This is a genomic window from Nonomuraea sp. NPDC005730 (assembly GCF_040630865.1).
In the GTDB taxonomy this organism is placed as follows: domain Bacteria; phylum Actinomycetota; class Actinomycetes; order Streptosporangiales; family Streptosporangiaceae; genus Nonomuraea.
Genome location: NZ_JBEXYK010000038.1, coordinates 1 through 53,727, shown reverse-complemented (window position 1 = coordinate 53,727; position 53,727 = coordinate 1). Strand labels below are relative to the sequence as shown.

Here is a 53,727-nt window from a genome sequence, read left to right as displayed (position 1 = left end):
CCCGAAATCACCGCTTAGGAAGGAGTTTGCCAAGATTTTCGACGACCACCGGCTCCCGGCTCGCCAGAGCCAGCGCCACGTCCCTCAGCTGCCGAGCGCGGTGCAACTGGGCCCGCCAGTCGTTGCCGGTGGCCCGGTGGGACATCTCCACCTCGACCTCGACGACCCTGAACCCCTTGCGCAGCAGGTCGATCGTGAGCGCCGTCTCCACGCCGAACCCGTGCGCCAGCGGCCGGGCGGCCTCGAAGGCGGCTCTGGTCAGGCAACGCTGGCCGTTGAGCGGCTGGGCGGCCTCGAAGCCGGTGGCGCGGCGGATGCCGTCCTTGGACACGCGCACGACTAACCCATGGCCGCCGAGCTTCACCCGCGTGCCGAACAGCGCGATCGTCATGTCGGCCTTGCCCTCGCGCACGGGCTCCACCAGCGGCGCCGCGGCGCTCGCCGTGTCACCCAGGTCGGCGTCGAGGAAGAGCAGGTGGCGAGGGGTACGGTCCTCGTCGAGGAGGCGTACGGCCTCCGCGCCCGTCTCCATGGCCGCGGCCTTGCCGCGGTTGCGGCTGTGGCGGACCACCCGCGCGCCCGCCGCCCGCGCCACCTTGCCGGTCCGGTCCGTCGAGCCGTCGTCGACGACCACGACGAGATCGACACCCGGCAGGCCGGCCGCCGCGGCGACGGTGGCGGCGATGCGATCGCCCTCGTTCACCGCGGGAATGACGACAGCCGTGTCAGCCTGCGTCATGATCCCTCGGTGATGAGGAACTCCTGAGGCAGCTCGTCATGCACGGTGAACACCGAGACGAGCCCCGTCACCTGCAGGATCTTGCGGACGGCCGGACGCGGCGCGGCCACCTCCAGCACACCTCCCCGCTCTTTCATGCGCTTGAGCGCCGAGAGCAGCACGTTCATCCCCGTGGAGTCGCAGAAATCCACGGCGGACATGTCGATGACCACCCGGCTGGGCTCGTCCTGCAGCAGCCGAGTGAACTCGGCCTGCAGGTGAGGCGCCGTATAGAGGTCGATTTCTCCGGTGATGGCAACGAGTGCGCACCCGGCATGTGATCGAGTCGAGACCTTGAGCTCCACATGGGCAGGCTAGCGGCGCGGAGGCTTCCGGTCACGTTGTCACGCCGAGAGGTGAACGACAGGTTTTTGTCCTCCGTTTGGGCTCCATCAAAACGGAGAGTACGCGAAGCTTGACAGCGTGACACCGGAACCGGCAGCGCTTCATGGAGAAGGAGGGGCTGTGGCCCGCCCCATGGGCCTCGTATCGATGAATGCAGAGAAACCTGAAGATCCACAGCGTCAGGGGCTCCGGGAACGTCTGGAGACCATCCTCATCCGCACAGAAAAGGCCACGTCATGGCATGACGAAGCAGCGCGCCTGCGCGGTCTGCTGAACCACGAGGGCTACGTCCCGATCCGCACCAGGCTGGCGAGCGAAGACCTCGACTTCCTGGCCGGCTCCCGCGCCGACCTGCTCAGGTTCGCCGAGCTCGGGCTGCGGCTGCTCGACCTGCACCAGCCGCGCGACGCGGGTGGCATCACGAGCGACACCGCCAACCCGATCCTGCGGTGCCGGAGCTGCATGTGGCGCTGGCCCTGCCCGACGTTCCGGGCGATGTCGGAGTCGTTCGGGCAACGCGACACCGCGCTCCCCGAACCCGCCTGACCCGGGCCACCAGACCCGGGCGACCCACGATCGAGGAGCGAGACCAGAGCGGAAGATCGAGGCAGGACACCGTGCGGGAACGTCAACTTCCGGACACCAGGGGCAACCGGATCTCGAACCGGCACCCCGGTCCTTCGTTGACCACCCCGATCATCCCATCATGCGCCTCGACGATCCCCTGGGCGATCGCCAGCCCGAGCCCGGCGCCGCCGTCGGCGGTGGGCGTACGCGCGGCTTCCCCCCGGAACGCCACCTCGAACACCCGAGGCAGATCCTCCTCGGGAATCCCCCCGCAACCGTCGGCCACCGAGACGCAGGCCATCCCCTGCTCGTCCACCCCGGCCCGCAGCACCACCGCCCGTTCCGACGGCGTGTGCCGGATGGCGTTGACGACCAGGTTCCGCAGGGCCCGGCCCAGCGCGGCCGCGTCGGCCTCCACGGGCACGGCCCCCGCCGCCTCCGCCGTGAGCACCACCCCCTTGGCCCTGGCCAGCGGCTCGGCCCCGGCCAGCGTGTCCGCGACGAGGTCGGCGAGCCCGATCCTGGCCCGCGAGAGCCGCAACGCGCCCGCGTGGATGCGCGACAGCTCGAACAGGTCGTCCACCATGGCCGAGAGCCGCTCGACCTCCAGCTTGATCTGGCCGTGGTAGCGCGCGACCGTCGCGGGGTCGGCCACCACGCCGTCCTCCAGGGCCTCGGCCATGGCCCGCAGGCCGGCGAGCGGCGTGCGCAGGTCGTGGCTCACCCAGGCGACCAGTTCCCGGCGCGCGCCTTCGAGCGCGCGTTCCCGCGCGTACGCCTCCTCAAGGGTGCTCGCGATCTCCTGGAGCTCGGCCGGCAATCCCAGCGGCGCCCTGAACGGCACGTCGCGCACGGCCGCCACCAGCCGCCTGCTCTCCCCCACCACCCGCCTGGCCAGTACGAACGCGACCCCGAGCCCCACCAGGCCGCCCACCGCGACCACGCTGAGCACGAAGTCCTTGACCGCACCCTCGATGATCATCTTCATGGTGATCGCGACCACGCCCGCCAGCGTCGCCGCCACGGCGACCACCACGACGACGGCCAGCATCACCCCGATCGACCGGGTCCGCAGCCGTCCCATGGCCCATACGCCGGCGGCGGCGACCAGCAGCCCCAGTCCCGCCGAGACGGCCACGACCATGGGCAGCTCGCTCACCGACACCATGGCCTGCGGGCACGCCCCGCCCAGGCAGGGCTCGGGAGGCGTCACCCCGCGCTCTCCTGTGGCTCGTACCGGTAGCCGACACCCCATACCGTGACGATCCGCCGCGGCTCGGTCGGGTCCGCCTCGACCTTCTCCCGCAACCGCCGCACGTGCACGGTCACGGTCGAGGAGTCGCCGAACGACCATCCCCACACCTGGTCGAGCAGCGCCGACCTGCTGAACGCCTGCCGCGGGTTGCGCATGAGGTAGGCCAGCAGGTCGAACTCCCTGGCCGTCAGCATCACCTGCGTGCCGCCGAGCCGCACCTCGTGGGCGCCGACGTCCACGACGAGGTCGCCGTCGCGCAGCACGCCGGTGCCGGCCGTGACGGACGCCCCCCGCGCCCGGCGCAGCACCGACTGCACGCGCAACGCCAGCTCCCGGGGGCTGAACGGCTTCGTCACGTAGTCGTCGGCCCCGGTCTCCAGGCCCACCACCCGGTCGATCTCCTCGCCGAGCGCGGTCAGCATGATCACCGGGACCGGCCACCGCTCCCTGAGCTTCCTGCACACCTGGAGCCCGTCGATCCTGGGCAGCATCAGGTCGAGCACCATGAGGTCGGGCGGGTCGGCCAAAGCCCTGCGCAGCGCCTCGGCGCCGTCGCCCACGCACTCCACCTCGTGCCCGTCGCGCTCCAGATAGCGCGCCACGACCTCGGACACGGTCGGATCGTCGTCGACCACCAGGATGCGGGTGTTCACCATCTCACCGTACGGCTGAGCCCCACGTGGGGGACATGTACGTCACAGGTTCGTAAGCCTCGCGGATCATGCCCCGAGGACGTACGGTGGCCTCATGAGTAGAGTCGTGATGCTCGTTTTAGGGACCCTTCTCGGTCTCTTCGTGCTGTTCAACTTCCTCCTGCCGCTGCTGGCAGGTCTGTTCAAGCTCGTCCTGATCGTCGGGGTCGTCGCCCTGGTCGTCTTCATCGCGGTCACCGTCGTCGGTAAGTCCCGTTCGTCGCAGTGATGTCGTTCCTGTTCGATCCGTGGCTGGTGGGGATCACCATGATGGCGATCCTCCTGCTGGCCACGTGGGCTGCCACGTTGCTGCCCACCCTCGGCGGTGAGTCTCCCGGCTTCCCGCTGAGCTACGCGCGCCGCACGGCCTTCCAGCGGCTGCGCGATCCCGACGCGGCCGGACGCCCGCGTCCACGAGCGCCTTAGGCGAGCCCCGCTTCCCGTCAAAGCGGGGCTCATCGTCATGTGTGAGCCCTGGTCCGTCGTCATGTCTGAAGGGCTCATGATCGATTCACTTGTCACGTTCGTCATCGGCGTGTCCGGCGGCCACGCCGCGCTCGCCATCGTGCTGTTCACCCTCGCCGTACGCCTGGTCCTGCTGCCGCTCAACGTCCGCCAGGCGCGGGCCGGCCAGGTCCGGCAGCGGCTCGCGCCGAAGTTGCAGGAGCTGCGCAAGCGCCACGGGCGCGATCCCGAGCGGCTGTCCAAGGAGCTGACCGCTCTGTACGCCCGGGAGGGCACGTCGCCGTTCGCGGGGATCTTGCCGATGCTGGCGCAATTGCCGTTCATGTGGCTGATGTTCAGGGTGGCCACGCATCCGACGGCACTGGCCGGTCACACTCTGTTCGGGACGCCGCTGGGCCAGCAGCTCGCGGGCGTGGTGGCCAATTTCGGTCTGATCAGTTGGCCGGTTTCGGTCTTTGTCATCGTGATCGCGGGGCTCGTGCTGCTGGCATGGCTGTCGGCACGCTCGATCAAGGTGTCGGAGGAGCAGCCGGAGCTGCTGCGCAAGGTCATGCCGCTGTTGCCGTACGCCTCCGCGCTGGCCGTGCTCGTGCTCCCCCTGGCGGCCGGCCTGTACCTCCTGGTGTCCACGGCATGGGCCGTCACCGAACGGGCCGTACTGGCGGCCAGAACCGCCTAACCGGCCTCCTTCAGGGCCGCGACCTGCCCGTTCACCGCCGCCCCGTTGGGTGCGGGCAGGATCGCCCACACCGTCGTCGTGTCACCGTCGTGACGAACCCCCCAGCTCTCGGCCACGTATTCGACGATCCCCAGCCCCCGGCCCCCGAGCGAAGACAGGGTCGGGCGGCCCGCCCGCGGCTCTGTCGCCGCACCCCCGTCGCTGACCGCCACCTCTATGTGATCGTCGCTACGCATCCAGGCGACCCTCACCATGCCTGAAGGCAGCGGATGCGCGTGCCGCAGCGCGTTGCTCAGCAACTCGCTCACCACGAGCACCGCATCGTCGATCGCGGCGGTGTAGACCCCACAATCCTGCAGGTCAGTGCTCAGACGCTGGCGGGCGACGGCGACGCTGGACGGCGCGTACGGCAGCAGCACCACGCTTGACACACCCACCTCCCCGTTCCCTGTGCCCCCCGCGGGAACACTCCCCGGTACGACCGAAATGCCCCGTTAGCCAATCGCAGAAACCGCATCTCGATCACAGCTTGTACACATTGGACGATAGATCAGCTCAACTGTGACCACCTCGTTACCGCATCGGTGTGTCGGATCGGATAGGGGAAGCGCGTCTCAGGATCAAGCGCATCCTCGTACCCCCTCCGGGCCTCGATTGAGCACTCACTTCTCCCCCCTGTGCCCTGGCCAGACTGCGCACGATGTAGAGGCCGAGCCCCACTCCACCAAAGCGTCTCCGGTCCCCGCTGTCCACCTGGACGAAGCGCTCAAAGATCCGTTCGCGGTCAGGCGGTGCGATTCCGACCCCCTCGTCATCCACCACTACGACCACGCCGTCGTCCTCGGGCCAAGCTTCAACACAGATCAATCCACCCATTGGGGAATATTTAAACGCATTCTCCAGCAATTGCCCCAAAACGATGTCGGTTGCCAGGGCGTCGCCCAGCACCGGAGGCAATTCGTCCGGGATGCGCACCTCGACGCGGTGGCGGTCGGACAAGGTGGGAAGGCCGAGCGTGGCCGCGTGGATCCGGGCCGCGAGGTCGAACGCCTCGATCCGGACGGCCAGCTCGTCCGCGCCCGCCCTGGCCCCCAGCAGCAGGTGGTCCATGAGCTGCCCCAACGATCCGGCCCGCTCGGCGATCGTGTGCACGGCCGAGCGCCGTTCCGCGTCGCTCATCTTGTCCCACCGCGCGTCCAGCGTGCCGGCGAACCCGCGCACGATCGTGATCGGCGTACGCAGCTCATGGCTGGTCGTGGCCAGGAAGAGGTCTTTGGCCTCCTCCAGCTCCTTGGCCTGGGTGACGTCGCGGAAGTCGATGACGATCTCGCCGGTCTCCTCGATCCGCGCGCTCACCACGTCCAGCCAGCGCCCGTTCTCCATCTGGAACGTGAGCTTCTCACCGGGGCTCGGCAGCGGGAACGGCGGCGGCCCGCCGATCACCGCGTCGGCGGGGAAGGCGGTCAGCTCGGCCGCGGCGGGGTTCCAGCGCACGACCCGGCCGACGTCGTCCAGCACGGCGATGCCGTCGGCGCTGGCGTCGAACACGGCCCGCTCGTGCGCCCGCTGCCGCACCGCCTCCTGGTAGGCCACCGCGTTGCCGACCGCGATGCCGGCGTGCCCGGCCAGCAGTTCGAGCAGCTCCAGCTCCAGGTGGCCGGGGGCGGGCCCGGCGAACAGCGCGTAGAGGGCGCCGTAAGGACGGCCGCCGACCGCGGCCAGGCCGAGCGCGATCGTGTGCAGCCCGTTGAGCCTGGCCCACACCAGGTCGCCGAGCCCCTGGGACTCCAGCATGACGGTCTTGCCCGTACGTAAGAGTTTGTCCACCAGGCTCGTCCGCAGGCCGGTGGTGGTGCCCCTGAGCGTCTCCGGCAGCCGGTACGTGCTGACCAGCCGCAGCCGCTCCCCCTCGATCAGCACGAAACCGCCCGCGTCCGCGCCCGTCAGCTCGGTGAGGCTGGCCGAGATGCGGTCGAGCACGGCCGGTAGCTCCAGCTCGGAGTTGATGTCGCCGACCACGTCGGTGAGCCGGCGCACCAGCCTGGCCCGGCGTTCCATGCGCAGCCCGGCGACCTCGTCGGCCCGTGCGGGATGGTGGGCCAGGACGTAGCCGACCACGGAGTTGCCCATCCGCAGGGCGTTGATGTCCACCCGCAGGTCGAGCGACCTGCCGTCCTTGTGGACGCGCTTGGTGCGCAGCGACACCTGCCCCCCGGTGCGTACGCGCTCCAGCACCGCGTTGTGCTCGGCGGCCAGCTCGTCGGGGACGATCGGCGCCCGGCGCCCCAGCATCTCGGCCGCCGTCCAGCCGAACAGATGCTCGGCCGCCGCGTTCCAGACCAGCACGCTCTGGTCGCGGTCGAGCGCCACCACGGCGTTGGGGGACCCGGCGAGCACGGCGCGAGCGATCTCCTCGTCACTGCCGACCCATGCGTACCCCACACCTCCATAGTGCACGTGGCGTGGTGGGTCTGACGGGCGATCCGTCCGATACGCTGCGCTCACGAAGATTCCGGTGGCTGAAACGGGTGAGAGGCATGTCGAGCAGCGACCTCGATGCCCTGCTGAGAGTGACCTCCAGCACCTACAAGGGCGAGGGGCCACCGGCCGTCGCGTTCGGCACCTACGACGGCGCCGTGGGCAGGCTGGTGCTCGCGGTGACCGGCAAGGGCATCGCGGCCTGCAGTTTCGAGGCCGAGAACACCGTGTTCGAGCGGGTGGCCAAGGAGGTCGGCACGTTCATCGGGCCCGACGCCCGCCGCCTCGACCCGGTGCGCCGGGAGCTCGACGCGTACTTCTCCGGCCGCCTGCGCACCTTCGCCACGCCGGTCGACCTCGCGCTGGCCACGCCGTTCGCCCGTACCGTGCTGCAGAAGACCATGGCCGTGCCCTACGGGACGACCACGACGTACGAGGAGATCGGCGCGAGCATCGGACGGCCGCGCGCCCTTCGCGCGGTCGGCAACGCGGTCGGCGCCAACCCCGTGTGCGTGATCGTGCCCTGCCATCGGGTGGTCCGTGAGGACGGCGAGCTCGGCGACTACGCCGGAGGCGTGGCCGCCAAGCAGCACCTGCTCAACGTCGAACGCCGGGCCTCAGCGGGCCGCTGAGCGGCGCCGGCCCCTGGTGAGCACGCCGATGAGCAGCGTCACCAGGGCCGCGACCAGCGCGCCGCCGAGCGCGCCGTTCATCCACGGCTCCCGCGTGAAGCCGACGACGTCGCGGGCGGCGGCCCAGAAGTCGTCCCAGCCGGCGACCGTGGGCGTCGAGGTGGTGAACCAGTAGGCGGCGAAGCCCAGCGCCCACGGCAGCAGCATCAGCCAGCGCGAGGGCGCGTCCTCGGCGGTGTTCCAGCGGGCGGCGCCGCCGAGCACGAAGTAGTCGACGGCCAGCACCGCGAACATCGGCACGAACACCGCGCCGATCACCCCGAGGAACGCGCCGTAGGAGGTGACGTCCACGACCAGGGCGATCGCGGTGGTGAGCACGCCGATCGCGGTCGAGACGACCCGGCGGTCGACGTTCGGCATGAGGTTCTGCAGCGAGACGGTGGTGGAGTAGACGTTGGCGAAGGACTGGTCGGTCTCGCGCAGTACCAGGATGCCGAAGAACAGCGCGCCCAGCGGCGCCGCGACGAACGGCTGGAACACGACCATGCCGTCGGCCTGGACCGCCTGGGCGCCCGCGATGGCCACCGCGTACACGCCGAGGGCCAGGCAGGCCACCTGGGCGACGGTGTAGCCGCCGACGACCCCGGTGAAGGCGGCCCGGCTGGAGCGCGAGTGCCTGGCGAAGTCGGCGGCCATCGGCACCCACGACACCGACAGGGCGATGACGTAGTCGACGGCCGGGGCGAAGGCCGTCCACGACCCACCTGTGTACGTCGGCGCCTCGCCCAGGAACGACACGGTGAACCAGATCAGCGACACGATCACGCCGGCGGTGACGTACCGGCGCAGCAGCCTGATCGACCCGAGCGGCCAGACGGCGAGCGCGGTGGTCAGCACCCCCGCCACCACCACCCACACCTGGTACGGGACGCTCCCGAAGATCGCGTTCGCGGCCTTGGCGATCACCCAGAGCTCGAAGGCCCCCCAGCCGAGCATCTGCACGATGTTCAGCACGGACGGGACGTACGACATCTTCGCCCCGAACAGCCCGCGCAGCAGCACCATCGCCGGCCGCCCGGTCTGCGTGCCGGGGATGGCCGACAGACCGACCATGGCCGTGCCGATGAGGCTGCCGACCACGGCGGCCGTGAGCGCGGCCACGAGGCTGAGCGGCGCGCCGCCCAGGGGGTCGATCAGGACGAGCGCGCCGGAGAAGCCGAGGAGGCTGACACCGAGGTTGGCCCAGAGCGCGCCCTGGTCGAGGACGCCGAGGGTCTTGGGGGGCGCGCCGTCAAGGGTCAGCGGAACTTCGTCGACGACATGCGTCATCGCACACTCCCTACGCCGGCATTATCCGGACAGGTTCAGGCGGTCGGCAGCGGCTGTGTTGCTGCCCTCTCAGCCCGGCACCCCGAGCTCCCGCGACTATGCAGTTGGCGCCCTCATCATGCCTTAATGGCGGCAGAACCGCCACAGTGGGGCATTCAGGCCACGAAAGGCTCCTGCCCGGTCTCGCTGACCATCGGACGGCGCGCGAACTCCCACGACTGCATGCCGCCGCCCACGTTGACGGCGTCGCGCCCCAGCTGGTTGAGCCACGCCGCGACCTGCATCGACCGGCCGCCGACCCGGCACACCACGTAGACGGTGCGGTCGGCGGGCACCTCCTCGACCCGGCCCTGGATCTGCGACATGGGGATGTGCACGGCCTCGGGGGCGTGGCCGGCGAGCCATTCGTCCTGCTCACGGACGTCGAGCAGGTAGGCGTCGTCGGGAACGGCGGTGGCCTCGATCTCAGGAACGGTCATGCCTCCATCATCCCGCGCCCGGGACCCTACTTGAGCAGGCGCGACATCCGCCGGTCGGCCAGCGGTCTGCCGCCCGTCTGGCAGGTCGGGCAGTACTGGAGCGCGGAGTCGGCGAAGGACACCTCGCGGATCGTGTCGCCGCACACGTCGCACGGCTGGCCCGCCCGGTTGTGCACGCGCAGCCCGGACTTCTTCTCCGCCTTGAGGTCTTTGGCGGCCAGCCCGTGCGCCCGTTCGACGGCGTCGCGCAACGTCGTCACGATGGCCTCGTGCAGGTCGGCGATCTGCGCGTCGGTCAGCGACGCCGCGATCTTGAACGGCGACATCTTCGCCGCGTGCAGCACCTCGTCGGAGTAGGCGTTGCCGATGCCCGCGATCACCTTCTGGTCGCGCAGCAGCCCCTTGATCTGGGTGCGGTTGCCGCCCACGATGCGCTTGAGCGCCTCGACGGTGAAGGCGTCGTCGAGCGGGTCGGGGCCCAGGGCGGCGACGCCGGGCACGTCCTCCGGCTTGTCGGTGACGTAGACGGCAAGCCGTTTCTGCGTGCCGGCCTCGGTCAGCTCGAACCCGGGGGCCAGGCCGTCGTCGTCCGGCGCCAGCCGTACACGTACGGCCAGCGGCCCCTTGCCCGGCCGTACCGGCCGCGCGCCGGTCAGGTCGTCGCGCCAGCGCAGCCAGCCGGCGCGGGCCAGATGGATGATCAGGTGCAGGCCGTCGCAGTCGAGGTCGAGGAACTTGCCGTGCCTCGACACGCCCGTGACGGTGAGCCCGCCGAGCGCGGTGACCGGCGGGTCGAACGTCTTGAGCGCCTGGAAGCCGACGACGTCGACGCCGGCGATCGAACGGCCGACCGCCCGCTCGCGCAGGAAGTTGGTGAGCGACTCCACCTCGGGAAGTTCCGGCATGCCACCAGGGTATGGCGCGCACCGGGCCGGCACGCGACTACGGCACGTCCCAGAAGGCGAGCTCGTGTGCCATGCCCTCGGCGAACAGCGCCTCCGCCCGTACGGGGTCGGGGTCGGCCTCGTCGATCATCTGCCCGATCCGTACGGTCAGCGCCGCGAACGCCGGGTCGGCGTAGGTGTCCACCCAGGCCCGGTACCGCGGCTCGGCGGGCGGGTTCTCGGCAAGGATCTTCCCAAGACTCGAATATCCCCACATACACGGATAGAGCGCCGCCAACCCCTCCCCGTACGACCCCGCCGCCTCCAGCAGGAACGCCGTGTACGCCGCACACGCCGGCCCCTTCACCGCGTTGTCCAGATCGGCCCCGAACTCCGCCGACAACGACCGATGCAGCCGCAGTTCGTCGTGGTACGTCGCATGCGCCAGATCCACCAGGTCCCCCAGATGCCCGTCCGGCGCCTGCCAGGCCAGCCTGGAGAACACCCGCACATAGTCGAGCAGGTACAGGTAGTCCTGCTCCAGCCAGGACCGGAAGACCGGCTCCGGCAGGTCGCCCCGCCCGATCCCGGCCACCGTGGGGTGGTCGAGCTGCGCCTGGAGCAGCGGCCGGCCGATCGCGTGAAGTTTTTCCGAAATGCTCATGCTGGGAGGTTAGTGTCGGGGCATGACCGTGACGATTGCCGAAGAACTCCTCCTCCTCGCCCACGACGAGGAAGAGGGCAAGCAGCTCATCGGGGGCGTCCAGCTCAACCCCGCGCTCGGCGGCGCGATCCTCGCCGAGCTGGCCGCCGCGGGCCGCGTCGAGCTGGCCGACGACAAGGTGACGGTCAAGGACGCCACCCCGCTGGGCGACACTGAGCTCGACGCCGCCCTCGCCCGCATGGCCGAGGACGGCAAGGCCAGGAAGCCCGCGTGGTGGGTGCAGCGGCTGCAGACGGACAAGCTGCGCAGGCGCCTGCTCACCAGGCTCGCCGAGGCGGGCGTGCTGGCCGAGGAGCGCGGCCGGGTCCTGGGCATCTTCCCGACCACCCGCTGGCCGGAGTCGGACCCCCAGGTGGAGGCCGACGTGCGCGAACGCGTGACGTCCGTCCTCGCGGGCGCCGACCCCGACGAGCGCACCGCCACGCTGATCGCGATCATGCACGCGGCGAAGCTCGACCGCAAAGCCTTCCCCGGCGCCGACCTCGATCGCGTCAAGGAGGTCGCCGAGGGCGAGTGGGCCGGCCAGGCGGTCGCCAAGACGATCACCGCCATCACCGCGGCCGTCGCCGTCACCGCCTCCACCGCCGCGGTCGTCGCCGCCACAAGCTGAGCCGGGCCCCGGCCGAGCCGGGCCCGGCCGCCCCCGCGAGGCTCGCGCCTCGCGGGGCAGGTCAACCGGCGTCCACGATCTCCTTCGGCACCGGCTTGTCGGCCTTCAGCGCGTCGAAGAGGGCCAGCGCCTTGAGCCGGTCCCACTTGATCGCCGCGCCGCCGCCGGCGACGATCTCGTTCCCGCCGAACGGCACCACGGTCGTGACCGGGCTGTCGCCCATCGCCAGCCCCAGCGAGAGCATGTCGAACGCGCCGGTGCTGGAGTCGACCTCGACCGCGTCCGTGGCGCTCATGGCCAGCGGGATCGACGTGAACGGGTTGATCAGCACACCCGGACTGGCGGCCTTCTTCACCACCGCGCCGAGGAACTGCCGCTGCCGCTTGGTGCGCTCGAAGTCCGGCAGCGCGCCGCCCTTGCGGGTGCGTACGTAGCCCAGGGCCTGGGAGCCGTTGAGCACCTGCTTGCCCTTCTTGAGCTTGAGCCCGGCCTTGGGGTCGTCGACGTCGGCCCGGACGTTGATCTCGACGCCGCCGATCGCGTCCACGATGTCCACGAAGCCGGCGAAGCCGATCTCCATGTAGTTGTCGACGTGCACGCCGGTGACGGTCTCGACCGTGCGGACCAGCAGCTTCGGCCCGCCGGACGCGTACGCCGAGTTGAGCTTGTCGCGCCCGCGCCCCGGAATGGTCACCGCCGAGTCGCGCGGAAGGCTGACCAGGGTGGGCTTGTCGCCGTTGTCGGAGATGTGCAGCAGCATCATCGAGTCGGTGCGCTGCCCGACCGCGCGCCCGGTGGCCAGCTTCTTGCGCTCGGCCGCGGTCAGGCCCTTGCGGCTGTCGGAGCCGACCAGCAGCCAGTTGGTGCCGGGTGTGTCGGCGGGCCGGCCCTCGTAGTCGTCGAGCACCCCGTCGATGCCCGCCAGCCGGGAGTCGATCCAGAAGAACAGGCCCACGGCCGCCACCAGAAGCAGCGCGACCAGGCCCGCGACGATCTTCAGGACGGTCCGGCCGCGCACCCGCGGCCCCCTGGGCCCGCGCGGCTCCCTCGGCGCGGGGTCGCCCGCCGCCCTGAGCGGTTTGACCGGGCTGTTCCCGGCGCGCTCGCGTCCGTAGACCTTTCCCGATCGGGGAGGCGGCGGAGGCGGCGGCGACTGCTGCTCGTCGGAGTAGGCCGGCAGCTTGGACGTGGCCGCGTTCGGCACGCCTGGCGGGACCCGGTGGGCGGGTGCGCCACCGGAGCGCGGCCCGTCGCCGGGCCTCGGTGGCAGCGGGCGGCCGTCGCCCGGCGAGCGCATGGCCCGCGTACGGTCGTCCTCAGACACTTCGCCTTCTTCCCTTCGGTATGCCATAGACGCTACGTCCAACCCCCTGGCAGTGAAGACATCTCACCAAGTTTCTCCCACGGATAAGTACACACAACTAGCGGAGAGTCACTGCGGAAACATAGACGCGGACTGCGTCGTTAGCGTTATGGACGACCTCTATCGAAGGGATGATCGTGTCCGCTCCGGACTCGTGGAGTCTTGGCCCGTGCCTCGGCACGGGTTCCTCTGAGGGCTCACTCAGGTGAGCGCCTATCTCGGCCTGCTGGCCCTTTTCCTCCTCACCGCCGCCACCGGGTACTTCGTCGCCCAGGAGTTCGCCTTCGTCGCCGCCGACCGGGGCCTCCTGCGCGAGCAGGCCGCCGCCGGTGACACCCAGGCCGAAAAGGCGCTCCAGGTGACCTCCCGGCTCTCGTTCATGCTCTCGGGCGCCCAGCTCGGCATCACCGTCACGGCCCTGCTCGTCGGCTTCCTGGCCGAGCCCGCCATCTCGGTCCTGGTACGGCCCTGGCTCGACACCACGGGCCTGCCCGACGCCGCGATCACGGGGCTGTCCGTGGCCGCCGGCGTGTTCGTGGCGACCGTGGTGCAGATGGTGCTCGGCGAGCTGGCGCCGAAGAACCTCGGCATCGCCAGGCCCGAGGCGGTGGCCAAGTTCCTGGCCGGGTCCACGCTGGTCTACCTGGCGGTCGTGGGGCCGTTGGTCAAGCTGTTCGACTCGGCCGCCACCGGGCTGCTCCGCCGCGTCGGCATCGAGCCGGTCGAGGAGGTAGAGCACGGGGCCACCCCCGAGGAGCTCTCCCGGATCATCGAGGAGTCGACCCAGGCGGGCGAGCTGCCCCCGAGGTTGTCGGAGCTGCTGGAGCGCGCCCTGGAGTTCGGCGACCACAGCGCCGAGGAGATCATGGTGCCGCGCCCCCGCGTGGTGGCGCTGCGCGACTCCCAGCCCATCTCCGACCTGGTGGAGGTCATGCGCGAACGCGGCCACTCCCGCTACCCCGTCGTCGGTGACGACGGCGACGTGGTGGGCGTGACCGGCGTACGCGAGCTGCTGGAGTCCGGCCTGGACGAGGGCCTGGTCGGCAGCATCACCCGCCCCGCGCTGCTGGTGCCCGACTCGTTGCCGCTGCCGGCCGTCCTCGACCGGATGCGCGCGGCCAACGACGACATCGTCTGCGTCATCGACGAGTACGGCGGCCTGGCCGGCGTGCTCACCGTCGAGGACCTGGCCGAGGAGCTGGTCGGCGAGCTCGTCGACGAGAACGACCCCGAGCCGGCCGGCGCCGTCGAGCGGCCCGGCGGCGTCTGGGAGGTGCCCGGCTGGCTCAGGCTGGACGAGGTCGAGCGCGCCACCGGCGTCGCGCTGCCGGAGAGCGACGACTACGACACCCTCGCCGGCCTGGTGCTGGCCCGGCTGGGCCGGATGCCCGACCCCGGCGACATGGTGACCGTCCCGATCGAGGGGGACGCCGACCCGTTCGCCGACGACGCGGCCGAGCACCTGGCCGAGCTGACCGTCATGTCGCTCAACCGCCGGGTGCCCGAATGGGTGCGGCTCGCGCCCGTGCAGCACGCGGAGGCGTCCCGATGACGATGATCCTGGTCAGCCTCGCGCTGCTGTTCTTCAACGCGCTGTTCGTGGCCGCCGAGTTCGCGTTCGTCTCCGCCAGGCGGCACCGACTGGAGGAGATGGCCTCGGGCGGCAACCGCCTGGTCCGGGTCGCGGCCAAGTCGGCCGTGGGCGGCGGGCGTCAGCTCTCGCTCATGCTGGCCGGCGCGCAGCTCGGCATCACGCTGTGCACGCTGGGCCTCGGCCAGGTCACCGAGCCGGCCATCGAGCACTTCCTGGAGCCGGTCTTCGCCGCCGTCGGCGTGCCGGAGTCGCTGCGCATGCCGATCGCGCTGACGATCGCGCTGGCGCTGGTGACGTTCCTGCACATGGTGGTGGGCGAGATGGCGCCCAAGTCGTGGGCGCTGACGCACCCCGAGCGGGCGGCGCTGGTGCTGACGCTGCCGTTCCGCGGGTTCACGCAGCTCATGCGCCCGCTGCTGTCGTCGCTCAACGGGCTGACCAACCTGATCCTGCGCCTGTTCGGCGTGCAGCCGCGCGACGAGCTGGCCACCACCAGGACGCCCCGGCAGCTCGCCATGCTGGTGGGCGAGTCGGGCCGGATGGGCCTGCTCGACCGGGAGGAGCACGACCTGCTCACCCGCGCGCTGCGACTGCAGGCCGAGGGCATCGAGCGCCTGATGGTGCCGATCGACCGGGCAGTGAAGGTGCCCCCGGCCGCCGGCTCGGCCGAGATCAGGGCCAGGGCGGCGGGCAGCGGCCACCTGCGGCTGCTGGTGGGCGGTCCGGCCGGCATCGAGGGCGTCCTGCACGCCCGTGACGCCCTCCTGCAGCCCACGCGTACGGCCGGTGAGCTCGCCAGGCCGCTGCCGAGGCTCGCGTGCGTCACGCAGGTCCCCGAGGCCGTGACGGCCCTTCAGGAGGCCCGCGCGCACCTGGCGCTGGTCACCGGCCAGGGCGGAGCGGTCATCGGCATGGTGAGCCTCACGGACCTGCTGGGCGAGCTCCTGGACACCAAGGCCGCCTCGCGCGCCTACTCCCCGGTGGCGAACCCGTCGAGGTAGGCGGCGTGCTGGGCCCGCTCGGCCTCGATCAGCGCGTGCGGCTCGGCGTAGACGTGTTCGAAGATCGCCGAAGGGGCGGGGTCGGGCAGTTCGAGAAGGCGCCTGCGCAGCTCGGCCCCGACCTTGGCGGCGTCGGCCTCGACCTCGCGGAAGAAGTCGTCGCCGGTGCCGGCCGCGGTCAGGTACGCCCTGACCCGCTCGATGGGGTCGCGCCGCCGCCACGCCTCGACGTCGTCCTTGGCCCGGTAGCGGGTGGGGTCGTCGGAGGTGGTGTGCGCCCCCATCCGGTACGTGAACGCCTCGATGAGCGTGGGCCCCTGCCCTGACCGGGCGTCGGCCAGCGCCTTGCGGGTCACCGCGAGGCAGGCCAGCACGTCGTTCCCGTCGACCCGGACGCCGGGGAACCCGAAGCCCTCGGCCCTGCGGTACAGCGGGATCCGCGACTGGCGTTCCTGGGGCTCGGAGATGGCCCACTGGTTGTTCTGGCAGAAGAACACGATCGGCGCGTGGCAGGCGCCCGCGAAGACGAAGGCCTCGTTCACGTCGCCCTGGGAGGTGGCACCGTCGCCGAAGTAGACGATGGTCGCCCCGGCCTTGTCGGTACCGATGACGCCGTCGCGCTGCATGCCCATCGCGTAACCGGTGGCGTGCAGCGCCTGCGTCCCGATGACGATCGTGTACAGGAAGAAGTTGTGCCGGGACGGGTCCCAGCCGCCGTGGTTGACGCCGCGCCACATGGCGACCACGTCGAGGGGGTCCATCCCCCGGCAGTAGGCGACCCCGTGCTCCCGGTAGGAGGGGAAGACGGCGTCCAGATCCCCGATGGCGCGCCCGGAGCCCACCTGGGCGGCCTCCTGCCCGAGCAGGGACGTCCACAGCCCCAGCTCGCCCTGCCGCGCGAGCGCGACGGCCTCGGAGTCGATGCGCCGGACGGCCACGAGATCCCGATATAGATCCCGGATCTCATCGTCCGAGACGACCAGCGGATATTCCGGATGCTCCACGCGCTCACCGGAGGGCGTGAGCAACTGAACCATCGAGTCATCCATGTGCGGCAACCCCCTGAACAGAAACCCAGCGGCCACAGTTTGCCGTAGCCCTCAGGATCACCCGAACCCGCCCACCAAACCAATGTGACCTAAATCACGCAAGCCACCAGAAAGTTCGCTGCAAGCCGGCTGACCTAAGGTCCAAGAACCACGTCACGAGAAAGAAATCCCAGGACCCTTGCGCAGCAGAACCCGGTACGAAACTGTGGGCCAGGCCCAGCAGATGAGCAACCCGCATGGAGGGGGTCCGGGGGAGAATCCCCCGGAACGCTTGTCCCCCTGGGGGTCCGGGGGTCATCCCCCGGACAGATATGACGAAGGGACCCGAGGAAGCCGACCTGTTAAGGTCGGCGACCAAGGATCCCTTAGTCACCAAGTGGGCGAGGAGGGATTTGAACCCTCACGTCCTTTCGGACACACGGACCTGAACCGTGCGCGTCTGCCGTTCCGCCACCCGCCCGTTTGTGGGTGCGGAGAAACAGTAGCACGGAACAGCCACTGGTACTGAACCCGGATACGATCGCATAAGACACGGGAGCGGAGGAGCTGGGCGCGACTGGCAACGAGCGTCACGACGCCGCCACGTGGGACGAGCGGAAACCGGGCGCCGGAAGCGTCTGGGGCCGCGATCATATGCAGGGAAGAAGGGAGGTACCCGGTGGGAGTCCTTCAGCGCTTCGAGCGAAGGCTCGAAGGCTTGGTTGAGGGGGCCTTTGCGCGGGCGTTCAAATCTGACCTTCAGCCGGTCGAGGTCGCCAGCGCGGTTCAGCGGGAGATGGACGAGCGGGCGGCGATCGTCGCACAAGGCCGGACGCTCGTGCCCAACGACTTCGTGGTGGAACTGTCCACGACCGACAGCGAACGGCTTGAGGTCTACGCCGACAGCATCAGCCACGAGCTGGCCAACCTCGCCAGGGAGTACGCCAAGGAACAGGGCTACTCCTTCGTGGGACCGGTCCGGGTGCGCTTCGAGACCGCCGGAGACCTGGCTGTGGGCCTGTTCCGCATCCGGTCCGGCGTCATCCGCGGCGCAACGGTCGAGCAGGACGAGATCCGCCAGCCGGCGAGCGACCTGCCCCCGTCCAGGCCCGGGGCCTTCAACGGGCGGCCCAGGCTGCTCGTCTCCACCCAGGACGACCCGCAGGGCGACCGCTCCTACGAGCTCACCACTCCGGTGACCTTGCTAGGCAGGGGCACCGACTGCGATCTTCGTCTTGTCGATCCGGGAGTCTCGCGGCACCATGCGGAGCTGCGCGTCGAGGGCCAGCTCGTGGCGCTCGTCGATCTCGGTTCGACGAACGGCACCTTCGTCAACGGCCAGCCGGTACGCAGAATCGAGCTCCAGAACGGCACGCGAGTGACGCTGGGACGCACGACTCTGGTGTTCCGGCGCGATTAGGGGTAGACAGACGGTCCATGTCCGAGCTCACGCTGCTGCTGATCCGGCTCGCCTTCCTGGCGGTGCTGTGGTTTTTCGTCATTGCCGCAGTCGGCGTGATCCGGACTGACTTGTTCGGTTCACGCACGGCTCCCGCGGGCCCACGCAAAGCCGTGAAGCCCGCCAAACCGGTGGCCAAGCCCAAGAGCAAGAAGGGCGAGCCACGCCAGCTCATCGTTACCGGTGGCCCATTGCAGGGCACCACCATTAACCTCACGGAGACGCCCATCACCATTGGCCGGGCGAACGACGCCACGCTGGTAGTCAGCGACGACTACGCATCCAGCCGGCATGCCCGGCTCTTCCCTCAGGACGGTCAGTGGATCGTGGAAGATCTCGGTTCGACCAACGGCACGTATCTCGACCGCTCGAAAGTCACCCGTCCGACCCCGGTGCCGCTCGGTGTTCCGATCCGCGTCGGCAAGACAGTCATTGAATTGCGCAAATGACCATCGCACTCCGCTACGCCGCCCGCTCGGACGTCGGCCTCCTCCGCGAAGGGAACGAGGACTCGGCGTACGCTAGCGGCCGCCTGCTGGCCGTCGCCGACGGCATGGGCGGGCACGCACACGGCGAGGTGGCGAGTTCAGTCGCCATCGCCGCCATGGCCTCTCTGGAAGAGGCCCAACAGGGGGGTGACCTGCTCAACGCCATTGAGGCAGCGGTGCGCGACGCCAATCGCCGGCTGCACGAGATGGTCGGGCGGGATCCCAGCCTCAAAGGCATGGGCACGACGCTCACCGCCATGCTCTGGAACGGCACCCAGGTCGCCCTGGTGCACGTGGGCGACTCGCGCGCCTACCTCCTGAGACGCGGCGAGCTCTACCAGATCACCCATGACCACACCCTGGTGCAGCAGCTCGTCGACGACGGGCGCATCACGCCCGAAGAGGCGGCCACGCACCCCCAACGATCGATCCTGCTGCGCGCGCTCGACGGCAGCGGCGAGGTCGATCCCGACCTCACGCTGCGCGAGGCGCAGGTGGGCGACCGCTATCTGCTCTGTTCCGACGGCCTGTCGGGCGTGGTGAGCGCCGAGACGCTGCACGCCACGCTGACCAACATCGACGACCCCGAAGAGGTGGTCCGCCAGCTCATCGATCTGGCGAACCGGGGCGGCGGGCCCGACAACATCACGTGCGTGCTCGCCGACGTGCTGGAGATCAGCGACGGCCAGGAAGTTCCCGTGGAGGCGGCGATCGTCGGCGCCGCGGGGATGACCAGGCTACGAGGAGGCGCCCCGGAGACCCAGCCGGGGCGAGTGAGCGCGGTGACCGCACCCCAGCCGGCGATCGCCGACGGTGACGACTTCGATGAGCCGGTCGCGCAGGCGACCCGGCGGTCGGGGCGGCGCCGTCGTGTGTGGCCCGTGCTGGTCACCGTGCTCGGGGTGGGCGCCGTCGCCTTGGGCGCCGGCGGTTACCTCGGATGGCAGTGGACCCAGGACCAGTTCTTCGTCGGTGCCAGGGGCGACGAAGTGGTCATCTTCCAGGGGATCAAGCAGGAGGTGGGGCCGATCGAGTTCTTCCACGTGGAGAAGCGCACCGGCCGCCCGCTCTCCAAGCTGTCCCCGGCGGACCAGGCCCTGATCAAGAGCGGCATACCCGTCACCGACGTCAACGAAGGCGTGACGAAGATAAACGGATTGAAGTTCTCCCAGGACGACAAGGGCGACGCGGGCGACACGAGCTCCACCACGGCCACGTCCCCCTCTCCCTCCGCCACCAAGACGAAATCGCAGTAAATGGCAGAAATGCTCGCGACCCCCGTCCCGATGCCGGCCAAACGGCGGGTGGCCCAGCTGGTCCTGCTCGCCATGGCGGTGCTGATCATCATGGGCGCCTACGCCAACGTCGGCCTGGCCGTCGACGGCAAGGTGCCCGCCGGCATGCTGGCCTACGGGCTGGGCCTGGGCGGCCTGATGCTGGCGGCCTACCTGGTGCTGGCCAAGTTCGCGCCATGGGCCGACCCGCTGATCCTGCCGCTGGTGACGCTGATCAACGGCCTCGGGCTGGTGATGATCTACCGGCTGGAGTCGGCCGACATGGGCGGCGCCTCCACGACCAACCAGATCATGTGGACCGGCGTCGGCGTCGTGATGTTCTCGATCACGCTGATCGTGCTGCGCGACCACCGCATGCTGCAACGCCTGACGTACACGGCGGGCGCGGTGGGTCTGGTGCTGCTGGCGATCCCCGCGCTGCTGCCCGGCTCGCTCAGCGAGGTCCAGGGCGCCAAGATCTGGATCCGCGTCGGCGGCTTCTCCATCCAGCCGGGCGAGTTCGCCAAGCTGGCGCTGGTGGTCTTCTTCGCCGGCTACCTGGTGGCCAAGCGTGACGTGCTGGCGCTGGCCGGGCGGCGGCTGCTCTTCATCGACCTGCCGCGGGCCCGAGACCTCGGCCCGGTCCTGGTCACCTGGGGCCTCAGCCTGCTGGTGCTGGTCTTCGAGAAGGACCTGGGCACCTCGCTGCTGCTGTTCGGCACGTTCATCGCGATGCTCTACATCGCCACCCAGCGCACCTCGTGGGTGCTCATCGGCATCCTGCTGTTCGTCGGCGGCGCCTTCCTCGCCGGGCAGGTCTTCGACCACGTGGGCGCGCGTTTCGACGCCTGGCTCGACCCGAGCAACCCGGTCTACTACGGCACCGCCCCCGTCTGCCTGGAGGACCCGCCGGGCGACCCGATGTGCAGCAAGAGCTACCAGATCATGCAGGGGCTGTTCGGATTCGGCGCGGGCGGCATCCTCGGCACCGGGCTCGGCCAGGGCCACCCCGACCTGATCCCGCTGAGCTTCTCCGACTTCATCTTCGCCGCGACCGGCGAGGAGCTCGGGCTGACCGGCCTGATGGCGCTGCTCATGCTCTACGCGCTGCTGGTCGAGCGCGGCCTGCGCACCTCGCTCGTGGCCCGCGACCCGTTCTCGAAGCTGCTGGCGGGCGGCCTGTCGTTCATCCTGGCCTGGCAGGTGTTCATCATCGTCGGCGGCGTGACGAACCTCATCCCCCTGACCGGCCTGGTCACGCCGTTCATGTCGCAGGGCGGCTCGGCGCTGCTGGCTAACTGGATCCTTATCGCGCTCCTGGTACGCATGTCAGACGCGGCGCGACGGCCCCCGCCCCAGGCGATCCAGAACGAAGGACTCACCCAGGTGTTCCAGCGATGAACAGCACTCTGAAGCGCACGGCCGTGGCCTGCCTGGTCATGTTCGCGCTCCTGATGATCAACGTGAACATCCTCCAGGCGGTCCGGGCCGACGACTACCGCTCCAACCCGAGCAACCGCCGCAACTACTACGAGCGCTACGCCGTCGAACGCGGCCGGATCACCGCCGGCGGCAAGGTGATCGCCCAGTCGGTGGAGACCGACAACAAGAACTTCAGGTTCATCAGGAAGTACACCGACGGAAAGCTCTACGCGCACGTCACGGGCTACTTCTCGCCCGAGAGCGCGAGCGCGATCGAGGGGGCCGAGAACAAGCTGCTCGACGGCTCCAGCGCCGACCTGCTGCTGCGGCGGAGCATCGACCTGTTCACGGGCGAGCCGACCAGGGGCGCGAACGTCGACCTCACGATCAACCCCAAGGCCCAGAAGGCGGCCTACGACGCGCTGCGCGCCAGCGGCAAGCGCGGCGCGCTGGTGGCGCTCGACCCGCGGACGGGCGGGATCCTGGCGATGGTCTCGCTGCCCACCTTCGACCCCGCCGAGCTGTCGGGCACCGACAAGGGCACGGTGTTCTCCCGCTACAACGAGCTGGACAAGGACAAGAGCCAGCCGCTGCTCAACCGGGCCATCGCCCAGACGTACCCGCCGGGTTCGACGTTCAAGGTGGTGACGGCGGCGGCGTACCTGGAGGACGACTCCTCGCGCGGCGGCGACACCACGGTCGACGCGCCGCAGCGGCTGCCGCTGCCCAACACGAACATCAGCCTGCCCAACTACGGCGGCGCCGCCTGCGGCGCCGGCCAGGTGCAGCTCGTGTACGCGCTGGAGAAGTCCTGCAACACGCCGTTCGCCAAGATCGGCATGCAGCTGGGCTACGACAAGCTCAACGAGCAGACCGAGAAGTTCGGCATGGGCAAGCAGCTCGGCGTGCCGATGTCGGTGGCGCAGAGCGACTTCGGCAGCAAGTACGACGACGCCGCGCTCGCGATGGCCTCGATCGGCCAGCGCGACAACCGGATGACGCCCCTGCAGATGGCCATGATCGCGGCCGGCATCGCCAACGACGGCAAGGTCATGAAGCCGTACCTGGTGAACAAGATCACCGACTCCAAGAACGACGTCATGGAGGAGGCCAAGCCCGAGGAGCTGACCGAGGCGGTCAGTTCCGAGACGGCGAGCAAGCTGCGCGACATGATGGTCAGCGTGGTCAACAACGGCACGGCCAACCTCGCGCAGGTGTCGGGCGTCCAAGTGGGAGGCAAGACCGGCACCGCGGAGACCGCCGACGGCGCGCCGCCGCACGCCTGGTTCATCTCCTTCGCGCCCGCCGAGAACCCGAAGGTGGCGCTGGCGGTCATCGTCGAGTCGGGCGCCGCCAACGTCGGCGCGGAGGCCACGGGCGGCCACACCGCCGCCCCGATCGCAAAGGCTGTGCTGGAGGCGGTGCTGAACAAGTGAGTGACGGTAACGTGCTGAGTCATGCGGCTCCGTAACCGCTATCTCCTGCTCTCCCGCATCGCCACGGGCGGTATGGGAGAGGTGTGGCGCGCCCGTGACGAGCTTCTGGGCCGCGAGGTCGCGGTCAAGATCCTGCGCAGTCACATGCACGCCGACCCCACGTTCCGCGAGCGCTTCCGCAACGAGGCGCGACTCACCGCCGCACTGGCCGACCCCGGGGTGGCCCAGATCTTCGACTACGGCGAGCAGAGCGACCTGGCCTATCTCGTGATGGAGCTGGTGCACGGCGAGCCGCTGTCGGCCATCCTGGGGCGCAACGGCGCGCTCGGGCCCGAAGTGGCCCTCGACGTGGTGCACCAGACCGCCAAGGCGCTGCACGCGGCCCACTCCTCCGGGATCATCCACAGGGACGTCAAGCCCGGCAACCTGCTGGTCACCCGCGAGGGCACGATCAAGGTGACCGACTTCGGCATCGCCCGCGCCCTGGAGGCCGCGCCGGTCACGCAGACCGGCACGGTCCTCGGCACGGCCCAGTACGTCAGCCCCGAGCAGGCCCAGGGTTTCCCGCTCACGCCCGCGACCGACCTCTACTCGCTGGGCGTGGTGGCCTACGAGTGCCTGGCGGGCCACACGCCGTTCCGGGCCGACAGCCAGGTGGCGATCGCGCTGCTGCACCTCAACGAGCAGCCGCCGCCGCTCGGCGCGGACGTGCCCGTCCCGGTGCGCGACCTGGTCATGACGCTGCTGGCCAAGGAGCCGGGGATGCGTCCGGCCTCGGCGCTGGAGGCGGCCGACCGGGCGTACGTGCTGCGCCAGTCGCTGGTCGAGGGCGTCGAGCAGGGCGCCGACCTGAGCATGTACACCGATCCCGCGGGTTTCCGGGTGCGCGAGCCGGCCACGGAGGACCAGCGGGCGACCGAGAGCCTCGCCCCCGCGACGACGGTCCAGAGCCCGCCCGATCCACCGGCCCGCAGCCGCCGCGGCGCGCGGACGCTGGCGCTGGTCGCGACGGCCGGCTGCGTGGCCGCGGTGGGGCTGAGCGCGATCACGTTCGCCAACCGCGATACGACGCCGCCGCCCCTGCCGGAGATCGCCGAGCCCAGCCACTCCCCGATGCAGTCGCCTGAGCTGCTCAGGCCCACACGGACGAAGAAGCACACGCGCCGACCCCCGGCGCTTCCGGTGAAGTCGACGCGGCCGGTACCCTCGCGGTCGGCTACGGTAAGCAAGTCGGCTACTCCTACGAAGAAGCCGACACCGAAGCCAACCCCGACCACCCGTACCCCGACTCCCACCCCCACCACCCCAACGCCCAGCAGGACACCGACAACTCCGACACCAACCGCTTCGCCGGACCCGGGTGGCACAAACCCGCCGAAGGAGGAGACGTGATGCGCTACGGGGTCGATGATGGACACCGGCGGCCCCCCGAGCAGGCCGGTACCCAAGATGAACGGTAAGGGACAGTGCAGGAAATGACTCAGCCTCGGCTACTCGGAGGTCGTTACGAGCTCGACGGTGTCGTCGGGCGCGGCGGCATGGCCGAGGTGTATCGCGCCCGAGACATCCGGCTGGACCGCATAGTCGCGATCAAGACCCTCCGCTCCGACCTGGCGCGCGATCACACCTTCCAGGCCCGTTTCCGCCGCGAGGCGCAGTCGGCGGCCTCACTGAACCACCCCGCCGTCGTCGCGGTCTACGACACCGGCGAAGACGTCACCGACGGCACCCCGGTGCCCTACATCGTCATGGAGTACGTCGACGGCCGGACGCTGCGCGACCTGCTGCGCCAGGACCGCCGGCTGCTGCCCGAGCGGGCGGCCGAGCTGGTCGACGGCATCCTGCGCGCGCTCGACTACAGCCACCGCGGCGGCATCGTCCACCGTGACATCAAGCCGGCCAACGTGATGATCACGCGTGCCGGCGACGTCAAGGTGATGGACTTCGGCATCGCGCGCGCGATGGCCGACTCGGCCGCCACCATGACCCAGACGGCGCAGGTGATAGGGACCGCCCAGTACCTGTCGCCCGAGCAGGCCCGCGGCGAGCGCGTCGACGCCCGCAGCGACATCTACTCCACCGGTTGCGTGCTGTACGAGCTGCTCACCGGCCAGCCGCCGTTCACCGGCGACTCCCCCGTGGCGATCGCCTACCAGCACGTCCGCGAAGACCCGATCCCGCCCTCGCAGATCGACCGCGAGATCCCGGCGTGGGCCGACGCGATCGTGCTCAAGGCCATGGCCAAGGACCCGGCCCACCGCTACCAGAACTCCGGCGAGATGCGGGCCGACATCCAGCGGGCCATGTCCGGCATGCCGGTCGACGCCCAGACGATGGCGATGACCGGGAACTTCAACCAGGGCACCCGCATGATGACCGCCACCCAGGCGGCCCAGGGCCCGGCCACCCAGCGCACCGGCGCGGTCCCGCCGTACGAGTACGGCGACGGCGACGGCACCCGCGTGGGGCGGCGCAGGGCCTCCGGCGGTGGCGGCAACGCGGTCAGGACAGCGTTGTGGATCATCATCCCGCTGCTGATCATCGGTGCCTTCGTCACGGTCGGCTACCTGGTGTTCGGCACCAAGGCCGCGCCCACCGACGCCTCGGTCACCATCCCGGCCCTGGCCACGCAGAAGCTGGATCCCGCGCAGAAGGCGCTCATCACCCTGGGCCTGAAGCCCGAGGTGGTGCAGGAGGCCAGCGACGAGTTCGGCAAGGGCACGGTGATCCGGACCGAGCCGGCGGAGGGCGAGAAGGTCGAGAAGGGCGCCACGGTCAAGCTGGTCGTGTCCAAGGGCAAGGAGAAGGTCGCCGTACCCGCCGGGCTCATCGGCATGAGCACCGAGGACGCGATGAAGGCCCTCGACGACGCCGGGCTGAAGGGCGTGGTCAAGACCAAGCAGTCCGCCAAGCCCCAGGGCAAGGTCTTCGAGACCAAGCCGGCGGCCGGCACCGAGATCGAGAAGGACGCCAGCGTCACCCTCTACGTGCCGTTCGAGCTGACCGAGCTGCCCGACGTGATCGGCTACACCCAGCAGGACGCCATCGCCGCGCTCAAGGGCGCCGGTTTCAAGGTGAAGGTGTCGCCGCAGGCCAGTGACCAGGCCGAGGGCACGGTCATCCAGCAGAACCCGGGTGCGGGCCAGAAGCTGCAGCCGAACACGACGATCACGATCGTGGTGTCCACCGGCCCCGAGACGGCCCCGCCGCCCACCAACGAGCAGCCGACCGAGGAACCGACCGACGACCAGACGGACTTCCCGTCCGACGAGCCGACCGAGGACAACCCGATCGGCGACGACGGCCTCAACGGCTGACCGAGCACCACGGGCCGCCCTCCCCACCCGGGAAGGGCGGCCTTCGTCGTTCCACCGCAAGGCTTCCGGTGGGGCGGGCGCGAAGAACGCCCCCGCCGCTCGGGGGCAACGGCGGGGGCGTTCATTTGGTAGTCGCTCTGTGCGAGCCGGGCGTTACACGATCCCGTGCAACCAGTTCCCGAGCAGCCGGTGGCCGTGCTCGGACAGCACCGACTCCGGGTGGAACTGGATCCCCTCGATGGGCGCCCGGCGGTGGCGCAGGCCCATGATGACCCCGTCGTCGGTGCGGGCGGTCACGTCGAGGACGTCGGGGACGGTCTCCGGCAGCACGGCGAGCGAGTGGTAGCGGGTCATCGGCACCGGCGACGGCAGGCCCTCGAAGACCCCCTTGCCGTCGTGGTGCACGGCGCTGGTGCGCCCGTGGACCAGCTCGGGCGCGCGGGCCACGGTGGCGCCGAAGGCGACCGCGATGGCCTGGTGGCCGAGGCAGACGCCGAGCAGGGGCGTGCCGCGCTCGGCCGCGCGCAGCACCAGGGGCACGCTCACGCCGGCCGCCTCCGGGGTGCCCGGCCCGGGGCTGACGAGCACGCCGTCGAAGGCGTCGCCGTCGCGCACGCCCACGACGTCACGGGGGCGCACGTCACAGTCGGCGCCCAGCACGCGCAGGTACTGGACGATCGTGTGGACGAAGCTGTCGTGGTTGTCCACGACCAGCACGCGGGTCATCTTCTTACGGTCACCTCGTCGAGCGTCACCGCCGGCTCCAGGAGCGGGAACACGGCATACCAGAGTACGACCCCCACGACCATGACCAGCAAGGCGGCCGCCAGGACCTTGCGGCGGGTGTCGCCGGGCAGTTTGCGCCAGATCCAGCCGTACATGTCATTCCTTTCTGAACTCGGTCTTCTTGAGGACTCCGTACACGATGAGGCGCTGGGCGGCGGAGTACTCGGGGTGGCAGGTGGAGAGCGTGATGTAGGCGCGGATGGGACGGATGTCGGGCTTGCCGGGCACGGGGGCGAGCACCTCCACCTCCGTGGGCTCCACGACGTCCTGGGACGTGACGCGGTAGGTGTAGCGGGCCTCGGGGGCGTCCACGATGATCTCGTCACCGCGTTCGAGCTCGTCGAGCTCGTTGAACGGGGCCGCGTACGTGGTCCGGTGGCCCGAGACCACGAAGTTGCCGATCTGGCCGGGCAGGGCGCTGTCGGGGTAGTGTCCCGGGCCCTTCTTCAGGTGCTCGGCGTCCACGCCCTCGACGATGGCGTACCGGTAGTCGCGGCCGAGCCTCGGGATGCTCAGCATGGCGACGGCCTTGCCGAGCTCGATCTTGTCGATGCGGCCGCGGTCGCGCTCCGCCTTGTCGGCGGCCAGCTCGCGCTGGAGCAGCAACTGCTGGCTCTTGGTGTAGGCGCCGGTGCCCCAGAGCAGGTAGGCGCAGAACAACATGAGGACCAGGCCGGCGGTGATGCTCAGCTCCCCCACGGCCCGGAAGATGGACCGCATGTCGTCAGCGTATTCATGACATCTCCCGACGTGGGGGATCGCCATGTCGTGCGCGTGGCGACTATCCTGGGGCACGCTTCAACTACGCTTAACGAAGAGCCTGTGGACGATCCGGAAGCCCAGGCCCTCAGCAGGAGTTACCCAGTGCCCAAGCCCAAGGCTCGCAAGAAGACGGTTTACACGCCGCCCCAGAAGTCCCAGCAGGTCAAGGTCAGCCCGCGCTGGCTGGCACCCACCATGGTGGTGTCCTGGATCATCGGCATCCTGTGGATCGCGATCTACTACGTCGCCCCGCAGGCGCCCTTCTTCAGCGACCTCCAGAACTGGAACCTGCTGATCGGGTTTGTATTCATCATCTTCGGTGTGGTTCTTTCCACCCGCTGGCGTTAGTTCTTTCCACAGTCTTTTCCACAGCCTGGGGAAGTCAGATCGAGCTCAGGATCGCCGAGGTCCGGGCCATCACAAGCACGGCAAGCACGGCCAGCGCTCCCGCGATCGCCAGCACCTGCCACAGGGTCCGGTTGTTCTTGGGGGCGTAGGCCATCGCTCCCGCCAGCACCGAGCCGGTGATCAGGCCGCCGACGTGCCCGGTCCAGCTGATGCCGGGGAACACGAAGGTGATCACCAGGTTGATCACGATGAGCATGGCGATGCCGCGTACGTCCATGTTGAGCTTGCGGCCCACCACGAAGACGGCGCCGAAGAGGCCGAAGATGGCTCCGGACGCGCCCACCGTCGGCTGGCCGAGCGGGTCGAGCCAGAGGCTGAGCACGCTGCCGCCGACGGCGCTGACGAGGTAGAGGGCCGTGTAACGCACGTGGCCGAAGGCGCGCTCCAGATAGGGGCCGACGACGTAGAGCGCCCAGCAGTTGAACAGGATGTGGAAGACGCCGGCGTGCACGAACGCGGCGCTGACCAGCCGGTAGTAGTCGCCGAAGACCGCCACTCCGGCCGGCCACATCTGCAGCGCGCCGGTGACGGCGGGCACGAGGTACTGGGCGCCGAAGACGAGGACGTTGATGGCCAGGATGGCCCACGTGACGTACGGCGTGCTGACGACCTGGCCGCCGAAGGTGGAGCGGGCCGGGCGGAAGCCCTGGTTGCCCTGGGCGACGCATTCTGGGCACTGGAAGCCCACGGCGGCGTCGCGCATGCAGTCGGGGCAGATGGGCCGGTCGCAACGCTGGCAGCGGACCCAGGTCTCCCTGCCGGGATGCCGGTAGCACGTGGGGACCGCCTCGGCGGGCTGCTCGGGCTGCGAGGGCGGGCTGGGCGGCTGGCTGGTCATGTCCAGAGCCTATGACGTACCGGACCCAGCTGTGTGCGGTCGATCAGGGCTGTGACGGGCCTGCCCGAAGGGGGCGGGACCCGTGGATGGCCCGCCCCCGTCAGGGATCGGCTCAGCCCTGTACGCGCTCGATGGTGACCGACTCCAGGACGACGTCCTGGACGGGACGGTCACGCCGGTCGGTGTCGGTCTTGACGATGGCGTCGACGACGTCCTGGCCCTGGACGACCTCACCGAAGATCGTGTGCTTGCCGTTGAGGTGCGGCGTGGGCACGACCGTGATGAAGAACTGCGAGCCGTTGGTGCCCTTGCCGAACCGGACGCCCGCGTTGGCCATGGCCAGCAGGTAGGGCCGGTTGAAGTAGAGGTCCGGGTGGATCTCGTCGTCGAACTCGTAGCCGGGGCCGCCGATGCCCTGGCCGAGCGGGTCGCCGCCCTGGATCATGAAACCGGAGATGACCCGGTGGAAGATGGTCCCGTCGTACAGACGGGCGGTGCTCTTCTCGCCCGACTCCGGATGTGTCCACTCGCGGGTGCCCTCGGCGAGCTCCACGAAGTTCCGGACGGTCTTCGGCGCCTGGTTCGGGAAAAGCTCGACCTTGATATCGCCGCGATTGGTCTTCAGATTTGCGATCAGCTTCTCAGCCACGAGACAGCTGCCCCCCTCTATGCACAGGGTTGTATGTGATGTTCTGCGGAATGTGGCCGTTCGGCCTCGTGAGCCATCCTCCCATGGACCGCCATGATTGAGCCGCCTTGTCCAGGGAAGGTCAAGCGCGGGGCCCCAACGACAGGGGAGGTTGTCGTGTCCCTGACACTGAAGAGACGCCGCGTGGTAATAGAGGTACCCGCCACGTGGATGGGCCGCATGAAGGCCCAGGCCGTCAAGACCGGCCATCGCATGGCGCCAATGGCGGACCAGGCCAAGGTGGCCACCGTCCAGCGCATCGAAGACGCCCGTTACTGGGCGGCGCCTAGGCTCGACGCCGCGGCGCACGGGTTCGAGGATCAGGTCGCCCCCAAGGTCAGCAGGATGCTGTCGGCGGCGGCCAAGAGAATCGACCCGAAACCGTCCCGGTCACGGCGGTGGCCGACGATGGTGCTGCTGACCGGTCTTGCGGTCGGCGCGATCGGCTACATGGCCTACCGTCGCAACGCCCAGCAGTGGACCGAGCACATGAAGGACTCTGCCTCCGATGCATCGCGCTGGGTCGGCGAGAAGGCGGACAGGACCGCGCATTCCGCGGACCGGATGGCGTCCAACGTGCAGAACAAGACGGACCAGGCATCGCACAACATGCCCTGATCCGGACTGGAAGCGCGCCCCCGCTCTCGTGAGAGCGGGGGCGCGCTTCCGCGTTCCGGCCCGTTGACTCTTCACCAAGCGCTTGCTACAAAGCCGAGCATGGCGCTGTCACCGCTCGACGATCACCCCGTGCACCAGACCGCCCAGGTCATGCGGCACGTCGCCACCTCCGACCGCAACTTCTACGACCGCTACTACTTCAACTGCCACGCCGGCACCGACGAGCTCATGCTGATCGTCGGCCTCGGCCAGTACCCCAACCTCGGCGTCACCGACGCCTTCGCCTGCGTACGGCACGGCGACCTGCACCGCGTCGTGCGGGCCTCGCGCGAGCTGGGCCCCGACCGGATGGACACCAGGATCGGCCCCTTCCGGGTCGAGGTGATCGAAGGGCTCAAGCGGCTCCGGGTGACCCTGGAGCCGACCGAGCATGGCCTGTCCTTCGAGCTCGACTGGGAGGGGACGATCCCGGCGACCCTCGAACCCCGCCACTTCCTGCGCCGGCAGGAACGGGTGATGTTCGACTCGGTGCGGCTCGCCCAGACCGGCCGCTGGTCCGGCAGCATCACCGTCGGCGAGCAGGTGATCCCGGTCACCCCCGACCGCTGGCTCGGCACCAGGGACCGGTCATGGGGCGTGCGGCCGGTCGGCGAGCCCGAGCCGCCCGGCGTCCAGGCGAACAACCCCGGCACGTTCTACTGGCTGTACACGCCGATGAAGTTCGACGACCACGCCATCCTGTGCATCATCCAGGAGGACCACCGTGGCCGGCGGCTGCTGGAGGAGGCCGTACGCGTCTGGACGGACGGGCGGGAGGAGGAGTACCTCGGCCGGCCGGACTACCGCCCGGTCTACGCCCCGGGCACCCGGGACGTCGTGGACGCCGTGATCGCCTTCTCGCCGCCGGGCGGCAAACCGTTCGAGGTGCGCTGCACGCCGGTGCTGCCGGTCCACCTCATGGCCGGCACCGGATACGGGCTGGAGCCGGAGTGGCGGCACGGCATGTACCAGGGGCCGGGGCCGGTCGTGCAGGGGGTGACGTACCGGTTGCCCGACGACGCCGCCAGGATGTGGGGCCTGGTCGACGCCGTCGGCCGCTTCGAGTACGACGGGCTCGTCGGCCACGGCCTGTACGAGTACTGGGCACTCGGCCCGCACCCGTCGTTCCCTGAGTGAAGCTACTTGGCGGGCTCGGCGGGCGCGCAGACGATGTGGACGACCTTGCTGAGGTCGTCCATCTTCACGGCGCCCGGGGGAAGCTCGGCCGTGGGCAGCGCCGGGACCATCCGTGCCGCCTCGCCCTCGGGAAGGGTGTCGCTCGGCGCGGCGGGCCCGGTCTCGGCGTCGGTCAGGGGGGTCGCCGGGACGGCGGGCGCGGCCTCGGTGCCGGCCTGGGGGGTGGTCGGTGCGGCCTCGGTGACGGTCCGGGGGGCGAGCTCGATCATGCGTCCCTGCTCGGCCTTGAGCTCCGGCGCGCCGTCCGCCCGCTCCCCCTTCTCCTCGCGCATGACGAAGAGGCGGGCCGCCGGGCCGTCGGCGAGCTTGACCTCCTTGCCGTCCGGCGTCCGGCAGGACACCGCGGCCGTGGTGGCGGTGGCGGTGGTGGCGTCGGGGGCCGGGGTTCCGTCGGCCAGGGCGGAGCCGCCCAGGCCCGCGAGCGCGAGCACCCCCACCGTGCCGAGGACCGTGAGACGTCGCTTGAACATGCATTCTCCTCAGTGGAATCCATCCGAACGCCCCCGAGCGTGCTCGCCCGCACCTGAAGCGACCCTGAACGCGCCCTAAATGATCTTCAGGTTGGCTTTAGGTTCGCTCAGGCACTCTGGACGTCGTGCGAGTGCTGCTGGTGGAGGACGAGGAACGGCTGGCCGGCCTGATCAAGGGCGGGCTGGCGGGCGAGGGCTTCGCCGTGGACGTGGCCCACGACGGGCGCGACGGCCTGTGGATGGCGACCGAGAACGCCTACGACGTGATCGTCCTGGACGTGATGCTGCCCAGGATGAACGGCTACACGGTCTGCTCCCGGCTGCGTGAGGCGGGCGACTGGACCCCGATCATGATGCTCACCGCCAAGGACGGCGTCTACGACGAGGCCGAGTCGCTCGACAACGGCGCCGACGACTACCTGGCCAAACCGTTCTCGTACGTGGTGCTGCTGGCCCGGCTGCGCGCCCTGGTGCGGCGCGGCGGGACCGAGCGGCCGGTGACGATCACGGTCGGCGACCTGGTGGTGGACCCGGCCGGCCTGCGCTGCCGCAGGGGCGGGGCAGAGGTCGGGCTGACGCCGAAGGAGTTCGCGGTGCTGCACGCGCTCGCCCGCCGCCCCGGCGAGGTGGTCTCCAAGAGCGAGCTGCTGGCCCAGGCGTGGGACTTCTCCTACGACGGCGACCCGAACATCGTCGAGGTGTACATCAGCGCCCTGCGCAGGAAGATCGACCTGCCGTTCGGCCGGACGACGCTGGTGACCGTCCGGGGAGCGGGCTACCGGTTGGAGGCGGCATGAGGGCGCTGCTCGAACGACGGCCGAAGTGGGGGCGGGTGCCGGCCGGGCTGTCGTCGGTGCGGGTGCGGGCCACCCTCGCGGCGACGCTGGTGGTCGCCCTGGCGCTCGGCGTGGCCGCCCTGGTGCTGGTCATGGCGTTGCGCGGCACGCTGGAGGGCAACGCGGGCGAGGAGGCGGCCAGGCGCGCCGCGGCGGCGATGCCGTACGCGGAGACGGTGCCGATCATGCCTGATGGGGCGACGCCGGCGGCCAGGACGACCGCCGCCCAGTCGAGCACGATCCTGGTGGACGAGCTGTCCGTGGTGCGGCTCGCCGATCCCGACCTCGTCCTGGCCGGCCGCGCCACCGGCTCGCCCGCCCTGTGGGCGCAGCCGGCGGACTACGCCGTCGCGGGGCTCCAGGTGAGCACGCCGACCGGTCCGGCCACGCTCTGGTCGCGGGTCTCCCTGGACGGCGTGCAGAAGGCCGTCCAGGCCCTGTACGGCGCGTTGCTGCCCGGCGTGCCCGCCCTGCTGCTCGTGGTGGCCGGGATGACCTGGTTCTCGGTGGGCCGCGCGCTGGCCCCCGTGGCCGCGATCAGGGCCAAGGTGGCCGACATCACGGCCCGCGACCTGCACCAGCGGGTGCCGGTGCCGGGCTCCAAGGACGAGATCGCGGCCCTGGCCACCACCGTGAACGGCACCCTCGACCGCCTGGAGACGGCCGTGGGCCGGCACAAGCGGTTCGTCGCCGACGCCGCGCACGAGCTGCGCAGCCCCATCGCCACCCTGCGGGCCCGGCTCGAACTGGCCGAGCAGAGCGAGCTCACCCGCGAGGCGCTGGCCGACGTCGAACGCCTGCAGTCGCTGGCCGCCGACCTGCTCATGCTGGCCAAGCTGGACGCCGGCGAGCCGCTGCGCTCCGACGAGCTGGACCTGGGTCAGGTGGCGGCCGAGGAGTCGCTGCGCGCCAGGCGGCGGCCGGAGATCAGGGTCGAGCTGGACGTCGAGCCCGACGTGGTGCTGAACGGCTCCCGCGCCCACCTCGACCGGCTGGTCACCAACCTGGCCGACAACGCCGTACGGCACGCCGCCTCGGCCGTACGCGTACGGGTGCGCGCCGAGGAGGGCCAGGCCGTGCTGGAGGTGCACGACGACGGCCCGGGGATCCCGCCGGAGCAGCGCGAGGCCGTCTTCGGCCGCTTCACCCGCCTGGACGAGGCGCGGGCGAGGGACGCCGGCGGCGCCGGGCTCGGCCTGCCCATCGCCAGGGACATCGCCCACCTGCACGGCGGCACGCTCACGTACACGGACGCCGGTTTCGTGGCCCGGTTCCCCCTCGCGGAGGCGGCGCTCAGCCCGGTTTGACGGCCAGGGCGTAGTTCGTACTGCGCTGGAAGATCTCGAAACCGGCGCGGGAGTAGACGCTGACGGCTCCCGTGGGGTTGTCGGCGTCGACGCCCAGCCCGGTCGTGTCGAACCCCTGCGCGCGGAAGGCGGCCAGGGCGTGCGCGATCAGCGCGCTGGCCACGCCCTTGCCCCGCCACTCCCTGAGCGTGCCGATGATCTGGATCCAGGCCCGGCGCTCGCCGGCCAGCTCGTTGTAGCCCTCGAAGGTGTGGGTGATGAGCGTGCCCACCGCCCGCCCCTCGTGCAGGGCCACGAACGACGATTCGGGCAGGAAGTTCTGGGAGCCGACGATGTAGTCGCGCCAGCTCTCCCGGGTGTGCGGAACGCTGCCCCAGTGGTCGAGGAACGCCTCGTTGCGTACGCGGCGGGCGCCCTCGTCCAGCTCGGGCGACCAGGGGGTGACGGTCACCCCGGCGGGCGGCGCGAAGGCCGGCAGGTCGCCCGACAGCGAACGTCCCATGTGGGCGAACCAGCGGTTGGCGACGAAACCGGCGCCCTCGGCCAGCGCCTTCAGCCCGAGGTTGGTGTCGGGCACGTAGAGGTGTATCTCCGGCTGGACGCCGGGGAAGGCCCGCTCGCTCAGCACCGGCGCCGCGGCCAGGCTCCAGTCGACGATCCGCCGGCCGAGCCCGTGCCTGCGGTGGGCGGGGTGCACGCCGCCCGACAGCCGCATGACGTGGGTGTCGGTGGCGGACTGCCGGGCCGGCAGGTAGCCGTAGGCGACGATGCCGCCGCCCTCCCTGGCCGCGAGCGTCCCCGCGGCCAGGTCGATCAGGCGGTGGCCGAGCTGCTCCCTGACGTCGTCGAGGTCGTGGACCTCGCCCGTGCGATCCTCGGCCTCGATCGCGGCCAGGAGGGCGGCGAGCGCCTCGGCGTCGTCGGGGGTCAGCGGTTCCCACACCAGGCTCATGGCCAGCAGCCTAGGACAGCCTGGCGAAGCACCCCAATTCTTTCCCTATGCGGGCGATGCCCTCGGCGAAGCCCTTCCTCGTCCGCTGCCCGAACCCGATGAAGAACCGGTTGGCCAGGGGCACGCCCCAGCGTCCCCACTCGGCCACGTCGTAGACGCGGTGCTCCACGCGGGCGCCCTCGGGGTGCGGGAGCACGGTCCACTCGCCCCGATACCACCAGCCGCCCTGGTAGGCGACGGTGTACCCGTCCTTCTCGACGGTCATCGGGTGTGCGGGCAGCGAGCGTGTCAGGGCCTGCCACACCTGCTCGGCCGGGGCGCCGATCACCCCGGCCACCTCGGCGATCAGCCGTTTCCTCACGGCTTGCGCACCCGGCTGTTCTGGAAGGAGGCGAACCGCCAGCCTTCCGGCGTGCGCAGCGCGGTCAGCGTGACGACGGACTCCCTGCTCGGGTCGGGCACGCCGGCCACCGACGAGTTGCCGCCGACGATCACCAGCGCGACGTCGTCGGTCAGTGTCCTGACGATCGGCGCGGGGCCGCCCTCGGCGAGCTTGATGGAGGTCTCGAACAACGCGCGGTGGGTCTCCTCGATCGCCTTCCTGCCCTGCAGGTGCAGGCCGAAGAACGTGATGTAGTCGGCGTCCTCGGTGAACAGGCCGGCGTAGGCGGCGGAGTCGCCGGCGTTCCAGGTCTCCGTCATCCGCGCCACCAGGCGGGTGATCTCTTCGGACATGGCACAGCTCCTTTCGTCGCGGCGCCTATCCTGGGAGTTGCGCGTCCGGGCAGGGCAGGCGCCGTGTTCGGATGTCCGGCCGCCGGGGTGTTGGCGCACCCCGGCGGCCCTTCTCTCACCTCTCGGTCGTGCTCGTCCAGGCGAGCTCGCCCTGGTCGAGCCGGTCGAGAAGTCTTCTGATCCAGGCGAGCTCGGCGGCGTGCAGCGCCTGCTCGCACTCGACCTCCAGCATGAGGATCTCGGGCAGGCCGCTGTCGTTCATGGCCTTGATGTGTCCTTCCATCCCGGCGAGCGTGCCTTCGAGCGTGGCGGCGCGGGCGCGCAGCGCCCGCTGCGCCTCGGGCAGCGGCAGGCAGCCGATCAGCGAGATGGCCGCCACGAAGGCGCGCCGGTCGGGGTCGGGCTGCTCCAGCAGCCGCCGGAGCCGGGTGATCAGCTCCTCGCGGCCCTCGTCGGTGATCTCGTAGACCGTGCGCTCGGGCCGGCGGCCCTCGCGGCCGGTCGCGGCGGGGACGATCAGCTCGTCCCTGGCCAGCCGCTCGACCGCGTGGTAGAGGCTGCGCGGCAGGCCGGTGATGTAGTCCTTGTGCGTGTCGATGATGAAGCGGTGGAGCTCGTAGGGGTGGCTCGGGTGCAGCGTGAGCAGGGCGAGCACGGTCAGGTCGACCAGGCCCTTGCGTTGTGCCATGTTGCCTCCCGCTATATTGCAATTTGCAATATAGCTCACCTGTCGAGCTGGAGGAAGGCCCGCTCGATCGCCTGCCGCGACACCTCCTCCGGGTACGGGAAGCGCGTGATCGAGTCGCGCAGCCCCTCCACGTGGGCCTTCGCGGCCAGCTCCGCCACCAGCGCCAGCTCGGCCTGCTGCTCCTGGACGAAGGCCCGGCCGACCACCGCGCCGTGCCCCGGCACGAACACCGGATCGGGCAGCGCGGCGAGCATCGCGGCCGTCGTGACCGGCCAGTCGAGCGGGTAGGAGTCGCCGAACGCCGGCGGCGCGCCCTCCTCTACCAGGTCACCGGCGAACACCACGCCGGCGTCCGGCACATGTACGACGATGTCGTTGCTGCTGTGGCCGAGCCCGAAGTGCCGCAGGTGCACCATGCGTCCGCCGATGTCGAGGCTGGCCGAGGCGGTGAAGGTGTGGTCGGGCGGCACGATGGCGATCTCCTCCATCTCCGCGCGGCGGTCGGGCAGCCGTTCCATGACGTCCGCGCGGTGCCGCTCGCCGTAGACGTCGATCTCCTCGGCGCACCGGACGTGGCTCCAGATCTCGGCGGGACGGAAGAGCGCGTTGCCGAAGTAGTGGTCGAAATGCGAATGGCTGTTCACGACCGTCCACGGGTAACCGGTGATCGTCCTGATCGCGTCGATCAGGTCGGCCGCCTCCCGGTGGGAGCTGCGGGTGTCGAGCACCAGGCAGTGCCCGTCGCCCACGATCAGGCCCGTGTTCAGGTCGAAGGACTCATGGCGACGCACGTAGACCCGGTCGCCGACCTCCTGCCACTGCTCGTTCATGCCAACGAACCTTACTTTTCGGACTTCCCGCCGGTCATCCCTGAAGGTAGGCCAGCACGGCCAGGACCCGGCGGTGGCCGTCGGCCTCCGGCGGCAGGTCGAGCTTGGTGAAGATGCCGGCGATGTGCTTGGCCACGGCGGCGTCGGTGACGACCAGCTCCCTGGCGATCGAGGCGTTCGCGCGGCCCTCGGCGATCAGGCCGAGCACCTGCTGCTCGCGCGGGGTGAGCCGGGCCAGCGGGTCGCGCCGCCGGCGCAGCAGCTGGCGCACCACCTCCGGGTCCACGACCGTGCCGCCCGCGGCCACCCGGTCGAGCGCGTCGACGAACTCGCGCACGTCGCCGATCCGGTCCTTCAGCAGGTAGCCGACGCCCGCGCCGGCGCCGGACTCCAGCAGCTCGGCCGCGTAGGTCTGCTCGACGTACTGGCTGAGCACGAGCACGGCCAGCCCGGGGTGGCGGCGGCGCAGACCGAGCGCGGCGCGCAGGCCCTCGTCGGTGAAGTTCGGGGGCATGCGCACGTCGGTCACCACGGCGTCGGGGCGGTGCTCGGCGACCGCCGCGACCAAGGCGTCGGCGTCGCCGACCGAGGCCGCCACGGTGTGGCCGAAGCGTTCGAGCAGCCCGGCCAGCCCCTCGCGGAGCAGCACGGCATCCTCAGCGATCACGACGCGCACGGGATCTCCACTCGTACCAGGGTCGGGCCGCCCGGCGGGCTGGACACCGACAATCTTCCCGCCACCACGGCCAGCCTGTCGGCCAGGCCGGTCAGCCCGGTGCCCCTGGCCGGGTCCGCGCCGCCGACGCCGTCGTCGCGCACCTCGACGGCCAGCGTGCCGGCCGCCGTCCGGGCGGTGACCGCGGCCCTGGTGGCTCCGCTGTGCCTGGCCACGTTCGCCAGCGCCTCGCTGACCACGTAGTACGCGGTGACCTCGACGGGCGCGGGCAACCGGCCGAGCTCCTCGGCGTCCACGTCCACGGGGACGGGCGAGCGGCCGGCCACGTCGCGGATCGCCGCGCCCAGCCCCCGGTCGGTGAGCACCTGCGAGTGCACGCCCCGGATCAGCTCGCGCAGCTCGGCCAGCGCCTGCCTGGCCTCGTCGTGCGCCGCGTCGAGCATCCGGGCCGTCGGCGAGTCCTCGGGCACGTCCAGCCTGGCCAGGCCGAGCGTCATCGACAGGGCGACCAGCCGCTGCTGCGCGCCGTCGTGCAGGTCCCGCTCGATCCGGCGGCGCTCGGTCTCGAACGCGTCCACCAGGCGCGCCCGTGACCGCATGACCTCGCTCAGCTCCGACCCGGCCGGCGCGAGCACCGCCCTGACCATCGCGCCGCGCGCCCCGCCCCACGCCGTGATCGTGTACGCCGCCACCGGCAGCAGCAGCACCCCCGCCACGCTCGCCACGGCGCCGAACGCCGGCACGGCCTCCGGCTGAACCACGGGGGACAGGATCAGCAGCACCGGCCCTCCGACGGTGAACCCCAGCATGACCAGGTCGATCCACCACATCGCGAACACCGTCATGACCGCGACCCCGGCCTCCCGCCGGTGCCGGTCGGGCACCTGCGGCAGCGGCACGGTGTCCACCAGGCGCAGCCGCACGCGTTCGAACCGGGCGATCACCGGCACGACCAGCACCAGCAGCACCGGTACGAGCAGCAGGCCGGCCGGCGACCCGGTGAGCCCGACCACCGTGACCCCGAGGGCGACGGCCGCCCCCGGAACCACGCTGCCCAGCAGGTACGCCACGCACCGCCACGGCCAGGCCGACCGGAGGAAGGCGGGTGGCCGCTGCGTGAGCGCTTCGAGCGCGGTCCTGTTTCCCACCCGGTGACCGTATCCGGGGACGGGAACGGCCCGCAGTAGTGCAGGGTCTACCGTCGGCGGCTCAGCCCGCCATCAGCGGCTCGGCGGCGGTACGCAGCTCGGCGCTGAACGGCGTGGGCCGGAAGGTCTGCGGGTCGAGGTTGACGTTGACGCGGTAGCCCTCGGCGTGCACGACCGAGCGGTCCTCGGACAGGACGCGGAAGCCGTAGACGCCGCTGGTGCGGCCCATGCGGTCGATCCAGAAGTCGACCAGCACCTCGCCCGCCCCCATGACCGGCGCGTTGTAGGTGATCTTGAACTCGCGTACGGCCAGGTAGAGGTCCTTGAACTTGGAGATCGCCGGATCGAAGCTCCAGCCCTGCTCGGCCCAGTAGGCGGAGATCGCGCGCTCGACCAGCAGGGCGTAACGCGAGTTGTGCAGCAGGCCCATCGCGTCGAGGTCGTCGAAGTGCACCTGGGCGGGGCGGGTCTGGGTCACGCGAGCTCCTTCAGTCGGTCGTGGACGGCTCGGCGGGCCCGCTCGTAGGCGGCCTCGCCCCTGCCGAGCAGGCGGGTGTGGGTGACCACGGCCTCGCCCAGGGCGTCGATCTCGTACGCGAGCTGCGCCGGGTCGGTCTCCGGGGGCAGCTCCCCCAGCTCGACCGCCTCCCGGACGAGCCGCTCGATGAACCTCAGCCAGTCGGCCATCGACTCGGCCACCCGGTCCTTGACCGGGCCGGGACGGTCGTCGAACTCCACCCGCGCCGTGTAGAAGAAGCACCCGCCGGGCAGGACGCCCTTCTCGTAGAAGCGCAGGCGGGCCTCGTGCAGGGCCAGGACGCGGGCCACGCCGGGAGGGGCCTTGAGCGCGGGCCTGACGATCTCGTCGGTCCATTGGCGGACGGCCCACTCGATGGTGTCGAGCTGAAGTTGCTCTTTATCCCGCCAATGAGCGAAAAATCCGGATTTGCTGACCCCGGCGGCTTCGGCCAGCCGGCCCAGGGTCAGCCCGTCCAGACCGTGCACCGAGGCCAGTGACACGGCCTGCCCGAGGATCGCCTCGCGGCTGCGCTGCCCGCGCGCCCGGCGACCGTCTTCCTTCACGTCGGCCATGCCGTCAGCATACATTAACGACCGATCGTTCAGATTGGCGGGTCAGCCCCTTCCGTAGCGCACCGCGACCGCGTCGAACATCCTGACCGCCGCCGCCACGTCCGCGTCCGCGAGCGGGCGGCCGAGCTGGGGATCGTTGCCGTCGAGCCCCGACTCCCGCTCGACGATCCGCGCCACCTGGTACATCAGGTCCACGACCCGGCTCGCGGCCTCACCGTGCCACCAGTACGGCACGCTGATCCCCCAGCCGCCCTCCCAGTGGTTCACGGAGATGCCGGTGCCCTCGTGTTCGAGGTCCCAGTTGGGCGGGTCCTCGAAGATCGTCACGTCGCCGAGGAGCGCGCGGGCCTGGGTGACGACGTTGTTCCAGGCCACCATGTCCGGTGGGCGCGGCTCGTCGTCCTCCGAGCCGAAGTACAGGTCGTAGCTCATGGTGGACGAAACTAGTGCCCAACCCTGACGAATCCGCGCGAATATCGCGTTCGGCGGTCACATACGGGGTGAGCGGCGGGATCATTCCGCCTCTGCGTGCCTGCGGAACTCCAGCCCCTCGAACGTGCCCGACGTGCGCCATCTGTCGATGTAGGCGAAGTACGCCATCGCCCCCTGTGGATGGCCGATGTTCAGCCGGCCCTTCCTGCCGGCGTCGTGGCCCTCGTTGTTGTAGTAGCCGGGCGTGCAGTCGGCGGAGGCGCCCAGGATGCTTCCGGGGCCCGACAGCAGCAGCTCGATCCAGTCGTCCTCGGCCTCCCGCGTCGCCTCGACCTCGTCGAAGCCCTGGTCGAGCGCGTGGCTGACGATCATGGCGATCGTCCGGCCGGCCTCGGTGAGGTTGTGCGGGATGTTGGAGATGAGGTTCGCGCCCTGCGTGGGCTGGACGACGAAGGCGTTCGGGAAGCCGTGCACGTGGATGCCGTGCAGGGTGCGCATGCCGTCCGCCCAGCGGTCGGTGAGCCGGACGCCGTCGCGGCCGGTCAGCTCATAGCCGGCACGCCGGGTGTAGTCGGTGGTCACCTCGAAGCCCGAGGCGTAGATGACGCAGTCGACCTCGTACTCGACGCCCGCGGCCACCACCCCGCGCCCGGTGACGCGCTCGACGCCCTTGCCGTCGGTGTCCACCAGGTGGGTGCCCGGCACGTTGAAGGACTGCAGGTACTCGTCGTGGAAGCAGGGACGCTTGCAGAGCTGGCGGTACCAGGCCTTGAGCCTCGCGGCGGTCTCCGGGTCGGCGACGATCGCGTCTACGCGGGCCCGGATCTCCTCCATCTTCTCGAAGTCGGAGTCCTCGTACGCCTGCGCCATCTTCTCCACGGTCAGGTCCTCGGGCGGGAGGGCCGCGATGCGGGCGCGGACGCGGCGGGCGATGTCGGTCCAGCCGTCCATCACCAGGTCCTCGTCGACCAGGCCGCCGGTCTGGTTGCCGGTGAAGTTCTCCAGCCAGCGCTGCTGCCAGCCCGGGGTGGCGATCCCGGCGAACCAGGCGGGGTCGGTGGGCCGGTTGTCGCGTACGTCCACCGAGGAGGGGGTGCGCTGGAACACGTACAGCTCGGCGCAGGCGCGGGCCAGGTGCGGCACGCACTGGACGGCCGTCGCGCCCGTGCCGATGACGGCGACGCGCTTGTCCGCCAGCCGGTCCATGGGCGCGCCCGTCGGGTCGCCGCCGGTGTAGTCGTAGTCCCAGCGGCTGGTGTGGAACGCGTGCCCGCGAAACTCGTCGATGCCCGGGATGCCGGGGAGTTTGGGCACGTGCAGCGGGCCGATGCCCATGACCACGAACCGGGCGGTGAACGCGTCGCCGCGGTTCGTGCGCACGGTCCAGCGCGACCGGGACGCGTCCCACTCCAGGTCCTGGACCTCGGTGTGGAAGAGCGCGTCGTCGTACAGACCGTAGTGCTTGCCGATGCGGCGGCAGTGTTCGAGGATCTCGGGGGCGTGCGCGTACTTCTCCGTCGGCATGTGGCCGGTCTCCTCCAGGAGCGGCATGTACACGAACGACGCGGTGTCGCACTGGGCTCCCGGGTAGCGGTTCCAGTACCAGGTGCCGCCGAAGTCGCCGCCCTTCTCGACGATCCGCACGTCGTCGACCCCCGCCTCCCTGAGCCGGGCGCCGGTGACGAGCCCGGCGAACCCGCCGCCGACGACGGCCACCGTCACGTGGTCGGTCTTCGGTTCGCGCTCGGTCCTCGGCGTGTACGGGTCGTCGAGGTAGTGGGCGAAGCGGCCGGTTAGGCGGACGTACTGGTCGTTGCCGTCCGGGCGGAGCCGCTTGTCGCGCTCTTCGAGGTATTTGCGGCGGAGGGCTTCTTTGTCCATGCGTCCTCCGGGGACGAGGTTCCGAATTCCAGAATGTCATTCGCGAATCTCGTTCGACAAGGCCCGCGGACGGGCGAAGCGGGCCCGCAGCTGGCCGGCCTCGCGTCAGGGACGCAGCGCCGTGAGGGCGCTCTCCCAGACGTAGGTGTCGTTGCCGTCGCCCGCGCTCGGGGCGTGCGGCTCGAACTGCCCCGGCCCGATCAGGACGCGCACCCCTTCCGACCGCAGCTCCTCCACGCTGCGCCGGAAGGGCGCGCGGGCGGCGAGCGCGCTGTTGACGAACGGCAGGACGACCACGGGGATGCCGAGCCCCGGAGCCTCGGCCAGCAGCCCGAGCGCGTAGGTGTCGGCGACGCCCATGGCGAACTTGTTGATCGTGTTGTACGTGGCCGGAGCGACGATGATCGCGTCGGCCCTGGGCGGCCTGGGCTCGTGCGGCCTGCGGTAACGGCTGCGGACCGGGCGCCCGGTCAGGCGCTCCAGCTCCGGCACGTCGACGAAGCCGAGCGCCGACGGCGTGGCGACGACCTGGACGGCCCAGCCCTCGTCCTGGGCCGGGACGACGAGCCTGGCCACGTCGCCGGCCGGGCCGGCCGCGCACACGATGACATAAAGACTGGGTGCCGGTGTCTTCACGGTTGAGATCGTAGGACGCCCGCCGTCCCCTCGACATCGCGTACGCGGGCGGCGACCTCCGGCGTGAGATGGCGGGCCAGCACCTCCAGGGCGGCGGTGACCTCGCGGACCGCTTCGGGGCCCGGATCGGGCAGGACGGCGGCGAGGGCGTCGTCGATCGGGGCGGCCCTGACCTCGGCGACCCGGGCGGACGGCGTCGCCGCGGGACGGATGAGCCGCCGCCGCCGGTCGGCCGGATCGGGCACACCCTCGATCGACCCCGTGGACTCCAGCCGGGCGACGGCCGTGGACACCTGGCTCTGCGGCAGGCCGGTCCGCGCCGCGATCTCGCTGACCGTCGTGCCGGGGTGGGCGACCACGTCACCGAGGACGACGAGCACCGTACGGACCGAGCCGCGCAGGCCGTCGCCCTTCGGCTGGGGCATCGCCTGCTCGCCGATCTTCATGAGGGTGCGGCCGAGCAGGAACAGTTCGACTCCGTTCATGAAGTCATGATACATCTATATCGATGCATCGATTTAGATGCTTTTCTCTAGCGGAGGAGACCCACATGAACGCCCTTCCCGTCCCAGGCGCCACCCTGCACTTCCAGGTCGAGGGCAGCGGTCCGGTCCTGTTGTTGTCGCAGAGCGGCGAGGGCGACGCCGACCGCACCGCCGACCTCGTGCCGCTCCTGGCCGACGCCTTCACCGTCGTCACCTACGACCGGCGCGGCCTGTCGCGCAGCACCCTCGACCCCGCCGCGCCGCCCGTCACCATGGCCGACCACGCCGACGACGTCGCGCGGCTGCTCGCCGAGGTCGCCGACGGGCCCGCCCTGATGGCCGGGTTCAGCATGGGAGGCGCGATCGGCCTGCGGGTCGCGGCCCGCCACCCCGGCGTGCTCGGCACGCTGATCGCGCACGAACCCGTGCTGCCGAACCTGCTGCCCGCCGCCGGTCGAGCCGAGCACGTGGCCGAGCTGGCGGCCATCCAGCGGGCGTTCGCGGCCGGGGGGCTGGCCGCGGCCGTCCCCGCGATCACCCGGCACCTCGGCATCGACCCGGCCCACGACGAGAGCGAGGACGGGCTCACCCCGCAGCCGCTCACGGCCAGGCGGCAGGCCAACTTCGGGTTCTTCATCGGGACGGAGTTCACGGCCGTCATGGAGGACGACCTCGCCCCGGCGGAGACGGTGGGCACCGGGACCCGGGTGATCCCGGCGATCGGCCGTGCCACCCGGCCTTCGGTGCACACCTACCGCTGCGCGCTCGCGCTGGCGGAGCTGCTCGGCACCGAGCCGGTCACGCTGCCGGGCGGCCACAACGGCAACACGGCCTTCCCGCGCGCGACGGCTCGGGCGCTCAAGGAACTGCTCGCTCCCGGCCAGGCGTGAACGTACGGCCGGCCGGGTGCACGTGCGGTCAGCGGCCGCAGGTGCGGAGCATGTTGGACAGCGCCACGCGCTCGCTCCGCGTCACGAACAGGCGGTAGTGGTACTTCACGGTGATCCACGAGGTCGCGTAGCGGCACCAGTAGGCGCGGCGGCGCGGACGCCAGCTCTGCGGCCCCTGCCCACCCTTGGCGATGTTGGCGGAATGGCTGACGGTGACCAGCTCAGGACGGGTGAGGTCGTTGGCGAAGGCCCGCCGCCGCGCCTGGCTCCACCTCTTGGCACCGGAGCGCCAGGCGTAGGCCAGCGGGACGACGTGGTCGACGTCCACCAGGCGCTCGCTCTTCAACCGCCTGCCGTCGTACGGGCTGTACCAGACGCCCTTGACCGGGTGGCAGGCCGCGTTCCTGCGCACCCGCCGCCCGTCCCGCGCCAGGACGGTCTCGCGTACGTCACACCTTCCCGTGTGACGTCCCCATTTGGGCTGGAACCGGCGATGGGTGTAGCCGCGCAGGGATAAGGGCCTGGCGACCCGTAGCCGGGCCAGCATGCGCCGGGCCCGCGCCGCACTGGCCTCGGCGCCTGCCCGGGTGCGCGCGCCGGACTGCGCCGCGGCCGGCTGCGGCGCGGCGACGACCTCGGTGATCGGGATGACCAGAAAGGCGAGGACGGCCATCAGCACGGCCCGTCTCAGGAAGATCATGCTTTACCCCATACCCACCCACGACGGACCTCCTCCAAGTGGATGGCCAGCCCTCCGCAAGTTGCGGTGCATATCTTCTCGAACCATGAGAAAGATCCCTCTCCTCCTCGCCGCCCTGACCGCTGTCTCCGCCACCGTGCTGCCCGCGACCGCGTCCGTAGCCTCGGCCTCCTCCGCCGGGAAGACGCTCTCCTTCCGCGGCATGACGCTGCGGATCCCCGCCGACTGGAAGGTGTACCGGTCGGGCGACCACGTCGTGGTGGTGACCGGGTTGTTGTGCAAGAAGCCGGAGCCGTTCGCGCCCGACTGCGAGAGCTTCTGGATCTTCGGGCCGAAGGACTACACGAACGTGCCGGTCGGCGGCGGTTCCGTCACGTACACGGGCAAGCAGCAGTTCCATCCGTTCAGCGGGGTGATCCCGTGCCCGTTCAACTCCAACCTGAGCTGGTATCCCGGCGAGAAGGCGTCCTACCGCGGGCTGCGGCCGATGGGCGCCGGGCACAAGGCGAAGTACACCACCTGGCCGAACCGCTGCGTGACGAACGACACCGGCCGCACCACCGCCCGGTGGAACGAGAAGGAGTGGTTCCTGCCGCAGTCCAGGATCCTGGTGGTGGACGCCTGGAACACCTACGGGCTGGCCGGCGTGCTCAAGCGCGCCACATGGAGCTGATCCCCCAGGTCCTGATCTCCGGCACGATGGGCGGTGGTCCGGCGAAGGGGGGCTGAGGGATGACGAGCCGGTTCTTCATCGGTGAGGGGTACGCGTCGTACCAGGGGCCGTCGGCGGACAACTCGCTCCATCGTCACGCCGCGTACCAGGTGACGACCGCCGTGGAGGGTGAGGTGGCCGTCATCGACGAGCGGGGGACGTGTCATCGCGGCCCGGCCCTGATCATCCCGCCCATGGTCCGGCACCGCATGCCCGGGGCGCCGGACGTCCGCATCTGGTTCGTCGAGCCGCAGTGCTCGTACGCGTCCGCCCTGCGCGACCGCTGCGCCGCGGGCCCCGGCACCTCGTCCACCGGCGGCGTGATCACCGCGGCCGCCGACCTGCATGCCCTCCGTGAGGAGGACTTCCGTCTCGTCGCGGCACCTCGGCCGTCCGGGGCGCTCGATCCGCGCCTGGTGGTGGCGATGGAGGTGCTGACGTCGCGGAACCTCCTGGTCGCCGCAGCGGCCGCGCAGGCCGGGCTCTCCCCCCAACGCCTGCGCGCACTGGCCCGGCTGCAGCTCGGCATGCCGCTCGCCCGGTGGCGCATCTGGCGGCGGCTCACCCGCGCGGCCCGCGCCCTGGCCGACGGCCGCTCGATCGCCGAGGCGGCGCTCGACGGCGGCTTCGCCGACCAGGCCCACTTCCACCGGCAGCTGCGCGACATGCTGGGGCTCACGCCGGCCACCGTGCTGCCGCTGCTGCGCCGGTCAGCCGCGGGCGGCGACGTAGACGGAGATTGAGCCGGTCACCGTCCGCACGACCTCCGCCTCGCGGACGTCCGCGAACCCCGCGTCGGTCATCAGCTCCGGCAGCACGCCGTCCGCGTTGGGCTGCGTGTCCCGCACCCCGTCGGCCAGCTGCACGACACGGAACGCCAGCCGCATCGACGCGGTCCGCTGCCGTCCGTAGTCGGCGATCACCAGCTTGCCGCCCGGCCGCAGCACGGCGTGCATCGAGGCGAGGATCGCGCGTTTCATCGGCAGCGGACATTGGTGGAGGACCAGGCTCGACACCGCCGTGGCGGCCGAACCCGGCCCCAGCAGGCCGGTCAGCGCGTCCCCCATGCCGAGCCGCCATTCCGGGGCCGTGCCGCTCGCCGTGCTCTTGCGCCGCGCCTGGGCCAGCGTTTCCGGATCGGGGTCGACGCCGACGATCCGGGCCCGCGGTTCGAGGCGGTGGAGCAGCATGGCCTGCGAGCCGGTGCCGCAGCCGACGTCCACGATCGTGTCGTCGGGCCTGGGGGCGACGTGCATGGCCACCAGGCTGCGCCACAGGCGTTCCCGCGTCAGGGCGACGACCGGGTCGTACAGGCGGGTGAACTTCAGACGTCCGAGGGCGGGGGTGAAGGTCTGTTGCGACATGAGCGCAGTCTCAGCCGTACGCCGACCCGCGGTCTTGAACAGAACGCTCGCGCGTCGACGCTGCTACTCGCATTCCCGGGTACGGGCTTCGACGTTCTGCAGCCCGTATTCGGACCAGAGCCGCGCCCCTTGCGACACGCACTCGTGGTCCCACACCTGGCTGACCCCCGGCGTCTTCGCGAGCCGGTGGCGCCAGGGACCGCGGTTCACCTCCGGCTGTATCGACAGCCGATACGACTCGGGCATGTCCGACACCCTGGTAGCCGCGACCAACGTCTCATTGTCCGCGTACGTCTCGGCGAAGTGGCGATAGGCCGTCTTCTGGTCCTCGTATTCATACGATTCGAGGCCGGGAATCCGCTCGATGACGGCGACGATCGCCTTCTTCTCCTTGGCGGTGGCGGCTTTCTTGTTCGCCCCTCCCCGCCCGTGCCGGCACTCGGGCAAGGAGGAATCGCCCAAGCAGAGGAACACGGAGACTTCCACACTCCAGTACGACCGGGCCACGCGACGGGTCTCCAGCTGATCGACCACCAGCCCGACCCCGGGCCGCCGATCCGCCGCATTCACGACGCGAGCCCGATCAGCCACCTCGGAGACCCGGATCCAGAACGACTCCGGCATGTCCTTGGCCCGCACCTCGGCCAGCATCCTCCGCTGACCGGCGAACTCCCGCCGGAACCCCGCATAGGACGCCGCCCGGCTCACGAACCGGACCTCGGTCACGCCGGGCATGGAGTTCAGGAAAGCCTCCATGTCGCGCCGCTGTCCCGCCGTCGCATGCCGTTTGTCACACCTGCGCGCGGAGGGCGTACAGAGGAACACCGCGATTTCACCGTTGTCAGCGGCGACGTCCGCGGGACCGGGCTCCACCTCGGCCGACGCGGCCTGCCCGGCCATTCCCGACAACGCCACGACACTCGCAACCAGCACCCGCCAGAACCAACGTCTCACCGGACTCCTCGCACCACGAAAATATTCACTTGCGCCTGCGCGGGCGTCGCTGACGTACCGGCGCGGTCGGGGAATCGTAGCCGGACCATCGCAACATCAAGATGGACAGGCCGACGACCGTAGTCACCGCACCGGAGAAGAGGCCCAGAAACGCCAAGAAGCTTTCGCCGTCCGGATCGCCTATCCCGGGCGGGCCGGTACTGACCCATTCGCCCATGGCCCATGCCTGAGTGGCGACCAGCACCCCGAAAAGGGTCGTGACCGTCCCCAGCAGATAACCAGGGGTCCGCGCCCACACCCCTTGCACGGCGAGCACGAGCCCCACGACCAGCGCGATCGGCACGGTGACGAACTGCCCCATCTCCAGGACCATCAGCGTCGAGAGCCGCGCATGCTGAAAATCGTCCTCACGTAGCGGCGGCCACAGGACCAGGCACACCGCGGCACCGGCAAGAAGACCTATCGCCAACAGCCGGAGCATCGCCACGGGCAGCATGATCCCGGACCACCCCACCAAACCGCCAGATGTTTCCCATAGTCATCAACCGGCGGACCCGCCCGTTCCAAACCGGGTGGTACGGTATGCGTCATGCGGATGATCCACTCATTTCTCGGTTGGTGGCGCCCCTAACAGGGCGGCACTGCTCATCCGCGCAGACCTGACAAAGCGGCCGCCCAGTCCCGGGCGGCCCGTCGGTGTCCTCATCCCTCGGCCGATCCAGGACGATAGGCGGCTCCCGACCTGAGGGAGCTCCACCGATGCCACGACGTCTCACGGGTTTCACGCCCTCCGGCGACCTGCACCTCGGCAACTACTTCGGCGCCATCGCCCCGATCATCGCCGGACAGACCACCACGGACACCGTCGTCTTCATCTCCGACCTGCACGCGCTCACCCTGGACCACGACCCCACCCAGGTGCACCGGCGAACCCTGGAGTTCGCCACCCTGCTGCTGGCCGCCGGCACGGACCCCGAGTCCTGTCTGTTCCTCGTCCAGTCGCACGTCCCGGAACACACCGAACTGCACTACCTGCTCGAATGCACCACGGGCTACGGCGAGGCCCAGCGGATGATCCAGTTCAAGGAGAAGTCCGGCCGCCAGCAGCAGGTCCGCATGTCGCTGCTGACGTACCCGATCCTCATGGCCGCCGACATCCTGCTGTACGACACCGACGAGGTCCCCGTCGGCGAGGACCAACGGCAGCACGTCGAGCTGGCCAGAACCGTCGCCCAGCGGTTCAACACCCGGTACGCCCCCGTCTTCACCGTGCCCACGACGGTCAACCCGCCGGTGGCCGCCCGTCTCATGGACCTGACGGCCCCCGCCGACAAGATGAGCAAGTCGGCCGCCACGCCGGGCGGCGTCCTGCGCCTGCTCGACGAGCCCGACGTGCTGCGGCGCAAGGTGATGCGCGCGGTCACCGACGCGGACAACACGGTCGCGTACGACCCCGACCGCAAACCCGGCGTCTCGAACCTGCTGGCCATCCTGGCCGCCTGCACCGGCCGCGCCCCCGAGGACCTGGCGTCCCGGTTCGACCGCTACGGCGAGCTCAAGGAGGCGGTGGCCGACGCGGTGGTGACCACCCTCACCCCCATCCGCGACCGCTACCTGCACCTGTCGGAAGACCCCGGCCACGTCCAGAAGGCCCTGCGGTCCGGCGCCGAACGAGCCCGCGACCTGGCCGGCGCCAAGATCCGCCAGACCAAGGCAGCCATCGGCCTGCTCCCCGCCTGACTGCGCCCCCACCCCCGCCCACCACGCCCGCCTCCGACCGCGCACCGGAGGCGGGCAACGCGTCACCCGCCGATCAGGACATGGGTGAACGGGCGCGGCGCCTCTGATCCCCATGAGCTCCGCGTACGCTACCGCCATGCTGCCCGATTTCGCCTATCACCCTGACCCGCTCAATACGGGATCGGTGACGGCATCTGATGCCGCCTGCGTGTGCTGTGAGAGACAGCGAGGCTACGTCTATACAGGGCCGGTCTACTGCGTCGAGTCCCTCGCCGGCGAACCATGCCCCTGGTGCATCGCGGACGGAAGTCTCGCAACCCGCTTCGATGCCACCCTCGTGGACGTGTATGACGTCCCAGGCGGCGTCCCGGCGGAGGTGATCGAGGTCATCGGTCGCCGAACCCCCGGTTTCTCCACCTGGCAGGGAAACCGTTGGCTGTTCCATTGTGGCGACGGAGCTGCTTTCCTCGGCGCAGTCGGGGCATCGGAGCTCGTCGCTCACCCGGATGCACGGGAAATGCTGCGCTTCGAGCAATCCACGGGCGGATGGTCTTCCGGGCAGGTGGAGGAATTCCTGGCCGCGCTCGACAAAGACGGAAACCCGACCGGCTACCTGTTCAGGTGCCGCAACTGCGGGATCCACATGGCGTACGCGGACTACACCTGACCTCGCCTTTTCCCGCCGAGCCCGACGAAATCTCGCGACCGGTCATGTCACCTCGGAACCTCATCGTGTGACGGCACCTGGTTGTCGTTTATCGACGCTCGTTCAGCGTCAGTCAGACCGGCTTCCGCGAGGATGGCCTGCACCGTCGCGTTCTTCCCTCGCCCGTAGTCGTCCATGTCGGCGGCGTTCCCGGCGACGTGCTTCTTCACCATGGCGTACTGGTCGCGAAGTCTCGAGTTGGTCCGCAGGACGTCTCTGACCGCGAGGTGATTGCGCAGCGACAGCGAACCGTCAACGATCACGTAGGTGTGGGTCCCGGCGAGTCGTGCGGGTTCCTTGAACGCCCATCTCTGGGGGATCCCCAGCTCGCCCAACGGCGAGAACCCCAGGCCGATCAGGACGTCCGTGGCGGCTGCGACATCTTGCTCTGCCACCACGATGTCGCAGTCGATGATCGGCTTGGCGGCCAGCCCGGGGACCGACGTGCTGCCGACGTGTTCGATGGAGATCACGGCGACTTCGGCGGCTGCCAACGCCATGGCGTACTCCCTGCGCAGCGCCTCGAACCGATCCGGCCATGTGGGGTCGTAGTCGACAACCGTGATCACGGCTGGAGCCTAGTGGGCGGGACGGGTGCGCAGGAACTTCGGCTGCCGACCACATTCGGTTCGTACTGGCCTCACCGAACACGTGGTGATCAACCACGCTCCCCGTCACCTGAGTGCAGACGCCGCCCGCCCGCGCCGTGTCCCGCCCGCGCCGTGTCCCGCCCGCCGTCCGGGACCGGTCTCAGGGAGAGGGCCGCGGTCCCGTTCTTCCGGTGCCCCTGTCGGGCGGGACGCCATCCACCATCGTCCCCCGCGGTCAGGAGCGATCGACGGTGGTGGGAGCGGCGGTCGGGCGGTCGTAGACGCCGACCGCCCACTCGCCGGGTCGCTCGCCGACCTCCGCCGAGAGACGTTCGAGCACGTCCGGGCGGGGAAGCGAGACGCCGGCCGCCCGCTCGTCGCACGTCGCCCCCTTCTGGAACGGCCGGCAGCGGCCGAGTTCTTCGACGACCTTGACGACGGGGGCGTCCGAGGGGAAGACCCATATCTGGATCGTCTGCCGGCCCTTGAGCCATTTGGTTGGTGCCGACAGCCGGTCGTGGTGGCCGCCCACCCCGGTTCCGCACCGCCCGGACGTGCCGCCCGATTCACCACCCTTGAGCGGGACGGAGACGACGACCCAGGCCCTGGGGTCAGCACAAACCACCTTGTAACCGGTGGAGACGCTCGTCGGTGCGAACGTCACGGTCTGGCGGACGCCTGTCGTACCGAAGCGCTGGGAGTGGATGAGGGGCAGGGTGAACCTCTCGGCTCCCAGCACTACGGGGTACGTCTCAGGCGGTTCCGGGGGCGTCTGGATCCGCGCCGAGCTGGGCGGCTGGGCCACCGCGGCCTGGTCGGCCTGGTCGGGGCCCGTCAGCATGACGGCAGCGGCGGTGGCGACGGCCAGCACGCCGATGTTCAGCGAACGCCGGGCCCGCCGCATCCGGCGGCCTCGGCGGCGGATCGCGTCGAGGTGGGGGACCGGTTCCCTGCCGGTCGCGTCGTGGGCGTACGTGTCCAGGAGCGTGCGCAGGTTGCTCTCCGTGTGCCTCATCGCTGGAGCTCCTCCAGGTTCATGGTGCGGATGTCCGGATCGACGCGCAGACGGGTCAGGGCCCTGCCGAGCTGGCTCTTGACCGCGCCCAGCGAGCAGCCGATGATGTCGGCGATCTGGGTGAGCGTCCGTCCCTCGAAATAGTGCAGGACGATCACCGCCCGCTGGCGGGGCGACAGGGCGGCGATTGCTTTCCACAGCGCCGCCTGGTCCCCCACGGCGGCCGCGTGGTCCTGCGGGTCGGCCGTCTCGGGCAGGGTTTCGACCGGCACCTCGCCGCGCCACAGCCGGCGCCACCAGGTGGCGTGGGTGTTGACGATGATGCGATAGACGTACGGATCGGGGTTGCCCTCGATCCGCCGCCAGGCCACCCATGCCTTGGCCAACGCCGTCTGCACCAGGTCCTCGGCGGTGCCCCAGTCCCGGGTGAGGAGGTACGCCATCCGGCACAGCCGTAGATGGCGATGCGCCACGTACTTGGCGAACCCGTCGTCCATCAGTCATCTCCGTCTCGTCGTCTCCGGCGATGACTACAACGTGGGAGGCACGTACGGATGACAGGCACTCGCGGCGCAGTCCGGCTGGACCTACGGGTTCCCGTGCAGCGACGAGGTTCAGCACGGTGCAGAGCAGGCCTTCTTCGCGTAGCCGGCAGATCGCCGACGTGCTGAACCCACGCGTCGCGGCCGGGCAGACCAAGATCATCGAGAGCTAGAGATGCCCTGCGGGGCACAGCTACGACGACGCCACCGCCGCTCACGTCTCACTCACTCCTGCGGAACAAGCATGTGATGTTGTTACGTGTCTGGGGAGGTCGCGCGGAATGTCTGTGCGGCTTCGAGCCGAGCAATCGCGTGATCTACCTCGAGGTCCCAGCCCACCGCTCGCGCCCCCGACCAGTTAGCCCCAATCAGTAGGCCATGCCTCTTGAAGTCAGGCAGCCACTCATACATCCAGTCGTCAACATCGATCTTCGCGGGCTCCATGCCGGCATAAGCGGGAACCATCCGGATGATCTTCTCTGCTCGGGAACGTGACGACCAGAACGGCATCGATGATCGACGTGGTGGAGGACATGATCGCAACGGGAGAAATCGACGACGCATGTGCCGTCCTTCCTCCACCCGATGAGGAGGACGTGGGTCGGTAGGGGGACGGCTAGATCGCTGATGTGAATTTCGGTGATTGGCTGCGAGCGTGACGAAGGGCGTCCATGGTCGGTGTGTGAAGACTGACCTAGACGCCCTTCTGAT

At 70.3% G+C, this 53,727-nt stretch carries 64 protein-coding genes, 1 tRNA gene and 1 riboswitch; of the genes, 25 read left to right on the top strand and 40 right to left on the bottom strand.

All coding sequences use genetic code 11. From position 1 onward, the window contains the following. Positions 1–7: 7 nt before the first annotated feature. Together ABZ444_RS33035 and ABZ444_RS33030 are read right to left on the bottom strand one after the other, a co-directional pair. Positions 8–739 (bottom strand): glycosyltransferase, encoded by a 732-nt coding sequence (locus ABZ444_RS33035; RefSeq protein ID WP_358005457.1) that lies wholly within the window; start codon positions 737–739, stop codon positions 8–10. Beyond that, a complete protein-coding gene (locus ABZ444_RS33030) occupies positions 736–1,083 on the bottom strand; it encodes an STAS domain-containing protein (protein ID WP_352318253.1) in 348 nt (115 codons plus the stop codon). Before ABZ444_RS33030 ends, ABZ444_RS33035 begins: the two co-directional genes overlap by 4 nt. 187 nt (positions 1,084–1,270) lie before the next feature. On the opposite strand from ABZ444_RS33030, the gene ABZ444_RS33025 reads away from it, so the two are divergent. Next, on the top strand, positions 1,271–1,669 hold the full coding sequence (locus tag ABZ444_RS33025) for a hypothetical protein (RefSeq protein WP_357982994.1): 399 nt from the start codon (positions 1,271–1,273) through the stop codon (positions 1,667–1,669). A gap of 82 nt (positions 1,670–1,751) precedes the next feature. Here the strand turns inward: ABZ444_RS33025 and ABZ444_RS33020 are convergent, their stop codons facing one another. Continuing rightward, entirely contained in the window at positions 1,752–2,903 is a 1,152-nt protein-coding gene (locus ABZ444_RS33020) for an ATP-binding protein (RefSeq protein ID WP_358005453.1), read from the bottom strand. Further along, complete coding sequence (locus ABZ444_RS33015; RefSeq protein WP_358005450.1) at positions 2,900–3,601, bottom strand: response regulator transcription factor; 702 nt, start codon at positions 3,599–3,601, stop codon at positions 2,900–2,902. Before ABZ444_RS33015 ends, ABZ444_RS33020 begins: the two co-directional genes overlap by 4 nt. 91 nt (positions 3,602–3,692) lie before the next feature. On the opposite strand from ABZ444_RS33015, the gene ABZ444_RS33010 reads away from it, so the two are divergent. From ABZ444_RS33010 to ABZ444_RS33000, 3 genes are all read left to right on the top strand, one after another. Next, positions 3,693–3,866, top strand: coding sequence for a hypothetical protein (locus ABZ444_RS33010; RefSeq protein WP_352318261.1), 174 nt, complete (start codon positions 3,693–3,695; stop codon positions 3,864–3,866). Continuing rightward, a complete protein-coding gene (locus tag ABZ444_RS33005; RefSeq protein WP_358005446.1) occupies positions 3,866–4,063 on the top strand; it encodes a DUF6412 domain-containing protein in 198 nt (65 codons plus the stop codon). Before ABZ444_RS33010 ends, ABZ444_RS33005 begins: the two co-directional genes overlap by 1 nt. A gap of 76 nt (positions 4,064–4,139) precedes the next feature. Continuing rightward, positions 4,140–4,781 (top strand): YidC/Oxa1 family membrane protein insertase, encoded by a 642-nt coding sequence (locus ABZ444_RS33000; protein ID WP_358005443.1) that lies wholly within the window; start codon positions 4,140–4,142, stop codon positions 4,779–4,781. Here the strand turns inward: ABZ444_RS33000 and ABZ444_RS32995 are convergent. Together ABZ444_RS32995 and ABZ444_RS32990 are read right to left on the bottom strand one after the other, a co-directional pair. Further along, complete coding sequence (locus tag ABZ444_RS32995; protein WP_352363279.1) at positions 4,778–5,203, bottom strand: ATP-binding protein; 426 nt, start codon at positions 5,201–5,203, stop codon at positions 4,778–4,780. The two genes, ABZ444_RS33000 and ABZ444_RS32995, sit on opposite strands and share 4 nt — an antisense overlap. A gap of 151 nt (positions 5,204–5,354) precedes the next feature. Beyond that, complete coding sequence (locus ABZ444_RS32990) at positions 5,355–7,223, bottom strand: PAS domain-containing sensor histidine kinase (RefSeq protein WP_358005440.1); 1,869 nt, start codon at positions 7,221–7,223, stop codon at positions 5,355–5,357. A 95-nt stretch (positions 7,224–7,318) separates the two neighbouring features. Between ABZ444_RS32990 and ABZ444_RS32985 the strand changes: the two genes are divergently transcribed. Further along, the gene (locus ABZ444_RS32985) at positions 7,319–7,891 is read left to right on the top strand and encodes a methylated-DNA--[protein]-cysteine S-methyltransferase (RefSeq protein WP_358005437.1); all 573 of its coding nucleotides are present in this window, start codon (positions 7,319–7,321) and stop codon (positions 7,889–7,891) included. On the opposite strand, the gene ABZ444_RS32980 is transcribed toward ABZ444_RS32985, so the two are convergent. The 4 genes from ABZ444_RS32980 to ABZ444_RS32965 form a co-directional block, all read right to left on the bottom strand. Then, positions 7,877–9,220, bottom strand: a complete 1,344-nt coding sequence (locus tag ABZ444_RS32980; RefSeq protein WP_358005434.1) for a cytosine permease — start codon at positions 9,218–9,220, stop codon at positions 7,877–7,879. The two genes, ABZ444_RS32985 and ABZ444_RS32980, sit on opposite strands and share 15 nt — an antisense overlap. Then, positions 9,211–9,324, bottom strand: a riboswitch (TPP riboswitch). Its footprint overlaps the gene before it by 10 nt. Before the next feature lie 51 nt (positions 9,325–9,375). Next, entirely contained in the window at positions 9,376–9,699 is a 324-nt protein-coding gene (locus ABZ444_RS32975) for a rhodanese-like domain-containing protein (RefSeq protein WP_357982967.1), read from the bottom strand. A 26-nt stretch (positions 9,700–9,725) separates the two neighbouring features. Then, entirely contained in the window at positions 9,726–10,604 is an 879-nt protein-coding gene (locus tag ABZ444_RS32970; RefSeq protein ID WP_358005431.1) for a DNA-formamidopyrimidine glycosylase family protein, read from the bottom strand. A gap of 37 nt (positions 10,605–10,641) precedes the next feature. Continuing rightward, positions 10,642–11,247, bottom strand: a complete 606-nt coding sequence (locus tag ABZ444_RS32965) for a TenA family protein (protein ID WP_358005428.1) — start codon at positions 11,245–11,247, stop codon at positions 10,642–10,644. Positions 11,248–11,269: 22 nt separating this feature from the next. Here ABZ444_RS32965 and ABZ444_RS32960 point away from each other — a divergent pair, with 22 nt between their 5' ends. Further along, positions 11,270–11,917 (top strand): GPP34 family phosphoprotein, encoded by a 648-nt coding sequence (locus ABZ444_RS32960; RefSeq protein WP_358005425.1) that lies wholly within the window; start codon positions 11,270–11,272, stop codon positions 11,915–11,917. 61 nt (positions 11,918–11,978) lie between these two features. Here the strand turns inward: ABZ444_RS32960 and ABZ444_RS32955 are convergent, their stop codons facing one another. Further along, positions 11,979–13,241, bottom strand: coding sequence for an LCP family protein (locus tag ABZ444_RS32955; protein ID WP_358005422.1), 1,263 nt, complete (start codon positions 13,239–13,241; stop codon positions 11,979–11,981). Between the two features lie 244 nt (positions 13,242–13,485). On the opposite strand from ABZ444_RS32955, the gene ABZ444_RS32950 reads away from it, so the two are divergent. Together ABZ444_RS32950 and ABZ444_RS32945 are read left to right on the top strand one after the other, a co-directional pair. Then, on the top strand, positions 13,486–14,832 hold the full coding sequence (locus tag ABZ444_RS32950; protein WP_358005419.1) for a hemolysin family protein: 1,347 nt from the start codon (positions 13,486–13,488) through the stop codon (positions 14,830–14,832). Continuing rightward, positions 14,829–15,875, top strand: a complete 1,047-nt coding sequence (locus ABZ444_RS32945) for a hemolysin family protein (RefSeq protein WP_358005416.1) — start codon at positions 14,829–14,831, stop codon at positions 15,873–15,875. The genes ABZ444_RS32950 and ABZ444_RS32945 overlap by 4 nt, the downstream gene beginning before the upstream one ends. Here the strand turns inward: ABZ444_RS32945 and pdhA are convergent. Beyond that, the gene (gene pdhA / locus ABZ444_RS32940) at positions 15,845–16,912 is read right to left on the bottom strand and encodes a pyruvate dehydrogenase (acetyl-transferring) E1 component subunit alpha (RefSeq protein ID WP_358005413.1); all 1,068 of its coding nucleotides are present in this window, start codon (positions 16,910–16,912) and stop codon (positions 15,845–15,847) included. The genes ABZ444_RS32945 and pdhA overlap by 31 nt on opposite strands. Positions 16,913–17,301: 389 nt before the next feature. After that, positions 17,302–17,384 (bottom strand) — tRNA-Leu (locus ABZ444_RS32935). Positions 17,385–17,582: 198 nt separating this feature from the next. On the opposite strand from ABZ444_RS32935, the gene ABZ444_RS32930 reads away from it, so the two are divergent. The 7 genes from ABZ444_RS32930 (at position 17,583) to pknB (ending at position 26,299) form a co-directional block, all read left to right on the top strand. Next, positions 17,583–18,323 carry a DUF3662 and FHA domain-containing protein gene (locus ABZ444_RS32930; protein WP_125640997.1) on the top strand — a complete coding sequence of 247 codons (741 nt, stop codon included), beginning with the start codon at positions 17,583–17,585 and terminating at the stop codon, positions 18,321–18,323. Between the two features lie 17 nt (positions 18,324–18,340). Next, positions 18,341–18,811 (top strand): FHA domain-containing protein, encoded by a 471-nt coding sequence (locus tag ABZ444_RS32925; RefSeq protein ID WP_357693136.1) that lies wholly within the window; start codon positions 18,341–18,343, stop codon positions 18,809–18,811. Beyond that, positions 18,808–20,106, top strand: coding sequence for a Stp1/IreP family PP2C-type Ser/Thr phosphatase (locus tag ABZ444_RS32920; RefSeq protein WP_358005410.1), 1,299 nt, complete (start codon positions 18,808–18,810; stop codon positions 20,104–20,106). The genes ABZ444_RS32925 and ABZ444_RS32920 overlap by 4 nt, the downstream gene beginning before the upstream one ends. Continuing rightward, entirely contained in the window at positions 20,107–21,525 is a 1,419-nt protein-coding gene (locus tag ABZ444_RS32915; RefSeq protein WP_358005407.1) for an FtsW/RodA/SpoVE family cell cycle protein, read from the top strand. Next, positions 21,522–22,982 carry a penicillin-binding protein 2 gene (locus tag ABZ444_RS32910; protein WP_358005404.1) on the top strand — a complete coding sequence of 487 codons (1,461 nt, stop codon included), beginning with the start codon at positions 21,522–21,524 and terminating at the stop codon, positions 22,980–22,982. The genes ABZ444_RS32915 and ABZ444_RS32910 overlap by 4 nt, the downstream gene beginning before the upstream one ends. 21 nt (positions 22,983–23,003) lie before the next feature. Next, a complete protein-coding gene (locus ABZ444_RS32905; RefSeq protein ID WP_358005402.1) occupies positions 23,004–24,374 on the top strand; it encodes a protein kinase in 1,371 nt (456 codons plus the stop codon). Positions 24,375–24,457: 83 nt separating this feature from the next. Beyond that, positions 24,458–26,299: a Stk1 family PASTA domain-containing Ser/Thr kinase gene (gene pknB, locus ABZ444_RS32900; protein WP_358005400.1), complete on the top strand. Its 1,842-nt coding sequence runs from the start codon at positions 24,458–24,460 to the stop codon at positions 26,297–26,299. 153 nt (positions 26,300–26,452) lie between these two features. On the opposite strand, the gene ABZ444_RS32895 is transcribed toward pknB, so the two are convergent. Genes ABZ444_RS32895 through ABZ444_RS32885 form a run of 3 tightly spaced genes read right to left on the bottom strand, consistent with a single transcriptional unit; the run spans position 26,453 to position 27,805 of the window. Further along, on the bottom strand, positions 26,453–27,025 hold the full coding sequence (locus tag ABZ444_RS32895) for a gamma-glutamyl-gamma-aminobutyrate hydrolase family protein (protein WP_358005398.1): 573 nt from the start codon (positions 27,023–27,025) through the stop codon (positions 26,453–26,455). Continuing rightward, positions 27,022–27,180, bottom strand: a complete 159-nt coding sequence (locus ABZ444_RS32890; protein ID WP_358005396.1) for a hypothetical protein — start codon at positions 27,178–27,180, stop codon at positions 27,022–27,024. The genes ABZ444_RS32895 and ABZ444_RS32890 overlap by 4 nt, the downstream gene beginning before the upstream one ends. A 1-nt stretch (position 27,181) precedes the next feature. Further along, positions 27,182–27,805, bottom strand: a complete 624-nt coding sequence (locus ABZ444_RS32885; protein ID WP_358005393.1) for a class E sortase — start codon at positions 27,803–27,805, stop codon at positions 27,182–27,184. A 144-nt stretch (positions 27,806–27,949) separates the two neighbouring features. Here ABZ444_RS32885 and ABZ444_RS32880 point away from each other — a divergent pair, with 144 nt between their 5' ends. Next, positions 27,950–28,195: a cell division protein CrgA gene (locus ABZ444_RS32880; RefSeq protein ID WP_358005391.1), complete on the top strand. Its 246-nt coding sequence runs from the start codon at positions 27,950–27,952 to the stop codon at positions 28,193–28,195. 34 nt (positions 28,196–28,229) lie between these two features. Here ABZ444_RS32880 and ABZ444_RS32875 read toward each other — a convergent pair whose 3' ends face one another. Continuing rightward, positions 28,230–29,093, bottom strand: coding sequence for a rhomboid family intramembrane serine protease (locus tag ABZ444_RS32875; protein ID WP_358005388.1), 864 nt, complete (start codon positions 29,091–29,093; stop codon positions 28,230–28,232). Positions 29,094–29,205: 112 nt separating this feature from the next. Further along, positions 29,206–29,742 (bottom strand): peptidylprolyl isomerase, encoded by a 537-nt coding sequence (locus tag ABZ444_RS32870; RefSeq protein ID WP_358005386.1) that lies wholly within the window; start codon positions 29,740–29,742, stop codon positions 29,206–29,208. 219 nt (positions 29,743–29,961) lie between these two features. On the opposite strand from ABZ444_RS32870, the gene ABZ444_RS32865 reads away from it, so the two are divergent. Both ABZ444_RS32865 and ABZ444_RS32860 read left to right on the top strand, forming a co-directional pair. After that, positions 29,962–30,399, top strand: a complete 438-nt coding sequence (locus ABZ444_RS32865; protein ID WP_357982909.1) for a hypothetical protein — start codon at positions 29,962–29,964, stop codon at positions 30,397–30,399. Positions 30,400–30,498: 99 nt separating this feature from the next. Then, positions 30,499–31,575 (top strand): hypothetical protein, encoded by a 1,077-nt coding sequence (locus tag ABZ444_RS32860; RefSeq protein ID WP_358005383.1) that lies wholly within the window; start codon positions 30,499–30,501, stop codon positions 31,573–31,575. Positions 31,576–31,577: 2 nt separating this feature from the next. Here the strand turns inward: ABZ444_RS32860 and ABZ444_RS32855 are convergent, their stop codons facing one another. Beyond that, positions 31,578–32,105, bottom strand: coding sequence for a hypothetical protein (locus tag ABZ444_RS32855; RefSeq protein WP_358005380.1), 528 nt, complete (start codon positions 32,103–32,105; stop codon positions 31,578–31,580). Positions 32,106–32,230: 125 nt separating this feature from the next. Here ABZ444_RS32855 and ABZ444_RS32850 point away from each other — a divergent pair, with 125 nt between their 5' ends. Next, positions 32,231–32,902, top strand: a complete 672-nt coding sequence (locus ABZ444_RS32850; protein ID WP_358005377.1) for a response regulator transcription factor — start codon at positions 32,231–32,233, stop codon at positions 32,900–32,902. Continuing rightward, positions 32,899–34,248 (top strand): HAMP domain-containing sensor histidine kinase, encoded by a 1,350-nt coding sequence (locus ABZ444_RS32845; RefSeq protein WP_358005374.1) that lies wholly within the window; start codon positions 32,899–32,901, stop codon positions 34,246–34,248. Before ABZ444_RS32850 ends, ABZ444_RS32845 begins: the two co-directional genes overlap by 4 nt. Here the strand turns inward: ABZ444_RS32845 and ABZ444_RS32840 are convergent. The 13 genes from ABZ444_RS32840 to ABZ444_RS32780 all read right to left on the bottom strand — a co-directional run bounded on the left by ABZ444_RS32840 (position 34,235) and on the right by ABZ444_RS32780 (position 43,803). Continuing rightward, positions 34,235–35,200 (bottom strand): GNAT family N-acetyltransferase, encoded by a 966-nt coding sequence (locus ABZ444_RS32840; RefSeq protein WP_358005371.1) that lies wholly within the window; start codon positions 35,198–35,200, stop codon positions 34,235–34,237. The two genes, ABZ444_RS32845 and ABZ444_RS32840, sit on opposite strands and share 14 nt — an antisense overlap. Positions 35,201–35,210: 10 nt before the next feature. Continuing rightward, entirely contained in the window at positions 35,211–35,561 is a 351-nt protein-coding gene (locus tag ABZ444_RS32835) for a hypothetical protein (RefSeq protein WP_358005368.1), read from the bottom strand. Then, positions 35,558–35,935 (bottom strand): SgcJ/EcaC family oxidoreductase, encoded by a 378-nt coding sequence (locus tag ABZ444_RS32830; protein ID WP_358005365.1) that lies wholly within the window; start codon positions 35,933–35,935, stop codon positions 35,558–35,560. The genes ABZ444_RS32835 and ABZ444_RS32830 overlap by 4 nt, the downstream gene beginning before the upstream one ends. 115 nt (positions 35,936–36,050) lie before the next feature. Further along, a complete protein-coding gene (locus ABZ444_RS32825) occupies positions 36,051–36,623 on the bottom strand; it encodes a PadR family transcriptional regulator (protein ID WP_358005362.1) in 573 nt (190 codons plus the stop codon). 35 nt (positions 36,624–36,658) lie between these two features. Beyond that, positions 36,659–37,453, bottom strand: a complete 795-nt coding sequence (locus ABZ444_RS32820) for an MBL fold metallo-hydrolase (protein WP_358005359.1) — start codon at positions 37,451–37,453, stop codon at positions 36,659–36,661. A gap of 34 nt (positions 37,454–37,487) precedes the next feature. Beyond that, positions 37,488–38,129, bottom strand: coding sequence for a response regulator transcription factor (locus ABZ444_RS32815; RefSeq protein WP_358005356.1), 642 nt, complete (start codon positions 38,127–38,129; stop codon positions 37,488–37,490). Then, on the bottom strand, positions 38,117–39,277 hold the full coding sequence (locus tag ABZ444_RS32810; protein ID WP_358005353.1) for a histidine kinase: 1,161 nt from the start codon (positions 39,275–39,277) through the stop codon (positions 38,117–38,119). The genes ABZ444_RS32815 and ABZ444_RS32810 overlap by 13 nt, the downstream gene beginning before the upstream one ends. Positions 39,278–39,338: 61 nt before the next feature. Continuing rightward, positions 39,339–39,755 (bottom strand): thioesterase family protein, encoded by a 417-nt coding sequence (locus tag ABZ444_RS32805; RefSeq protein WP_358005350.1) that lies wholly within the window; start codon positions 39,753–39,755, stop codon positions 39,339–39,341. Then, positions 39,752–40,369: a TetR/AcrR family transcriptional regulator gene (locus tag ABZ444_RS32800; RefSeq protein ID WP_358005347.1), complete on the bottom strand. Its 618-nt coding sequence runs from the start codon at positions 40,367–40,369 to the stop codon at positions 39,752–39,754. The genes ABZ444_RS32805 and ABZ444_RS32800 overlap by 4 nt, the downstream gene beginning before the upstream one ends. A gap of 42 nt (positions 40,370–40,411) precedes the next feature. Then, a complete protein-coding gene (locus ABZ444_RS32795) occupies positions 40,412–40,801 on the bottom strand; it encodes a hypothetical protein (RefSeq protein WP_358005344.1) in 390 nt (129 codons plus the stop codon). Between the two features lie 81 nt (positions 40,802–40,882). After that, complete coding sequence (locus ABZ444_RS32790) at positions 40,883–42,682, bottom strand: NAD(P)/FAD-dependent oxidoreductase (RefSeq protein WP_358005341.1); 1,800 nt, start codon at positions 42,680–42,682, stop codon at positions 40,883–40,885. A gap of 105 nt (positions 42,683–42,787) precedes the next feature. Further along, positions 42,788–43,318 (bottom strand): flavoprotein, encoded by a 531-nt coding sequence (locus ABZ444_RS32785; RefSeq protein WP_358005338.1) that lies wholly within the window; start codon positions 43,316–43,318, stop codon positions 42,788–42,790. After that, positions 43,315–43,803: a MarR family transcriptional regulator gene (locus tag ABZ444_RS32780; RefSeq protein ID WP_358005335.1), complete on the bottom strand. Its 489-nt coding sequence runs from the start codon at positions 43,801–43,803 to the stop codon at positions 43,315–43,317. The genes ABZ444_RS32785 and ABZ444_RS32780 overlap by 4 nt, the downstream gene beginning before the upstream one ends. 65 nt (positions 43,804–43,868) lie before the next feature. On the opposite strand from ABZ444_RS32780, the gene ABZ444_RS32775 reads away from it, so the two are divergent. Then, on the top strand, positions 43,869–44,693 hold the full coding sequence (locus ABZ444_RS32775) for an alpha/beta hydrolase (RefSeq protein WP_358005332.1): 825 nt from the start codon (positions 43,869–43,871) through the stop codon (positions 44,691–44,693). Between the two features lie 28 nt (positions 44,694–44,721). On the opposite strand, the gene ABZ444_RS32770 is transcribed toward ABZ444_RS32775, so the two are convergent. After that, positions 44,722–45,393 (bottom strand): HNH endonuclease family protein, encoded by a 672-nt coding sequence (locus ABZ444_RS32770; protein ID WP_358005329.1) that lies wholly within the window; start codon positions 45,391–45,393, stop codon positions 44,722–44,724. Positions 45,394–45,478: 85 nt separating this feature from the next. Here ABZ444_RS32770 and ABZ444_RS32765 point away from each other — a divergent pair, with 85 nt between their 5' ends. Further along, positions 45,479–46,066, top strand: a complete 588-nt coding sequence (locus ABZ444_RS32765; protein WP_358005326.1) for a hypothetical protein — start codon at positions 45,479–45,481, stop codon at positions 46,064–46,066. Positions 46,067–46,125: 59 nt separating this feature from the next. After that, entirely contained in the window at positions 46,126–46,848 is a 723-nt protein-coding gene (locus ABZ444_RS32760; RefSeq protein ID WP_358005323.1) for a helix-turn-helix domain-containing protein, read from the top strand. On the opposite strand, the gene ABZ444_RS32755 is transcribed toward ABZ444_RS32760, so the two are convergent. From ABZ444_RS32755 to ABZ444_RS32745, 3 genes are all read right to left on the bottom strand, one after another. Next, positions 46,816–47,469: a methyltransferase domain-containing protein gene (locus ABZ444_RS32755; RefSeq protein ID WP_358005320.1), complete on the bottom strand. Its 654-nt coding sequence runs from the start codon at positions 47,467–47,469 to the stop codon at positions 46,816–46,818. The genes ABZ444_RS32760 and ABZ444_RS32755 overlap by 33 nt on opposite strands. Before the next feature lie 63 nt (positions 47,470–47,532). Next, a complete protein-coding gene (locus ABZ444_RS32750) occupies positions 47,533–48,423 on the bottom strand; it encodes a permease-like cell division protein FtsX (protein WP_358005317.1) in 891 nt (296 codons plus the stop codon). A 25-nt stretch (positions 48,424–48,448) separates the two neighbouring features. Continuing rightward, entirely contained in the window at positions 48,449–48,919 is a 471-nt protein-coding gene (locus ABZ444_RS32745; protein WP_358005314.1) for a hypothetical protein, read from the bottom strand. Between the two features lie 263 nt (positions 48,920–49,182). On the opposite strand from ABZ444_RS32745, the gene trpS reads away from it, so the two are divergent. Both trpS and ABZ444_RS32735 read left to right on the top strand, forming a co-directional pair. Further along, positions 49,183–50,163, top strand: coding sequence for a tryptophan--tRNA ligase (gene trpS / locus ABZ444_RS32740; RefSeq protein ID WP_358005311.1), 981 nt, complete (start codon positions 49,183–49,185; stop codon positions 50,161–50,163). A gap of 136 nt (positions 50,164–50,299) precedes the next feature. After that, positions 50,300–50,830 (top strand): CbrC family protein, encoded by a 531-nt coding sequence (locus ABZ444_RS32735; RefSeq protein WP_358005308.1) that lies wholly within the window; start codon positions 50,300–50,302, stop codon positions 50,828–50,830. 47 nt (positions 50,831–50,877) lie between these two features. Here ABZ444_RS32735 and ABZ444_RS32730 read toward each other — a convergent pair whose 3' ends face one another. From ABZ444_RS32730 to ABZ444_RS32715, 4 genes are all read right to left on the bottom strand, one after another. Next, a complete protein-coding gene (locus tag ABZ444_RS32730) occupies positions 50,878–51,438 on the bottom strand; it encodes a GrpB family protein (protein ID WP_358005305.1) in 561 nt (186 codons plus the stop codon). 256 nt (positions 51,439–51,694) lie between these two features. Next, positions 51,695–52,474 carry a hypothetical protein gene (locus ABZ444_RS32725; protein WP_358005302.1) on the bottom strand — a complete coding sequence of 260 codons (780 nt, stop codon included), beginning with the start codon at positions 52,472–52,474 and terminating at the stop codon, positions 51,695–51,697. Continuing rightward, on the bottom strand, positions 52,471–52,971 hold the full coding sequence (locus tag ABZ444_RS32720; RefSeq protein ID WP_357982814.1) for a SigE family RNA polymerase sigma factor: 501 nt from the start codon (positions 52,969–52,971) through the stop codon (positions 52,471–52,473). The genes ABZ444_RS32725 and ABZ444_RS32720 overlap by 4 nt, the downstream gene beginning before the upstream one ends. A gap of 300 nt (positions 52,972–53,271) precedes the next feature. Next, positions 53,272–53,526 (bottom strand): DUF2750 domain-containing protein, encoded by a 255-nt coding sequence (locus tag ABZ444_RS32715; protein WP_358005299.1) that lies wholly within the window; start codon positions 53,524–53,526, stop codon positions 53,272–53,274. Positions 53,527–53,727: the final 201 nt, after the last annotated feature.

Coding starts and splice junctions, on each gene's coding strand:
- ABZ444_RS33035 (WP_358005457.1), bottom strand. CDS start 739: ATGACGCAGGCTGACACGGCTGTCGTCATTCCCGCGGTGAACGAGGGC.
- ABZ444_RS33025 (WP_357982994.1), top strand. CDS start 1,271: ATGAATGCAGAGAAACCTGAAGATCCACAGCGTCAGGGGCTCCGGGAA.
- ABZ444_RS33015 (WP_358005450.1), bottom strand. CDS start 3,601: ATGGTGAACACCCGCATCCTGGTGGTCGACGACGATCCGACCGTGTCC.
- ABZ444_RS33010 (WP_352318261.1), top strand. CDS start 3,693: ATGAGTAGAGTCGTGATGCTCGTTTTAGGGACCCTTCTCGGTCTCTTC.
- ABZ444_RS33005 (WP_358005446.1), top strand. CDS start 3,866: ATGTCGTTCCTGTTCGATCCGTGGCTGGTGGGGATCACCATGATGGCG.
- ABZ444_RS33000 (WP_358005443.1), top strand. CDS start 4,140: ATGATCGATTCACTTGTCACGTTCGTCATCGGCGTGTCCGGCGGCCAC.
- ABZ444_RS32985 (WP_358005437.1), top strand. CDS start 7,319: ATGTCGAGCAGCGACCTCGATGCCCTGCTGAGAGTGACCTCCAGCACC.
- ABZ444_RS32980 (WP_358005434.1), bottom strand. CDS start 9,220: ATGACGCATGTCGTCGACGAAGTTCCGCTGACCCTTGACGGCGCGCCC.
- ABZ444_RS32975 (WP_357982967.1), bottom strand. CDS start 9,699: ATGACCGTTCCTGAGATCGAGGCCACCGCCGTTCCCGACGACGCCTAC.
- ABZ444_RS32970 (WP_358005431.1), bottom strand. CDS start 10,604: ATGCCGGAACTTCCCGAGGTGGAGTCGCTCACCAACTTCCTGCGCGAG.
- ABZ444_RS32965 (WP_358005428.1), bottom strand. CDS start 11,247: ATGAGCATTTCGGAAAAACTTCACGCGATCGGCCGGCCGCTGCTCCAG.
- ABZ444_RS32960 (WP_358005425.1), top strand. CDS start 11,270: ATGACCGTGACGATTGCCGAAGAACTCCTCCTCCTCGCCCACGACGAG.
- ABZ444_RS32945 (WP_358005416.1), top strand. CDS start 14,829: ATGACGATGATCCTGGTCAGCCTCGCGCTGCTGTTCTTCAACGCGCTG.
- pdhA (WP_358005413.1), bottom strand. CDS start 16,912: ATGGTTCAGTTGCTCACGCCCTCCGGTGAGCGCGTGGAGCATCCGGAA.
- ABZ444_RS32925 (WP_357693136.1), top strand. CDS start 18,341: ATGTCCGAGCTCACGCTGCTGCTGATCCGGCTCGCCTTCCTGGCGGTG.
- ABZ444_RS32920 (WP_358005410.1), top strand. CDS start 18,808: ATGACCATCGCACTCCGCTACGCCGCCCGCTCGGACGTCGGCCTCCTC.
- ABZ444_RS32915 (WP_358005407.1), top strand. CDS start 20,107: ATGGCAGAAATGCTCGCGACCCCCGTCCCGATGCCGGCCAAACGGCGG.
- ABZ444_RS32910 (WP_358005404.1), top strand. CDS start 21,522: ATGAACAGCACTCTGAAGCGCACGGCCGTGGCCTGCCTGGTCATGTTC.
- ABZ444_RS32905 (WP_358005402.1), top strand. CDS start 23,004: ATGCGGCTCCGTAACCGCTATCTCCTGCTCTCCCGCATCGCCACGGGC.
- pknB (WP_358005400.1), top strand. CDS start 24,458: ATGACTCAGCCTCGGCTACTCGGAGGTCGTTACGAGCTCGACGGTGTC.
- ABZ444_RS32895 (WP_358005398.1), bottom strand. CDS start 27,025: ATGACCCGCGTGCTGGTCGTGGACAACCACGACAGCTTCGTCCACACG.
- ABZ444_RS32890 (WP_358005396.1), bottom strand. CDS start 27,180: ATGTACGGCTGGATCTGGCGCAAACTGCCCGGCGACACCCGCCGCAAG.
- ABZ444_RS32885 (WP_358005393.1), bottom strand. CDS start 27,805: ATGCGGTCCATCTTCCGGGCCGTGGGGGAGCTGAGCATCACCGCCGGC.
- ABZ444_RS32875 (WP_358005388.1), bottom strand. CDS start 29,093: ATGACCAGCCAGCCGCCCAGCCCGCCCTCGCAGCCCGAGCAGCCCGCC.
- ABZ444_RS32865 (WP_357982909.1), top strand. CDS start 29,962: ATGAAGGCCCAGGCCGTCAAGACCGGCCATCGCATGGCGCCAATGGCG.
- ABZ444_RS32860 (WP_358005383.1), top strand. CDS start 30,499: ATGGCGCTGTCACCGCTCGACGATCACCCCGTGCACCAGACCGCCCAG.
- ABZ444_RS32855 (WP_358005380.1), bottom strand. CDS start 32,105: ATGTTCAAGCGACGTCTCACGGTCCTCGGCACGGTGGGGGTGCTCGCG.
- ABZ444_RS32845 (WP_358005374.1), top strand. CDS start 32,899: ATGAGGGCGCTGCTCGAACGACGGCCGAAGTGGGGGCGGGTGCCGGCC.
- ABZ444_RS32840 (WP_358005371.1), bottom strand. CDS start 35,200: ATGAGCCTGGTGTGGGAACCGCTGACCCCCGACGACGCCGAGGCGCTC.
- ABZ444_RS32830 (WP_358005365.1), bottom strand. CDS start 35,935: ATGTCCGAAGAGATCACCCGCCTGGTGGCGCGGATGACGGAGACCTGG.
- ABZ444_RS32825 (WP_358005362.1), bottom strand. CDS start 36,623: ATGGCACAACGCAAGGGCCTGGTCGACCTGACCGTGCTCGCCCTGCTC.
- ABZ444_RS32820 (WP_358005359.1), bottom strand. CDS start 37,453: ATGAACGAGCAGTGGCAGGAGGTCGGCGACCGGGTCTACGTGCGTCGC.
- ABZ444_RS32800 (WP_358005347.1), bottom strand. CDS start 40,369: ATGGCCGACGTGAAGGAAGACGGTCGCCGGGCGCGCGGGCAGCGCAGC.
- ABZ444_RS32795 (WP_358005344.1), bottom strand. CDS start 40,801: ATGAGCTACGACCTGTACTTCGGCTCGGAGGACGACGAGCCGCGCCCA.
- ABZ444_RS32790 (WP_358005341.1), bottom strand. CDS start 42,682: ATGGACAAAGAAGCCCTCCGCCGCAAATACCTCGAAGAGCGCGACAAG.
- ABZ444_RS32780 (WP_358005335.1), bottom strand. CDS start 43,803: ATGAACGGAGTCGAACTGTTCCTGCTCGGCCGCACCCTCATGAAGATC.
- ABZ444_RS32775 (WP_358005332.1), top strand. CDS start 43,869: ATGAACGCCCTTCCCGTCCCAGGCGCCACCCTGCACTTCCAGGTCGAG.
- ABZ444_RS32770 (WP_358005329.1), bottom strand. CDS start 45,393: ATGATCTTCCTGAGACGGGCCGTGCTGATGGCCGTCCTCGCCTTTCTG.
- ABZ444_RS32765 (WP_358005326.1), top strand. CDS start 45,479: ATGAGAAAGATCCCTCTCCTCCTCGCCGCCCTGACCGCTGTCTCCGCC.
- ABZ444_RS32760 (WP_358005323.1), top strand. CDS start 46,126: ATGACGAGCCGGTTCTTCATCGGTGAGGGGTACGCGTCGTACCAGGGG.
- ABZ444_RS32755 (WP_358005320.1), bottom strand. CDS start 47,469: ATGTCGCAACAGACCTTCACCCCCGCCCTCGGACGTCTGAAGTTCACC.
- ABZ444_RS32745 (WP_358005314.1), bottom strand. CDS start 48,919: ATGCTGCCCGTGGCGATGCTCCGGCTGTTGGCGATAGGTCTTCTTGCC.
- trpS (WP_358005311.1), top strand. CDS start 49,183: ATGCCACGACGTCTCACGGGTTTCACGCCCTCCGGCGACCTGCACCTC.
- ABZ444_RS32735 (WP_358005308.1), top strand. CDS start 50,300: ATGCTGCCCGATTTCGCCTATCACCCTGACCCGCTCAATACGGGATCG.
- ABZ444_RS32725 (WP_358005302.1), bottom strand. CDS start 52,474: ATGAGGCACACGGAGAGCAACCTGCGCACGCTCCTGGACACGTACGCC.
- ABZ444_RS32720 (WP_357982814.1), bottom strand. CDS start 52,971: ATGGACGACGGGTTCGCCAAGTACGTGGCGCATCGCCATCTACGGCTG.
- ABZ444_RS32715 (WP_358005299.1), bottom strand. CDS start 53,526: ATGCCGTTCTGGTCGTCACGTTCCCGAGCAGAGAAGATCATCCGGATG.